The following is a 57,671-nucleotide window of genomic DNA, read 5'->3' on the forward strand; positions in this document are numbered from 1 at the left end:
AGCTCTACTCTGCTTTCTTCTATTGATACGTCGCACACTTTTGTATGTAACGAAGGGAATCTTTCTTTTGCTTCTTGCAGCTTTGATTCCCTCCTTCCACAAATAATAACTTCATTTCCTTCCTTTAAAAAACGTTCTGCAAGCGCCAATCCAATTCCAGACGCTCCGCCCGTAATTAAAATAGTGTTTCCTGACATTTTCATTACTTTTCCTCCTCGTTCAACCATCACATTTCCTAATTAATAAACAAAGCGCTACTGCATGAATGACAATAGCGCTTTGTTTATTATTTATCTTACAAGACGTTTTAGTCTTAATTTAACATTAAAAGTCAAAGTTATCTGGATCTGGACCTACGCGATGATTTTGATTTAATGCGTTAATTTTTTCAACTTCTTCTGCATTTAATTCAAAATCAAATACGTCTGCATTTTGGATAATACGATGTTCTTTTGTTGACTTAGGAATCGTTACTACTTCGTTTTGCAAGTCCCAACGTAAGATAACTTGAGCAGTTGATTTTCCGTGCTTTTCAGCAATTTGAGTTAACACTTCGTTATCAAGCAGCTCACCTTGTGCAAGCGGTGACCATGCTTCCACTTGGATTCCTTGTTTTTTGCAGTATTCACGCACTTCTGTTTGTGTTAAAAGTGGATGAAATTCGATTTGGTTTACCATCGGCTTAACTTCTGCATCTGCAATTAAGTCTTCTAGATGATGCACTTGGAAATTCGATACGCCGATTGCACGAATCTTCCCGTCTTTATAAAGCTTTTCAAGTGCTTTCCACGTATCTTTATACTTACCTTCAACCGGCCAGTGAATTAAGTATAAATCTAAATATTCAAGACCTAGCTTGTTTAAGCTTGTTTCAAACGCTTGAAGAGTTGTGTCATATCCTTGATCTGCATTCCACACTTTTGATGTAACAAATAGTTCTTCGCGAGAAACACCTGATTCTTTGATCGCTTGTCCCACGCCTTCTTCATTTTCATAAATTTTAGCCGTATCAATGCTTTTGTATCCAGCTTTGATTGCATATTTAACTGAATCTACAACTTCTTGACCATCTTCTACTTTATAAACACCTAAACCTAACCACGGCATTTTCACGCCGTTTGCTAAGGTCGTCGTTGACTGTAAGTTTTCCATGTTGCTGTTCATCCCCTTTTTTTACTGTTGAATTATTCGTAAAGAGTAATTGCTTGTGAAATTTGTTCTGCGCACTGTTTAACAAGTGCAGCATGTTCTTCGTCTTTCTCTTCTGAAATACGAACGGATGGACCTGATAAAGCAATAGCTGCCATTATTTTTCCTTTTCTGAAAATAGGGGCTGCAATACAGCGAACGCCAGGCTCCCGTTCTTCATCATCGACAGCATATCCTCTTTCCTTACTTAAAGCTAAGTCAGCTTCCAGCTCGTCCAGCTCGGTGATCGTTCGATCTGTATAAGCTTCAAGCGAAAGTTCGTGAAGAATAGATTTTTGCACGCTGTCCTCTTGATAAGCAAGAATACACTTTCCAATAGCATTTGCATGAAGCGGCTTTTTATTTCCTACTTCGGAATGCGTACGAGTGCTATATTGCCCGTTCACCACCTGAGTTGTAACCATCTGTTTATGATGGAGAATTCCCGCGTAAATGGTCTCATTGGTCTCTTCACTCAGCTTCTGCATAGCAGGAACTGAGAGCCAATTCATTTCATAGTTCGTATGCATCGTATTTTGTACGAGTGCCAGCACCAGTTGTGGTGAAACCGTATAGCGGTTAGACGGGTTTCTTACAATAAATCCGTTTTGTTCAAGCGTGCTCACAAGACGATACATCGTACTCTTATTAAAACCGAGCGCTTCCATCATTTCCGGAATAGTCATATTCGGACGGTTTAAAAGCAAAGAGAAGATATCTAATCCTTTTTTTAAAGTTCCAACCTCGGACATGCCCTTCTTCCTCCTTTTATCCGAACAACAATTTTATTATAAAACAAAGCTCTTTATCGTATCAAATAAGGAAACTAAATCAACTTATTTTCCCTATATGAGAGAATACATAACGTAATTGTTCTTCTTAATCTATTCCACTGTTTTTTCTATTTAAACATAAAAAAAGCCGTAACAATAGAATTTTTTTACAGTTTTTTAAAATTAACTTTGCTTTTCATTCGTTAACTTCTTCAAATCGCTTCAGCTGCTCCAGTTGATTTTCCTTTTTCATAATTTCTTTCTGACGCTCGCCTAGTAAATCGAAATGAGGATAGCCGGATCGATTATCAATATACTTAGCGGGAATACCATACTTTTCTCCCCACTTAATCAGCTTATTTAAGTCACTGCAACCTACTTTTGTTACGGTAGTTGCGTGTGGAAAACGCTCATCGAGCCAGTAATGAGTTAAAAATGCGATCTCTCCTCGCTTAACAGCTGCTTTCCATGCGTTTAGTTCCGGGCGTTTGATTCCAAATGCCATTATTTCACCTTTTCTCTTTTATATAAGTAGTCACATTGTTTGTTTACTATAAAGAAAAAATATCATTCATATAGAAATCTTTCATAATATCTTGTCTATTTATAACCATCTCTAAATAATAGCGTACTTTCTTCACCTGTTTCCTATCTAACATTATTGTGTGCTTATGATTTTATCATCATCTTCTTTTATTTTTCAAAAGATCAAACAAAAAAATAACGTTTAGATAATAAAGAAAAGCCTTATATGTAAAAGAAACTAAGGGTTAATTTCAACATTTCTATTGTGAACGATTTCTCCTTTATATTGAATGTTGTTCGTTTTTTATTATGGCAGTATGCATTTAGTTTGAAGCTTTAGTATATTAAAAAACTTCCAAAGTTACCATTCTCACAAAAAGACAGAATTTACTTTTTATTCCGAAAATAATATAATTCAAGTGATATGGAGCTTTTTGCTTCATCTATTTATTATCAAAGGGGGAATTCCGCTTGGCGATGAATGAAAATTCTTTAAAGAAGGTAAACAATGCTTCTTCCTCTCCTGATTACACAGAAATTGTACAGTCTGCTTCATTTCAAAAGCTTTTGAAACAAAAACGCAATTTTATTTTACCGCTCTCTCTGTTTTTTCTTGCTTTTTATTTTACCTTGCCTATTTTAACGGCTTACACAACCGTCTTAAACAAACCAGCTTTTGCTTCTATGACTTGGGCGTGGGTATTTGCTTTTGCACAGTTTGTGATGACTTGGGCCCTATGCATTTTATACACAAAAAGAGCCTCGAAATTTGATGAACTTGTTGACACGATAAAAAAAGAAGCTGCAAATTGAATAGGGGGTTAAATGAATGAACGTACTAGCTTTCTCACTTTTTTTAGCTATTGTAGGTCTTACGCTAATCATTACGTATGCGGCATCCAAGCGGACAAAAACGACCAGTGACTTTTATACAGCAGATGGAAGTTTAACCGGCTGGCAAAACGGCATGGCGATTGCCGGAGATTATATGTCTGCTGCGTCATTTTTAGGCATAGCTGGAATGGTAGCGCTTTCTGGATTTGACGGTTTTTTTTACAGCATCGGCTTTTTAGTTGCCTATCTCGTCGTGTTATACATTGTAGCTGAACCACTTCGCAACTTAGGAAAGTACACGATGGCAGATATGATAGCAGCTCGTTTTAACGAAAAGAAAGTGCGGGGAGTTGCCGCATTAAACACGATCACCATTTCCATTTTTTATATGATTGCGCAGCTTGTTGGAGCAGGAGCATTAATTCATTTATTACTTGGTCTAGATTACGTGTATTCTGTCTTGATTGTCGGCGTGTTGATGACGGTTTACGTTGTATTTGGAGGCATGACGGCGACCAGCTGGGTGCAGATTGTCAAAGCCTTGCTTCTCATGATTGGTACGTTCATTATTTCCATTATTGTATTTTCAAAATTTGATTTTAGCTTTGCTAAAATGTTTTCTGAGATGAAAACCGCAACTCCTCTTGGCGACGGATTTTTAAATCCAGGAAATAAATTCAAAAATCCGCTGGACATGATTTCGTTGAATTTAGCTCTTGTTCTTGGTACAGCAGGCCTTCCTCATATCCTTATTCGTTTCTTTACAGTAAAAGATGCCATCACCGCACGAAAGTCTGTTATTTATGCAACGTGGATCATTGGCGTTTTTTACATTATGACAATCTTTTTAGGGTTCGGTGCTGCTGCATTCGTAGGGTACGATGATATTATCAAAGCAAATGCAGCAGGAAACATGGCAGCTCCCCTGCTCGCTCAAGTTCTTGGCGGAGACTTTCTCTTTGCGTTTGTCTCAGCTGTAGCTTTTGCTACGATTTTAGCTGTTGTAGCTGGGCTGGTGCTCTCAGCAGCTTCAGCATTCGCTCACGACTTTTATAGTCATATTCTCCGTAAAGGGGCTGCAACTGAAAAAGAACAGGTAGTGGCTGCACGATGGGCTTCTATTGGAGTATCCATTCTATCTATTATTCTTGCATTATTTGCTCAAAACATGAACGTAGCATTTTTAGTTGCACTTGCATTTGCCGTAGCAGCGAGCGCTAACTTGCCAATTATTCTTCTTACTATTTTTTGGAAACGTTTTAATACAGCAGGAGCAGTCACTGGCATGCTGGTTGGACTATTCAGCTCACTGTTTTTAGTTGCCATTAGTCCAAACGTGTGGGCACCTGAGCCTGGAGCTGCTATCTTTGTAGGTGAGCCGCTCATCACATTAACAAACCCTGGTATTATCTCCATTCCTCTAGGCTTCTTAGCTGCTTTTATAGGAACACTTCTTTCGTCTAAAAAAGCAGACGAAAAGAAATTTGATGAGATTTTAGTAAAAGCAAATACAGGTATGGGAATCGAAGAGCCTGTCAAACATTAATGCCAAAAAGCCTTGAAGCAGGTTGCTTCAAGGCTTTTTACTAGAATAAATCTTCTTGTAAGCCAATAGCGGCAATTTGTTCATTTCTAAACTTTACAGCTAACATATGCTCTTCTTCCCACGTACATTCAAAAAACAAACCAACTTCTCTTGTATCATGGTGTGCTTCAGGAACAAAGATTTGAATACACTCAACTAAAAAACCGATGTCTTTTCGCTTTTTTACATTCGGAACTAATAAGTCTACCACGTCTTTTTCAACTTGAGTTCTGTATTCATCTCGCACCTGTTGATAATAATCAAAAAGAGCTTTTTCCGTCCTCTTTAACAATAATTCGCTTTGAAGCCAAAATGCTTGAAAAGCCTCTTCTTGCCGTTTTTGAAATGGCTTCTCTTTATCTCCATCAATTGTCAGCAACACATGTTGTTGTTGTCCAAAGAAAGTGACCTGTTTTTCTCCAACCCAGGCCGAGTCATATAACAAAGATCCAAAAAGTGGATGATGTACTCGTAATGTTTGATTCATTGCATACCTGACCCTCTCAAAAAGTGGATTTCTGCTTGCATTGGCGTATAATAAATGGTGCTTGAAACAAACTTCTAAACTTATTCTATGTTACCATATTTTTTACAGAAAGGAGTGCCACAATGTGTGAATACAATTAAATCTTTATACCCTTACTTAAAACCTTACAAATGGCTCGCGCTGTTTGCCCCGCTATTGATGGTCATTGAAGTGTTAGCTGACCTTCTTCAGCCTACTATTATGCAGCATATCATTGATTATGGCATTGCAAACAACAATCAAACATATGTTATCACCCGAAGTATCCTTATGCTTATGTTAGCAATCATTGGCTTAGCTGCTGGTATCGTCTGCGCCATCCTTAGCACAAAAGCAGCAGTAAATTTTTCTACCGATATTCGAAAATCGCTTTTTGAAAAGATTGAAAACCTCTCAAACAGCAACAGAGATAAACTAGGGACTGGTCACTTAATCACCGTCATGACAAATGATGTAACGAGTGTTCAAAACGCATTGAATATGACGCTAAAAGTATTAGTTAGAGGACCTTTACTTTTTGCAGGAAGTATTGTGATCGTGTTATTAACCGCTCGTTCTTTGTTTCCTATTATCGTCGTGGTCGTCCCTATTTTATTTTTATGCATTTGGTTTGTGATCACGAAAGCCGGAAAACTTTTCAAAAAAGTTCAGCGAAGCGTTGATCGTGTAAACACAAAAGTCCAAGAAAATTTATCAGGGATGCGCGTAGTAAAAGCGTATGTAAGAGAATCATATGAAATCAATCAGTTTAAAGAAGCAAACAGCTCCTTGACGCAAGCTAATATGAGTGCTGTTCAGCTTATTTCGCTTTTAATGCCCGTTATTTTATTTGTAGTAAATATCGGCATGGTAGCTACTCTATGGCTGGGTGGACTTCAAGTTGAAGCAGGAAAAATTGAAGCAGGTGTGATTTTAGCTTTTATTAATTACTTAACGATTATTTTAAACGGACTTATGTCAAGCAGCATGGTGCTGATGCAAATTACACGTGCATTCCCTTCAGCTGAACGAATCGATTCTGTTTTAAAAACAAAAATAGACATTCCTCCAGCAAACTCTGCTGCTCAAATCAACAGGCTTAAAGGTGATCTATCGTTTCAAAACGTTACATACAGCTACAGTAAAAATGGAGAAAACGTATTAAAAGATATTTCATTTACTGCTAAACACGGGGAAACTATTGGCATTATTGGCTCTACTGGAAGCGGAAAATCGACGCTTGCAAAACTTATTTCGCGCTTATATGATCCTGATGGCGGCGAAATTTTTGTAGATGGAAAAAATCTGACAAACTATGACGTAAAAGAGCTTCGCTCATCCATTGGGTTTATTCCTCAAAAAGCTACACTGTTTACCGGAACGATTGATATGAATATTCGAATGGGAAACGATCATGCTTCTTCCTCAGAAATTGAAGATGCTGCAGCTTTTGCATGCGCAACGGAGTTTATTGAAAAACTCCCAGAAAAATATGAGTATCCTTTAACGCGAGGAGCAACCAACTTATCAGGAGGGCAAAAGCAGCGTCTTTCAATCGCGCGTGCATTTGTTAGAAAGCCTGCTATATTGGTCATTGATGATGCAACTTCCGCGTTGGATGCTGTCTCAGAAGCGCAGGTACTAACACATTTAAAAGAAGAGTTTTCCGATGCGACCGTCATTATTATTGCGTCTAAAATTTCGTCTCTTCTTCACGCTGATCATATTATCGTCATGGATGAAGGCAAAATTGCTGAACAAGGGACTCATGAAGAATTGCTTCGTCACCACTCTCTTTATTACGACATTTATCTAGCACAAGGCGGAAAAGAGGTGTTGCCTAGTGAATAATCAAGGTAAAAATCAAATGAGCTCTATTCGCGGCCCTAGAGGCATGATGAAGGGTCCTGTAGTGAAGCCAAAGAATGCGAAAAAAACACTATATAGAATCTGGTCATATATGGGAAAACGAAAGCCTCCGCTTGTGGCTGCGATCATCTTAGTTATTGTGACTTCCCTGCTTAATTTATTAGGCCCTTATTTAATTGGGGTTATTATTGACGAGCATATTATTCCCAAAGATATCAGCGGAACGATACGAATGTCACTCACTCTTGCAGGAATTTACATTACGACATCTTTGTTAACATGGCTGCAAACCTATTTAATGGTAAACGTTTCGTTTACGACCATCGGAATGCTCCGCCAAGATTTATTTGCAAAGCTTCAAACTCTCTCTCTTCGCTTTTTTGATAAGCGAGCTCACGGAGAGTTAATGAGCCGGGTTACGAATGATATTGATAACCTGAATAACGCTCTGAGTCAAAGCGTTATTCAGGCTCTGTCCTCTATTTTATCTCTAGTCGGTATTACCATTGCGATGTTCTCGCTCAACTGGATTCTTGCCATTATCACACTGATTGTTATTCCATTAATGGTTATAATCGTTCGACAAATATTAAAACGAAGCAGTGAAAATTTTGTCAAACGCCAAAAAGACTTAGGTGAGCTAAACGGCTTTGTAGAAGAAGCAATCTCTGGAGGAGAAGTTGTTACGCTTTTTAGTAAGGAAAAAGATTTTTTAACTGTTTTTAATGAACGAAATGAACAGCTGAGAAGTTCAGCAACAAAAGCAGAAACATTTTCAGGCTTTTTAGGTCCTGTCACAAACTTTATTAACAACTTAGGCTTAGCACTAGTGATTGGAGCAGGAGCATTTATGGCTGTTCAAGGTAGCGTTACAGTTGGGATGATCGCTTCATTTGTTAACTACTCACGTCAGTTCTCTCGCCCAATCAGTCAAATGGCAAACTTAGTAAACACTATTCTTTCGGCTATTGCCGGCGCAGAGCGCGTGTTTGCGATTATGGATGAGCAGCCGGACGTCACAAACAAGCCAAACGCTCTTTCTGTTACAAAATTTGCAGGAGACGTTGCTTTTGAGAACGTATCATTTGGCTATACTGACGAAAAAATGATTTTAAAAAATGTTACACTTACAGCAAAAAAAGGTGAAATGGTTGCTTTGGTCGGTCCTACAGGTTCTGGTAAAACAACAATCATTAACTTGCTCACACGATTTTATGACATCGCAAACGGAGACATTAAAATTGACGGCCGTTCCATCAGTGACTATAACATCCATGATTTACGAAATCGAATTGGCATTGTTCTTCAGGATACCTATTTATTTTCCGGTACGATTGCGGATAACATTCGATTCGGCCGGTTAGATGCCAGCGATGAAGAAGTGAAAAGCGCAGCAAAAATGGCAAATGCTCATTCTTTTATCAAGCACCTGCCGCAGCAATACGATACCGTGATTTCAGCCGGTGGAGGAAATTTAAGTGAAGGTCAAAAGCAACTCTTATCGATTGCCCGAGCCATGCTCTCTGACTGTGATATTTTAATTTTAGACGAAGCTACTTCCAATATTGATACAAAAACAGAAATTGATATTCAAAAAGGAATGAGTAATCTATTAAAAGGAAAAACAAGCTTTGTAATTGCCCACCGCCTCAAAACGATTGAAAATGCAAATCAAATTCTTGTCTTAAAAGACGGACAGATTATTGAAAAAGGAAATCATCACGAGCTATTAGAGAAACAAGGTTTTTACCACAAGCTCTATACTCAGCAGTTTACGATTTAAAAGAGGCTGGAACATAACTTAACCCAATCCAATCTAAAGACGAGAAAACGAACTATTGATCAATAGTTCGTTTTTTACTTCAACTAAAATACTTTTTTCTCAAGCTCTTTTTCGCTCTATCATTTATCTATCACAGCTACAATTTTCCCTTTTACTCGACGAGTCGCCAGTTCATCTAAAGCTGCCGGCACTTCGTCTAGTGAAATGACTTTTTCCACAAGAGCATTCAGCTTATTTTCTTGTAAAAGCAAAAGCATTTTATTTCCCATCTCCGCAAGTTTTTGCTGTTCTTTTACGTTGTTAGACTGATGTACGCTTCCTAATGCAACTTGATGAAACGATAGTGGATGCGCAAACGAAATCGCATCATTTACATTAGGAGGTCCTGCGATAAATGCAATTTGACCATTAAAAGCAAGAGCCTTTACCGACTCGTCTGCATTGTTACGCCCGACTGTATCCAAGACTAAATCTACACCGAGTCCATCGGTAAGCTCCAGCACTTTTTTCACAAAATCTTCTTTACGGTAGTCGATTGCATAGTCAGCACCTAAACTTTTTACAAACTCATGATTGGCAGAAGATGCGGTTGTAAGCACTGTAAGACCTGCATTTTTAGCAAGCTGAATGGCAAACCCTCCAACCCCTCCAGCACCTGCGTGAATTAAAATCGTTTGTCCTTTTGAAGCGTTCATTTTGTGAAACAATGCTTGATATGCTGTATACCCCGCACATGGAATAGCTGCAGCGTCTTCAAATGAAACTCCTTGTGGAATAAGGGAAACCGTATGAGCTGTTGTCACTCCGTACTGTGCAAACCCGCCTTTTTTTGATAAATCGCTATGATATACAACGCGGTCTCCGATTTTGACAGTTGTGACTTCTTCTCCCACTTCCTCGACAACGCCAGCTGAATCAAGTCCTAATACGTGAGGGTATGTCCAACTGGGATTACCGCCGTTTCCTGTTTTATAATCTACAGGGTTCAAGGCAGTAGCTTTAATTTTAACTAAAATTTCACCTTTAGCTGGATGCGGCTTTTGGATATTTCCGACTTTCATCTCACTTACTTTCCCTTTGCCTTCTAGCAGTAAAGCTTTCATCAAGATCTCCCCTTTTACATTTCTTCCTTCAATTAAAAGTTCTTTTTCAGTATAATAAATACATGTTGTTTACAAAAGACGGCACTTTCATGTAACCAGGTACCTTCCCGGTAACCTAGGTCTATGGATATTAAATTATTATATCCATATTTCATATCTGTTTATGAATGGAGGATTAGCGGTGAAAGCACCCCACTATAATGTACCTGTTGAAGCAACACTTGAAGTAATCGGCGGGAAATGGAAAGTCGTTATTTTATGCCTCTTAAAAGAAGGCGAAAAACGTTTTAGCGAACTTCAGCGAGCTATGCCTGCTATTACTAAAAAAATGCTGTCTCAACAGCTAAAAGAATTAGAAAAAGACGGTGTAGTTAATAGAAAAGTATACAATGAAGTTCCTCCTAAAGTAGAGTACTCACTCAGTGAAGAAGGCGAAACCTTACGAGAAATTTTAAATATGATGTGCGCATGGGGAGATAGAAGAATGGGAAACACCCCAAATTGCAGCTAAGTTCTCCTAGCAGCTTTGTTAAAATAACCGAATAGCTGCTGGGAAGAGCTATTCGGTTGTTTTATCTATTTCCCTACTCTTTCTTATGAGTCGCCCTTGTGTAAGAACATCTGACAACACTATAGAATTCTTTCGCATTTTCATATATGATGATGTCGAACGATGCAGCCAGAATTGTCGAAATAAAACTCAAGAATGATAGGTGATTCAATGATGCAATTAGGTTTAGATTTATCTCAAAAACAACTATTAAAATTGGCCATGACACCTGAATTACGTCAGTCTATCAACATTTTAAATTATTCTACGGCCGATTTAGTTCATTATCTTCATGAGCAAGTCAATGAAAATCCTGTAATTAAACTGTCTGCTGGCGATTCTCAGCAAAAAAATTCATTTAACACTCGAGAACAGCGTTCATATTCAAAAGGTCACACCGATGACGAGTATAATCCGTTTAATTATATATCCGATCAAACTGTGACATTAGAGAGCCATTTATTAGAGCAGCTGTCTATGCTAAATCATTTACACTCACAGCAAAAACACATCGTTCAATTTCTAATTGGAAACTTAAATAAAAACGGCTTTTTAGCAATTGAACCAAAATTGGCAGCCGAACTGCTTAACGTTTCAATTGACGAAGTCAACGATATGATTCACGTTTTACAAAGCTTTGATCCAATCGGAGTGGGCGCTCAAAACTTTGTCGATTCACTGCTTATTCAAATTAAGGCCAAAAAGTCAAAGCCTCCTCTTTTATATGATGTGGTGAAACACGATATTGAAGATATTGCTAACAAAAAATATCGGAACATTTCAAAAAAATACTCTATTTCAATGCGCGAAGTACAAGAAATTGTTGACTGCTTGCGGACATTGAATCCTCGTCCAGCAGGAGATTTCTATGTTCCGCTTACGAAGTACATTTCGCCTGATGTAACGGTACAAAAAATAGACGGCCGCTATCATGTTATTCTTCATAGCGAGCTGCTTCCGCCCATCGAGATTAACAGCACCTACCAAAAACTGGTTCATCGCTCTGCATGCGTAACAACCGATCGATACGTACAGGAAAAAATCCATGAAGCTACTTGGCTAATTAATAGTATTGAGCAGCGTAATGCGACGATTTACAACGTGTCTAAAGCCATTGTGGAATATCAGCAAGATTTTTTTGAAATGGGTATTTCGGGGCTAAAGCCGCTTACCTTAAAAGATATTGCTCAAAAAGTAGACTGTCACGAATCAACGGTAAGCCGTGCAACTAACGGAAAGTATATTCAAACGCCGCGCGGACTGTTTGAACTAAAATACTTTTTCACTAATTCTTTAGAGAGAACCGATGGCGAACAAAGCAATTCTACCGCCTTTATAAAAGAGAAAATTAAAACATTAATTGCCGAAGAAAATAAATTAAAACCTCTTTCAGATCAAAAGCTCATGTCTCTTCTTTCCAGCGAAGGAATTCAAATTTCAAGAAGAACAGTAGCTAAATACCGTGAAGAAGCTGGAATTGAAAGTTCTTCTAAGCGGCGACGATTTTAATATTATTTATTCTAAATTACAGCTTTATCACTACTAAAAAGAACCCGTTGAATAAAAATCAACGGGTTCTTTTTATCGGTTTCCAATAAATAAAAGCCATATGATATTGATACGTATATTCATATGTGCCATTTATTTTCTTTACATGCTGTAAAATAATCTTCTCAGTTTCTAATTTGTCAACATCTTTCGAAAGCAGCTTTGTCGAGTTCTTCTTGATGAGATCTTCGTACGTCTCATACGTTACCGTTTTGGTTATAGGAACCAGCTTACAATCTGCGTAAATACCCAGTTCATATAAAATATTTAGTAAGTCAATATATTCCTTACGGCGCCATTTAATCTCGTACCCAAGTTTTCTATGTAACTCTACGTAATGAGGCTTTTCTGGACCCGCTGACATGCCGATAACCGCCAAACGATTAGCCGAATCATTCATATTTAAGAGACCATCGACAATATTATGCATACGATAAAAGCAGTTTATTCCTACTACCACGTCATAGTTATCTGTTAGACGCTCATACTCCCATTTACCTTCTATAAACTTTAGATTAGAGCGGGCATTTGATTGTTTTTGTAAGTAGCGGATGATGCTTGGCGAACAATCCATACACGTAAGTTCTTTTACATAATCCGCAATTGAAAACGTATAATTTCCCCAGCCAGGGCCAATTTCCATGACAGAGTCACTTGGATTCAAAAAAGCAAGAAGTTCTTGCTGAAGCTGTTTCACTACAGGATCGTTTTCTGAATCAAAAGACATTTTTTCTAGATATTGCTGCCAAAATTCATCTTCCGCTTTGTCATTTATCATCCGTTCCGATATTGAACCGTCCCATTCTTTCAGCCCTTCCTGCCACTTTTTCACACGATCACTTTCATACACCGCAAATTTTGTAAGCTGCATGCATTCACATTCCCCTCTTTTACACGTAAACCTATACTAACATAAAGAAAAAGAGAGTTCCTTTTTAAACTGGAACTCTCTTTTTCTATTAGTTAAATTAGGCTGCTGCCTCTTCCTCTGTGTGATGCTTCTCTTTTCTGGCATTGATATAAAACATTATCAATGAAAGAGTGATGAAGATTGCTGCAAAGATTCCAAGTACGCCAGCCTGATGCCATACATAGCCGAAATCATCACCAATTGAAATAATTTCACGGAAACCGCGAATTGCATAGGTCATAGGCAAGTATGGATTGATTGCCTGGAAGAATTCCGGCACAAGTGCTTTAGGGAATGTACCTGCACTGCCGCCAATTTGAAGCAGCAGAATAATAAAGGCTAAATACTGCCCTACTTTTCCTAACCCTGTTGTTAAGAACAAGATCAGTGTAAAGAACGTTACACCTGTAATCATGGTAAAGATATAGAAGTGCCAAATGCTTGTTACGTTTAAATGCAAGCCCCAAAGAAGAGCTGTAACAGCAATCGCTGCTTGCAGCATACCTACAATAGTGATGACACTAAACTTACTTAAGAACCACGAAATACCTGATGTCGGTCGAATTGATGGCTCTTTCATTGGGTACACCGCTGAAAACATTAATGTTCCCGCAAACAAGCCAATACATAAGATGTATGGAGCTAATCCGACACCGTACTTATCTACGTTATTTTGTTTATCTGATTTTAAATCCGTTGGATTTGAAAACATGCTGTATGTTTTATCATCTGCTTTAACATCTTTTGCATCTTTTGCACCATCCGCTAAAGATGAATGAAGCTCGCTTGTTCCATCTGATAATTTAGATGAACCGTCATATAGTTTGGATGAACCATTTGTTAACTCTTTAGAACCATTTGCTAATTTGGTTGCCCCGTTTTCTAGCTGCGTTAAACCATTTGCTAGCGCTGCGCTTCCTTGTTCAGATTTTTTAAGTCCATCCACAAGTTGCTGCTGTCCGTCAGCAAGCTTTCCAGCTCCTGTATGAGCGTCAGCTATACCGCTGTTTAGCTCTGCAAATTTGCTGTTGAACTGCTTTTCACCGTCTGCTAGCTTAACAGCACCGTTATATAATTGAGTTTGACCATTGTATAACTGAGTCTGTGCGTTGTATAACTGAGTTTGACCATTGTACAACTGATTTTGACCGTCAGCAATTTTATTAATGGCGCTTTGAATATCTTCTCCGCCTTTAGACAGCTTTTGAAGCGCTGCTGATAACTCTTGCACTTTATCTACTTTTGCTTTTAGCTGCTCTGCTTTTTGCTGCTGTTCATCCATAAACTGCTGAGACGTTAGCTTTTTAATTCCTGCAATCAGCGTTTGTTTTTGCTCATCGGGAATAGATTCGTTGCTGTTAATGCTGTCAATGAGAGCTTGCTGCTGCTGTTCAAACTCCGCCTTTTTTGAGTCTACCTGCTGTTTAATCTGAGTGATTTCCTGTTCCGCTTGATTAATTTGCTGCGTCACATTGCTCACTTCAGCATCTACTTGATTTAAGCCGCTTGTGAACTGCGGTAGTTTCCCTTGAAGTGTTTTTGTTCCTTCATTAAGTTGCTTTGTAGCATCTTGGAGTTTTTTGGTCCCACCTTGCAGTTTTTCAGTTCCGTCTTGTAGTTTTCCCAACCCAGTGCTAAGCTTCCCTGCACCTGTTTCAAGTTCTTTAGAAGCCGCATAAAGCTGTCCGCTTCCACTTTCTAGCTTCCCTAAACCGCTGTTTAGGCTGCCTAAGTTTTCATTAATTGTGTCCGCACCGTTTAGTAGCTTAGCTGCACCGGCATTTAGATCAGTTGCTCCTTTTCGTGCATCCGCTAATCCATTTGCCAATTTAGCTGTACCGTCTTCAAACGTAACCGTGCTGTCTGCTAGTTTCTTCATGTTATCTCGCAGCGTTTTCGAGCCATCTTCTAGCTCTCCTGCACCGTCACTTGCTTTTTGAAGACCGTCCGCTACTTGCTTAAAGCTGTCAAATACCGTTTCAGCATACTGCTTTGTGACTGCTTCTTTAATCTGATCATTGATTTTAGCTACTGCATTTGAGCTAATTTGAGCGCCTGAATAGTTCTTTCCGGCATTTGTATGGTAGATAAATTTCATTTTTTTAGGATTCTCATCCATTAATGTTGTTGCATTTTTAGAGAAATTCTTTGGAATTTCTAAAACTAGATAGTAGTCTTCGTTCTTTAAGCCTTCTAACGCTTTTTCTTTGTTCGTAAATTTCCAGTCAAATTTATCGTTTTTCTTTAAATCATCAACAAAATCACGACCAACATTCAATTTCTTTCCATCTAACGTAGCACCTTTATCTTCATTTACCACTGCAACTGGAATTTGATCTGTTTTTCCATATGGATCCCAGTAAGCAGATAAAAAGATGACATTATAAAGTAATGGAACAAATAACAATCCGCAAATCACAACAATAGTCATTGGTTTGGAAAAGATTTTTTTCCATTCTCCTTTAATCATATTCATGTTTTTTAGCCTCCAATAATCCTTACTTCCGCCTGACTGTTTGACCGAAAAACATTTTCGGTCATGAAGTTCTGATTAATGTTACCATATTCACAAGAATAAGGTCAATCGTTATTCTGTAATTAAAAGCTGATTTTAGCAGAAAGTTTAAAATCAGCTTTTTAAGATAACGTTCACACTAAATATCAGGCTTAAATCATGAGTTTCATTCGCATCGTTCTTAATAAATGCCCGTCAAATTCATCATCAAATTCATCCACAAGCTGGAAACCTTTTGATTGATAAAATGCACGGCCTATTCCGTTTTCCCTTTCTACGTTAATGTAAACGATTTTTAATTCCTTCGAGCGCTTCATTCCTTTTTCTAACAATTGCGAACCGATTCCTTTTCCTTGATAAGCAGGCAGTATATAGATAGATCCTAGTTCTATTTCCCCTCTGTTTTGTAGTCGGAAAAAGTTAGCGTATCCTACGATTTTCTCATCAATAGTTGCTACATAAATGAACGAATTACGCAAGCGCCACAGCAGCCTTTTATTGGAGTATGCTTCTGAAAGAAACCGATTCTGAACGCTTCTAGGAATAATTCCTTCATATGTATCATACCAACTCATCTTTGCGACGTATTGAACAGACGTAATATCTTCTTTTCTCATTTTGCGAATGATTACCTCCACTCACATCCCTCCTGACAATTTACTGCTAAAATCGTACATAATTTCACCTGAAAAATATAGTTATAAATATATATTTTTAATTGTAACGCTCTAGAAGCATTGATTGATTTTAGAACCTTATGTATAATCGAGATAGATACAAATTGAAAATGATTATCATTAACAGGAGTGCTGAATGATGAATTTAACTACCGTGAGTATTGGCGACAAAGTAAAAGTTAAAAACATTGAATTTTTAGATAGATCATTAGAACGCCGCCTTCTTTCTTTTGGAGTAAAAAAAGGCTGCGAACTATGTATGAAGCAAAAAACCATCTTAGGAGGACCTTGTATTATTGAATGTCAAGGTCAAATGATTAGCATCCGAAAACGCGATGCGGCCAAAATTGAGGTTGAGACAGCATGAGTACAATTGCACTTTTAGGAAATCCAAACACAGGAAAAACTTCTTTATTCAATATATTAACAGATTCCTATGAATACGTAGGAAACTGGAGCGGTGTAACCGTTGAAAAGAAAGTTGGATCTATTAAAAAGCAAAACAGCCAGCTGGTTGATTTGCCGGGTGTGTATGACTTTACTCCTCTTTCTTCAGATGAAGCAGTGGTAACTAACTTTTTGTTAACCGGAGAATTTAACAGTATGCTGAATATTGTAGACGCTTCTCAGTTTGAAAGAAGCATGCATCTCACTATTCAAGCATTGGAATATGGAAAGCCATTAGTAATCGGCTTAAATATGATTGATGTAGCGGAAAAACGCGGATTGACTTTTAATTTGGAGAAGCTTAGCAAATCATTACATATTCCGGTTTCAGCGATTGTTGCCCGTAATGGAAAAGGAATTAACGATCTGCTCTCTACTTTGAAGCAAGATTTAAAAGCCCCTTCATTTCAATTAAATTATGGGGAAACCGCTGAACAAGCAATTCATATGATTCAAACAAAAGCGGACGTCAGCAGATGGATGGCCATTCAGTTCTTAGCGGAAAATAGCGTAATCGAATCAACATTAAAAGAAAAAGCGAGTTACTCAGAGCTGCTTGAGCTGCGAAAAGCCGCTGCACAAAAAATAAACAAGCCGCTTAGTGAGCATTTCTTCGACGTGCGTACGACATTTATTGAACGCATTTCGAGCGAGTGTATCATAAAGGGCAGCGAAACACCTTTAACTTTCACGGATCGAATCGATCGAATTGTGACGCATAAGTGGCTTGGTCTCCCTATTTTTCTTGGCTTAATGTATTTGATTTTTAATATTACGTTTACGTGGATTGGCGTTCCGCTTTCTGATAAACTGGACGGCTTCTTTGGCGGAACGCTTAGTGAAGGCGCTGATTCTCTTTTAAATGCAGCTGGTGCTGCTCCATTTATTCACGATTTAATTGTGGATGGCATTATTGCAGGAGTAGGCGGCGTACTGGTATTTGTACCACAAATTTTTGTCCTGTTCTTTTTCATTTCACTGCTTGAAGATTCAGGATACATGGCTAGAATCGCTGTAGTAATGGATCGTATAATGGAATTTTTCGGTTTGAACGGAAAAGCATTTATTCCGATGATTATTAGCTTTGGATGTAACGTACCGGGGATTATGGCCGCGCGTACAATTGAACAGCGAAAAGAGCGCCTTATGACCATTTTAGTCAATCCATTTATGAGCTGCTCAGCACGTCTTCCTGTATACGCTTTGTTTGTAGGTGCTTTTTTTGTGCAAAACGGAGCAGCTGTGGTGTTTTCTATGTACTTGCTTGGCATTATTTTAGCACTTGTTGTAACGAAAATTTTATCAGTAACGCTTCTTAAAGACGAACAATCAACTTTTATTGTTGAACTTCCTCCTTACCGCGTACCTCAAGCCAAGACTCTTTGGAGAAGCACGTGGGAAAAAGGCCGAAATTTCGTCCGAAAAGCAGGTACGGTTATTTTAGCTGGCTCTGTATTTATCTGGCTATCATCTTACGCTGGCCCTGGCGGTTTTGGAGTAGATATGGAAAATAGCTTTATGGCTATTATTGGAGGTGCTATCGCTCCTCTATTTATCCCTTTAGGTTTTGCGACATGGCAAGCTGTAGCATCACTGATTACAGGCTTCCTAGCGAAAGAAGTGGTTGTTTCAACTATGAGCATCATTTATAAAGTACAAGAAGGACAGCTTGGCGACACAATGAAGACATTCTTTACACCGCTAACAGCCTATACGTTTATGGTGTTTGTTCTTCTTTATGTTCCGTGTCTAGCAACCGTCGCTGTTATTCGACGAGAAACCGGCTCATTAAAATGGACAGCATTTGCTGTGGCCTACCCTTTGGTTGTCGCTTATCTCGTAGCTTTGCTTGTACACACTATTGGAAAAGTACTTGGTTTTTCTTAAAAGGAGTGAATAACATTGATTATTAACATTTTAATTGGGGTTTTGATTTTTGGGTATGCCCTTTATCATATGACAAAATTCTTCCGCAAGAGTACTCAGGGAAAATGTGCAAGCTGCGCACAGCAATCTTCTTGTGCAACGGATGATTGCGGTATTGACTGGGATAAAACGATTCAAGAAGCTCAAAATCAATCATCTTAATACATTAAAAAAGCATCCTGATAGACGGGATGCTTTTTTAATGTTACGCAACTAGTTTTAAAATGAGATGAGAAAGGACTTCCTTTTCCTCTTCACTGCTGACTTTCCATAACTCATGAAGGACTTTTTCTTCTCGGTTTCGAGGCTCCTCATTTTTGGCTAAATAGCTAGCCACTTTTTTTGTAGCAGCTGCTAATTGTTCCTCATTTAACCCGAGCTTTTTACCGACATGAACTTTTTGAGTTAAATAATCAGTAAACGTATCAAAATTCTGCAAAATTGCTTCTTTTTTCTCCGTCCCTAAATTATCTACCGTTTCTTCAATTTTATTCATGTCTTTTGTAGTTCCTTCATTCATTTGACTCACAGTTAACATCTCCTTCTTAGTGAATAGACTGATATGTTCTTTCACGCTCAGATTCTGGTTTTTCGTCCGGCGTCATCTTTTCCTTACTTATTTCAGAAGTTGCATCTTTCACTTTTTCACCAATTTGCTGTAAATCACTTTTAGCATCTTCTACCGTTGATTTTGCATCATGCGTAACGCTTTTCACATCTTCTGCTTGCTTAAAGAAATCTTCATTTACACGCTCGTACAAATGTTTGGCATCATTAATTGCATCTTTTAAAAGATTCGATGCATTTTTCATTTGCTGCACCATTTTTTCTTTTGTTTCTTGAGGGTTCTCTTTTACTTGATTAATCATGTTTGCAGAAGAGTCCTTTAATGTAACGGCTCTTCTTTTAACAGATGAGCGAGTTTTATTATCAAGTAATGTTATACATCCACCTACAACTGCCCCGACAACAACACCTTTTACTAGCTTGCTGCTGTAGCTTTTCCCCGTGGTGCTAACAGCAGCAGTGCTATTAGCTGTCTGTGGATTGTTATTAATTCCTACATCGTTGTTGATGCCTGCGCTGTTGCTTAAAGCAGGGTTTTGTAATTCAGATCGGTTTCTTTCCATTTTTACTGCCTCCTTTAGCATCGTTATTGAGTGATTTCCCATCTTTTTTTATATTTAAACAATTGAATTCGTTAAAAATAAAAAACATGACTAAAGGCCACCTTTTATATCTCACTAGTCAAGAATAACTATATAGTAAAAAAAGCTAAATTTTTTAATGGAAAGATACAAGCCGGATTTTTGTAAAAGGATTGTCAGCACCGGTATAATAAGAAGTACTGTAAAAGAAATTTTATACTATTGGTCATAGGGGTGAAACAATTGAGCCAGCTTAATAAGGAATTTAACTGTGAAAAAGAATTAACGCTTGCTATTATCGGCGGAAAATGGAAGATGCTGATACTATGGCACTTAGGACGTGAAGGAACAAAACGGTTCGGGGAACTAAAATCGCTTATTCCTGATATTACGCCGCGCATGCTGGTTAACCAGCTGCGGGAACTGGAAGAAGATCTAATTGTTAACCGTAAAGTTTATCCTGTCGTACCACCTAAAGTCGAATACTCACTTACAAAAGAAGGAGAAAGTTTAATGCCTATTTTAACAGCCATGTACGATTGGGGTAAAAATTACCGTGATACAGTGCTGGTCAATCAAGAACAAAAGGCAGAAACGTTAATTAAATGATGGAAACGAATCCTTCTATTCCATAGTTTTTATTTTTTTATGCGGATGATATTACTCAATATCATCCGCATTTTTAATGAAAATTAAGCGGTTACAAGACTGATATGTCCATTAGTATACTTCTGTATACTATCATTCCCCACACTATTTGTGGGAAAAGTGCGTACTTTTAAGAACCTCAAACTGCGGGTACAATAACTACACCAGCTGCTTTTTATGTAAAAAGGCACAAAAGGTATCTATAGATTTCTGTAAGGAGTGGAGTAGAATGGAATTACAATTAGCATTAGATCTTGTTAATATTTCTCAAGCAAAAGAGGTAGTAAAAGAAGTTGAAGAACATATTGATATCGTGGAAATCGGTACACCTGTTGTAATCAATGAAGGGCTTCGCGCCGTTAAAGAAATTAAAGAAGCATTTCCTAATTTAAAAGTATTAGCTGACCTAAAAATCATGGATGCAGCTGGTTATGAAGTACAGCAAGCTTCTCAAGCTGGAGCAGACATCATTACCATCTTAGGTGTGGCTGAAGATATGTCAATTAAAGGTGCAGTTGAAGAAGCGAAAAAACAAGGTAAAAAAATTCTAGTCGATATGATTGGTGTAAAAGATATTAAAGGACGCGCAAAAGAGCTAGACGAATTTGGCGTTGACTATATCTGCGTACACACAGGATACGATCTTCAAGCAGTTGGTCAAAACTCTTTTGAAGATTTAGTAACAATCAAAAGCGTTGTAAAAAATGCAAAAACAGCCGTTGCTGGCGGCATTAAATTAGAATCTTTACCTGAAGTAGTAAAAGCACAGCCTGATCTTGTTATCGTTGGCGGAGGCATCACGAGCCAAGATGATAAAAAATCAGTTGCTTCTCAAATGAAAGAGCTTATTACAAATTAAGGAGCTTTCTATGCAGACGAGCGAACATTTAAAAACGGTTATGAATGAGCTTTTACAAACAACAGCTCTAATCGCTGACGATGAAGCTGAACAGCTTGTAAATGGCATCATCTCATCTAAAAAAGTGTTTGTCACAGGAGCAGGCCGTTCAGGTCTTATGGGCAAGTCGTTTGCTATGCGTATGATGCATATGGGCATTGATGCTTATGTCATTGGAGAAACCGTGACGTCCACTTTCACGCAGGATGATTTATTAATCATCGGATCAGGTTCTGGCGAAACGAAGAGCTTGATTCCTATTGCTCAAAAAGCAAAAGAACTTGGAGGAAAAGTTGGAGTAGTCACGATTTCCCCCGATTCCACGCTTGGCAAGCTGGCTGACTTCATCGTGAAGCTGCCCGGCGCTCCGAAGGATCAAGAACAAAGCAGTTATCAAACCGTACAGCCTATGGCGTCACTGTTTGAACAAACGCTTCTTCTTTTTTACGATGCGCTGATTCTTCGCTTCATGGAGAAGAAAGAACTTGATACTCATACGATGTACGGAAAGCATGCAAATTTAGAGTAGAAAAAGGTCTTGCCTAGGCAAGACCTTTTTTGTTTTGGAACTTTCTATATAACCAAATATTCACTTATCAGATAACTAAATGTACTTTATCATTATTTATTTTTTCAAAAGCCCTATTCGAATTTTGCTGCATCTCCATAAAACGGCTGCTCTGCAACTTTAATCGAGTCTGTTGGACACCCTTCGTACGCTTCCATCATCTCATCTTGCTGATGTTCAGGAACTTTTTTTGTTCCTTCGTTGTTATCTAATACGGCATAAGCAAGACCTTCTGAATCATAATCATAAAGATCTGGCGCACTCCCTCCACATGCTCCGCAAGCAATACATGTTTCCTTCTCTACTATCGTAAAAGCCATAAAAAAACCTCCTTGACCTTTTCACTTTCTCTTTCAGAAAGTTACGTTCAGTATAAGGAGGTTTTTTTAAATTCGTCTTAAATTATTTACTGAGATTCCCCAATATTCTCAAACATCTCAGCTACATTTGGCTTTTTCTTAATTAACCCTGACTCTTTTAACCAGTTAACATTTGATTGCCATGATTCTTTCGTTTGACTGCCAAATCCTTGTTCAGACTTCATTTTTGGAAGTAAGATATTCAAACTTTTTGTTTCCACATCTTTTTCAAGCGGGAAGTTTGATTTATCTTGATTATCTAACAAAATTTGAAGTGATTCTTTTGGATGTTTCTCCGTGTATTCATACCCTTTTGTCGCGGCACGCCAAAACGCTTTAATCGTATCAGAATCTTTTGCCCACGTTTGATCCCCTGTAACGGCCACTAGCTCGTAATAAGATGGCACGCCGTAATCTGACGGATCAATGTCAACAGTTTTGTATCCTTTTTTGTGAAGCAATGGTACTTCGTGGTTAATATACGCACCTATTACAGCATCTACTTTTTTGCTAATCAGCGATGAATTTAACTCAAACCCTACGTCTACTAGTTTTACTTTATTCGGATCTCCTCCATCGCTTTTCACCATTTTCTTTAGAACAGATTCACTTAATGGTGTTCCGCTGTATCCTACTACTTTTCCTTCTAAATCTTTAGGACGCTTAATACCGCTATCTTTCAATGCCACAACCCGGTTTAGCGGAGATCTTACAATCGCTCCTACCGACTTTACCGGCACATCTTCATTTGCTCGTGCCATTGCTACATCAGGCTGATAGTAAAGGCCAAGCGTGACTTTCCCTGCAGCTGCTAAATTAAGCGAGTCTGTTGGATTAGCAGGAAATTGTACTTTTACATTCAGCCCTTCTTTTTTGAAATATCCTTTTTCTTGTGCAGCGTAAATGAAGCTGTGCACTGCATTTGGATACCAATCAAGCATAATTGTAACGTCTTTTAATTTTTTACTGTCACCAGCTTTATTTTCCTTGTCCTGACCGCAAGCAGCGAGCATCAAAACAAGCAGCAGGCTTAAGCTAATCGCAAACCATTTTTTCATTCTGTTTTCCTCCACTTTAATGAACGTTTTTCGAAACCTACTACAATAATAAAAAATAAAATACCGAGCGCGGATAAAATCACAATTGGTGCAAATACACCAGCTGCATCAAACTGTGTCATCATGCGACGACTGAAATATCCTAAGCCTGCTTGCGCACCCAACCATTCCCCAATGGCAGCACCTATTATACTAAAGGTAACCGCTACTTTGAGTCCCGAATAAAAATGAGGCAGTGCAGAAGGAATGTTCAACTTAAAGAAAATATCTTTTTTTGTTGCTCCCATCGTTAACATGAGTTCTTTTAACTCTTTGTTTGTAGAACGAAGCCCGTCAAATGTGCTAACGGTAATGGGGAAAAACGTAATTAATACGGTCACAATCACTTTGCTCCAAATGGAGTAGCCAAACCACAGCACAAATACAGGAGCAATGGCAATGGTCGGAATCATTTGTGACGCAATAATAAGCGGATAAAAAGCACGCTCAATAAGCGGACTCCAATTCATCCACACAGCCAGCAGAACCCCTAGCACAACGGATATTACAAGCCCAATTACGACAATAGATAACGTAGCTGGTAAATGCTTAAACAATAAATCCATTCGCAGCTCCCAAAGCTTCGTTAAAATACCGCTGGGCGTTGGTAAAATAAACGGATAGTTTACAATGCGTGCTCCAATTTCCCAAGCAGCCAGCAAAATGACTACTAAAATCACTGAAGCCCCGTACTTTTTCATGTGTTCACCTTCGATCTTAGCTGTTCAATTAAATAATCTTTCACATCAAGCACTCGCTGTTGATTCAGATCTTTTTGCGTTCGAGGTCTGCTAAGCGGCACTTGAATTTCTTCAAGACAACTTACTGGCTTGTCTGAAAAGATAAAAATGCGATCTGATAAAAAAAGCGCTTCATTGACGTCATGAGTGATAAATAAGATGCTATGCTTACGCTTTTGCCATTGGTCAAGCAGCCATTCCTGCATCGATAAACGTGTGATTGCATCAAGTGCACTAAAAGGCTCATCTAAAAGCAGTACGTTAGAACCGCTTAATACCGTCCGAAGAAAAGAAACGCGCTGCTTCATCCCTCCGGATAAATCACTTGGAAAACGGTTTTCATACCCTTTTAGGCCAAACTCTTCAAGCAGCTGAGACACTTGCTTATGAGCACTTGCTTTTGATACATTGTGAAGCTCAAGAGGCAGTGCTGCATTGTCTAGAATCGTACGCCACGGAAGCAGCAAATCTTGCTGCGGCATATAGCCTACTTTTCCTAGTCGCTTTTCATAAGACTTTCCGTTAATCACGATATCGCCTTCACTCTGCTGTTCAAGACCTGTAATGAGACGAAACAACGTACTTTTCCCAGAGCCGCTCGCTCCAACGATACTGACAAACTCGCCTTCTTTCACATCTAAGTTTAATGATTTTAAAATCGCTTGATCACCGTTCTTGTACGTAAAACTGACGTTTTGAAAAGATAACACAGACCTATTCATGAATTGGCCACATCGCTTCGTTATAAGCCATATCCCAGAACATATACTCAAAACGCGTCGTATTCAAGAAAATTTCTTCAAGCTTTTCTAATTCCACTTCTGATTTATCTTCAGTAAGTGAGTCAAATAAATTGATACACCATGTCGCCAGTTCTCCAAATTCTTCTGAGCTGTACATTTCAATCCACTCACGGTAAAACTCATTGTTAGCTCCAGGCTTTTCACTAAGTTCTTTTCCTATTTCCCAGTAGCTCCACATACAAGGCAAAAGAGCGGCTACTAATTCAGCTAATGTTCCACTTTGACCAACGTGCAGCATATAGTGCGTGTATGCAAGCGTTGTAGGAGATGGCTGCGCTTTTTCTAATTCTTTTTCGCTGATTTCAAATTTCTTGGCATACTCACGGTGCAGACTCATTTCTTCGTTTAATGTAGAATCTAAAAGGGCTGCAAATTTCCCCATCGTTTGAAGATCGGTAGCTTTCATGGCTCCAATCGCAAATAATTTGGCATAATCAATTAGGTAAAGGTAATCTTGAATCATGTAGAAGCGAAACTTCTCCTTTTCAAGCGTTCCATCTCCCATCCCCTGTACGAAGGGATGATTATGATTTTGACGCCAAATAGGCTGCAGCTTTTCGTATAATCGTTCACTAAATTTCATGATGATCACTCCTTATGCGTATGCAGCCACGTATAAATGAACTGCACTATCACTTTTGTATATTGAACAAGCTGATTAATATCTAATTGTTCGTTCACAGCATGTGCATTTGCTAAATTTCCCGGACCGTAAATAGCGGCGGGAATTCCCGCATCAGCTAGCCATCCCCCGTCTGTTACGCTAGTTGACACATCAATTGGAGGTTTTTTCCCTTCCATTTGTTCATGAGTATTTGCAAGCAGCTGCACTCCTGCATGATTTTCATCAATTTCTAATGACGGAAAGATTTCTCCTCTGTCTTCAATCATTGATGTGCCTCCCCATTCAAAGGTTGGCAGATTATCTTTTAACCATGGATCTGCTTTTGCAATAGCTATAATATATTCTTCCACTTCTTTTGATACTTGGTCGTACGATTCATTAGGATAATAGTGAACGGTGATCCACAGCCTGCATTCATCTGCAATAAAAGCAGCATGTCTTCCGCCTTCGATTACTGCTGGATTAATCGTATTTGTCCCTGGCAAAAATCCTGGATAGCTCTTTGTAACAGCCCAGTGACGCTCCAATTCTTGTAGCCCTCCGATCACTTTTGCCATCTTTTCAATAGCGCTTGCGGCTAACAGCCCTCCTCCAGCATGAATCATACTTCGGCGTGTACCGTCATGATAGGTTTTACTGCTTTTTATCGTAATCCATCCCGTGATCACTCCGCCTTGACCTTGAATATGTAAATCACTTGTATCGACTACAAGCGCAAAATCAGCTGTATACCCTTTCTGACAGCATTGCAGCGTACCTGCCTCTCCTACTTCTTCTCCTACAACGGATTCAAAAATCAAGTCTCCTGGCAGCTCGATTCCTGCTTCTGTTAAAAGCTGAACTGCAAATAATGCTCCCGCCAAACCGCCTTTCATATCAGCAACTCCGCGTCCAATTATCATATTGTCTTTCACAACAGCTTCAAACGGATTGGTTTCCCAATTTTCATTTTCTTGTACCTCAGCAACATCCATATGGCCGTTAATAATCAAGCTTTGATAGTCAGCCGATTTTTGTCCTTTTAACGTTCCCACTACGATAGGGTCGTTAGAATATAAGTCCCACATATCAATGGAAAAACCGCAGTTTTTAAGAAAATCCGCTACGTACAGCTGCGCTTCATGAGAATTTCGTGCAGGAGGCGCTGGCGTTTTATACGAAACAAGCGTTGTTAATAACTGGATTAACTCTCCTTTGCGCTCCTCTACCTGTTTGACAAGCAAATCAATTGTTTCTTTCATGTATGACACCTTCCTTTACGCATAAAAAAACACTTCTTTCGCAGGAAAGAAGTGTTTTTGTTTATGTACACAAAATTATTATAACGAGTTCGTAAGGAAATCCCATACAAAACATCCATTACAATACCTCTTTCCTACGCTAGTATTACCTAGTTCAGGTTATAAGGGTTAAGACTTATCGTCTCTCTCAGCTTCGAAAGCACCCCTAGTGGTGTTGTATCTCTATGAAATTAATCTATTATCATATGTTTACCTGTAATAGTTTTATCATAGTAAAGCGTTTTATTCAATAGAAAGGTTCATGATATGGTAATGAAAATAGTTTCCTTTTTAGTAGTAAAAGAAAAAGCACACACCTTTTTCATGCAGTGTGTGCTCTTTGTTTTTGTGACATTACTAGTTAGCTATTGGCTTCTTTAAAAATACACCGTTTTTTCCTTCAGACAGTAATAAGCTCAAGCTTTTGCCCCGGTCTCACTAATGAAAGCAGCTCATGATCTTCTTCTATTACATACCCAATCACATTCACATTAGCATTTGCAGACAAATTCCTTTTAGCTATTTGAACCTCTCCTCTGTAACGTCCGTAGCCATCATTGTCCATTGTAATTGCTCCGATTCTGCGTTCTACTGTATGAAATGGCAGCACTGGTTTTACAGATCGTGTATCAACCAAACGCAGAACGTCTCTTGATACATCCGGACGCACGCTGTACGTTCCCTGTATATGAGGTGAACGAATGCGTAGCGGAATAATGCGGTTTTCTTGATATTGAACTAAACGTTTTAATAAATTTGAACTGGCGTATGGATCTCCAATATAAACCTCCGTTACTCCGCATCCGTATAAATCTACTGCAGAGGTAAAAGGACATTTATTACGGTCTTTTTCTCTAGTAGGAAGTCCTTGATAAATAGGTCCTCTCTTTTCGCCTTCTCCAGGAATATAAGCACAAACTGGAATACGAAGTTCATTAAATAAATCTGTTTGCTGTTGAAAAAACGTTTCTTCAAGCCCTGTTTCAGGCCGCGGATAAAAATTATGCCAAGCAAGCAGCTGATGATGATGAAGGCCTGCAGATAATAGCGCTTCTATTTCTAGTTTTGACACTGTACTTGCATTAAGGGCAATATAAAACTCATCCGCAAGTAAAATCGTTTCTTCTACGCTAAAGCCATCGTCTAGTCTAATACCTGATACGCCAAGTGAAGATAGAGTCATAAGGCTTTCGATACCTAAATGAACCGGTGTATGCTTAGATACATCTGCATACACGCTTATTCCACAATCTCTAGCCACATGAAGCAATTCTTTTGCCCGTTCAGCCAAATCTCCTTTTTCCTCTGGAATGTGAAGTGAAGTGAATGCGCGTGTAACGCCGCATTCACTCGCTTCTACTAATCTTTGTTTGGCATCTCTATCGTTCAAATAAAATGAAATGCCAATCATTCAAACTCCCTCGCCATTTCATCGTTAAATCCAAAGAAATAGGTACAAATAAAGCCTGCTGCGTAAGCAATAACTAATCCAAGTAAATAAAGAAGAATTTGATGCGCATGAACTAAAAACGTAAGCGGCAAACCCGATACTCCCACTGCTACAGTTGCAATATGGAAGTGCGCCTGAAACGCTCCGCCGATTCCAGCTCCAAGACAAGCGGTTAAAAATGGACGCCCTAAAGGAAGTGTGACTCCAAAAATAAGCGGCTCTCCGATTCCCAGCAGCCCTGAAGGAAGTGCGCCTCCAATTGCTCGCTTTAAGCGTTTTTTCTTTGTTTTGATATAAATAGCAAAAGCTGCACCAACCTGACCGGCTCCGCCCATTGCTAGTATAGGAAGAAGCGGATCATCTCCAATCGAATTAATAAGCTCTAAATGGACCGGAGTAAGACCTTGATGCAGTCCTGTAATAACGAGCGGCAAAAACGTTGCCCCTAAAACAAAGCCTGCTACAACTCCTCCAACCTCTAAAACTCCTAAAAGACCTTTTGTGATTCCATCTGAAATGAAGCCGCCGATTGGCATGAATACCACATACGTAATAATTCCTGTAATTAACACCGTAACGGTTGGTGTAATAATAATATCCAGTGACTGTGGGACAAATTTACGTACTCGTTTTTCTAACACGGCCATAAAGATTGCTGCAAGCAGCACTCCTATTAAGCCCCCACGCCCCGGCAAAAGTGCTTCACCAAAAAGTTTAATATCAGCTACGGCAGGATTAATGACTAAAATGCCCGCTAAGCCTCCTAGAGCTGGCGAACCACCAAATTCTTTTGCTGCATTAATACCTACTAAAATACCCAGATAGGCAAATAAACCGCTTCCGATAACGGTTAAAAGAATAGCAATCTGTGAATCTGCCGGAAGCCACTTCGCCTGCACAGCTGCTTTTGTCACTCCGGTAATAAGTCCAGATGCTACAAGAGCAGGTATCAACGGAATAAAAATACTTGCAATTCGGCGAAGCAACAGCTTAAACGGAGTTGCATTTTTTTCTTTCAGCTCCGATTTCCGCTGTGCTGCACGATCTTCTAAGTTAATACCGCCGGATTCATCAATTAACTTTCCAAATTCTTCTGTTACTTTGTTCACTTTGCCCGGCCCAATAATGATTTGCAGCGTTTCTTCTTCCACTAATCCGAGCACGCCTTCAAGTTTTCGTATATCTGCCTTTTTAACAATTGAATCATCTTTTATAGTCACACGCAGCCGCGTCATACAATGCGTATACGCTTCAATATTAGATGCTCCCCCAAGCATCTCCAAAACAGCCTTTGCTAATTGATGATTATCTAAAGACATGTTAATCCCCCTTTGTATTTTCCTCTTAGATGGATACGCCACTGAGGAAACAGACCACAAAATCCCCTTTTTTGTAATCGTTTTCTTTTTTTATTTCTTATCTTTCAAAAACTGAATGGCATCTCTTGTTTTGTCAATATACTCAATCGTCTGGTCGTACTGCTGCGCTGCAATACTTAAAAATAAAACATCAATCACATAAAGCTGGGCTAAACGAGACGATGTTGCTGCGCTTCGAAACGGCGCTTCTTGAGAATAAGACGTATACAAACAAATATCTGCTAAAGACGAAACGGTAGACTGTCCGTACTTAGTTAAGCTAATCGTCTTTACTCCGCGATTTTTAGCTAAAGATAAGACGTTGCTTACTTCAGGAGTCTCTCCTGAAAAAGAAATACCCACAACTACATCGTCTTTACTTGCATTTGCGATGAGTGTAGCTGCTAAATGGCTATCCGCAAAAGCCGTCGCATTTTTATTAATTCGAAGAAATTTTTGCTGCGCATCTATAGCAATAATATGTGAAGCACCAATTCCGAAAAAATGAATGTTTTTTGCTCCAATCAGCGCCAAAACAGCCCGCTCTACTTCTTTATAATTCACAAGCTCAGCCGTATCACTTAGACTTTGAATGCTGTTGCTTGCCGTTTTTTTGACAATAGATTGAATTGTTTCATTTGTTTCAATATCACGGTATCCTTGTTCTGTATCTTTAGCTAAATCACCGGCTACTCTAACCTTTAATTCTTGAAAGCCGCTAACCCCGATAGATTTACACAAACGAATAACAGCAGCACTGCTCGCATTCGCTAGTCTTCCTAGTTCCCCAGCCGTACTGTTTACCACAGTATGCGGGTTGTTTAAAATATATTCAGCAATTTTCCGCTCCGAATCTGGAAGCTTAGCCACCGTGTTTTTAATCATTGTTAATCCGCCTGTTGACATCGTTTCTCTCCTTTATACGTAATGTTCAATCGCTTTTCTCACATACCCCCCCGCATTATTCAGTAACATCTTTGCGGTGTCGTAATTTTCATTTGTTTTGATCATAACCACTGCTGTTTTTACCTCATTATTTGCTTCTTCAAGCGTTTGACTTGCTCGCTCGTAAGAAACACCTGTAATTTTACAAATAATACCTATCGCTCGTTCCTTAAGCTTTTCATTACTCACATGAACATCTATCATTAAATTTTCATATGCTTTTCCTACTTTAATCATGGCCGCGGTAGAAATCATGTTGAGAATCATTTTATGAGCGCTTGCTGCTTTTAACCTTGTGGAACCTGTTAGCACTTCTGGACCTGCTACTACCTCGATGCTATGATCTGCTTCTTTTCCAATAAGTGAATTACCATTGCAAGACAGCGCCACTGTTTTAGCTTTTACAGATTTTGCATATTTCAATGCACCAATCACATAAGGCGTACGTCCGCTTGCAGCAATTCCAATGACTGTGTCTCGTTCATTTAAATGTATTTTTTGTAAATCTGCTGCTCCCAATTCTTCTTTATCTTCTGCACCTTCAACTGCTTTCACAAATGCTTTTTCTCCTCCAGCCATCAGTCCCTGTACCTGATTGGGATTGGTACTGAAAGTAGGCGGGCATTCAACAGCATCCAATACTCCCAGCCGTCCGCTTGTTCCTGCTCCGACATAAATAAGCCGCCCTTCCTTTTGAAACGATTCGCTTACAAACTCAACTGCTACCTCTACGTCTGGAAGTACCTCTTGCACAGCCAGCGCCACTTTTTGATCTTCTTTATTCATTACGTTTAAAATTTCTTTTGTACTAGCCGTATCTATCTTCATGGTCTGCTCGTTTTGAGACTCTGTTGTTAATAACGTAAGCTGTTCATTCATCTTTTCGGCCCCTTTTTCATCATGTAGTGAAGTTATGGTTATTATAATTCGTTTAAAATATAATTTCAATAATTTATTTTATTTTTTGAAATTATATTTTAAAACAACATAAAAAAAGATTTCAGGCATATAGCTGAAATCCTTTTTTATGTCTATTTATGATTGTTGAGCAAATGTTAACAGATACTCATCTTGCATTAAAACTTCGTAATCTTTTTCACCATTTCTTACGACGTGTACAGGGACTGTTTTTGCCGGAAGTAATTCAACTGGCTCACGATAGCGTTTTGCTACTCCGTCAATAAGTTCGTTTACTAACTGCTCGTTACTCAGCTCACCCGCCTGATATTTTTCTGCAAGTGGTGTCATGACTTCCGCTAATACACTTGCATCGTTAAATCCTTGAATTTCGACTTGTACGACGTACGCATCATCTTCAGCACTATACGCTGCATCTTTAATGGTATATTTTGTAGATGAAAGAGCTTTTAGAAAAGCGCTGCTTACTTCGTTTAACTGCTCATCGGTTATATTTGAGCTCAATGATGATAAAGCCCCTTTAAAATTCGTTTCAAAAAACTCTACAAACGAACTCTTTTGGAACTCCCCTTTTTCTTTTACCTGTTTCTTATCTTGCTGATTCGGATGTTTAGCAACAAATTGATCTGTATTTTGATAAACAGTGGCTTGAATTAAAGCATCCACGTATTGTCCCGCTTCCTTGGCATAGGCAGCCTGCTTTTCTTTACTTGGCGTTTCGGTGCTGCTACCATTAGAAGCAGCAGCGGCTTTTGCTTCCACTTTTGGTTTTGTTACATTGTCTAATTGGTTATATGTATACGTATACGTTTGCTTAGACTTTGAGTTTTCTGTTTTTCCGTCTACTTTAACTGAATACGACTGATTTTTTACTACTTTCTTTATTTGCTTCGTTTCTTTATCAATTGTCACAATAAGCGAAAAATCTTTTCCTTTAATTTGGTCAAGGTCTACAGCAGTATCGCTGCCTTGATTTGTTATTTTATAATAAGCTTTAGCATCACCTGCTACAATTTTTTGCTTTTTGTCTTTGTCTCCGTTAAATGTTAATACATACTCTTTGTCTTTTTCGGTGACGTCAAATTCATTTGGAAGATTTTTATCATATTTTTGGTAGTAGCGTATTGGATTTTGTTGAAGCTCCCTAGCGTTATTAATTAAAGCCTTAACGTACTTTTTTTCTTCTCCCTGTACTTTTGTGCTTTCTTCTCCAGCCACAGCTAACGTTTCATCACCGTCATGATACATCTTCAATTCTTCGCCGTTCATTTTTGTGTTAATGTAACCTGCTTTACTTTTAAAATCAAACTCTTGTACTCCGTTGACTTTGTAATCAGACGATCCTTCTTCTTTCCCATTGACTTTCACTTGAACATTTTTCACCTTTTCTTGTGCTTCTTTCACGTCACCCGTTAATTCCTCTGAAGACGGCATCCCACATGCCGAAAGCAATAGAGCGAATGATAGTGCTAAGCCGGTATTTATTATTTTTTTCATCTAAGAAACTCCTTTTTAAATATTTTTCCAAAAATAAGAATCTATGTACTTAGTAAATACACATTTTTACCATTTGTGAAACTCAACTTTACTAAATTACCATATTTACATTTAAATGGTAAACAACAAAAGAAGGAAATTGAACAATAAAAAAGTCACGAATCCGTGACTTTTTTAACAACCTTCATAACTTATTTTTTGTTAGCGCTTTTATTTCAATCTCTTATAATTCCATTACTTGTCCCTATCAGTACTTCTTTACCTTGTTGATTTCGATACACTGATTTGATTTTCACTTTTTGAAAACCATCTGCTTTTTCTACTTCAGTTAATATACATTCACAGGTAACTGTATCTCCTGCAAAAACTGGACGAAGAAATTCACTCACCATTTCTCTTGCAATGTAGTTTAAGTCTCCCCCTATCTTTGTCCCAATACTAGCAGTCATAAGCCCATGTACCATTAGCCGCCCTTTTTCGTCACGTTCTATATGATGTTTGCCCCGGTCTCCAGTCATCTCCGCAAACTGCATGATTTCTTCCTCTTGAAACGTTCTTTGCCACGTAAATGTATCTCCTGCTTTACATTCCATCTTATCCCTCCCCTTAAGATTATGACTTTACTTTTTAACTATATCACAAAAATGAACAGTCATTCATTTTCACATCAAAAAAATAGCAGAATAAATATATCCTGCTATTTCTGACAAGTAGGACAGTAATAAAGCCTTCTAGAAGCAGCTTGGACTTTTAGAATAGGCGTGCCGTCAATTCGACAAGCTTCTCCTTCACGGTTAAAAACCCAGTGGCGGTATGCAGAGCGCTTTTGCCCTTTCTTTTTTAACAATTCAGCAAGCTTTACATCATTTGTAATGCCACCTGTTTTATAGGACTGTTTTACAAGAGAAATGGTTGCTTCAGCTGCCTTTTTAAGCTGTTCTTCCGTGCAGTCTATGGGACGAGCTGCAGGGTTAATTCCCGCTACGAATAGGATTTCACTGCGCAAGTAATTGCCAATCCCAGCTATAAAGCTTTGGTCTAGCAGCAGCGATGCCCACTTTCTACGATAAAATGGTTTAGAATAAAAACGGTCTAAAAGCTCACCTGCCGTTACTTCTTCACTTAAGATATCAGGACCAACCCTTGATACAAAAGGATGAGCTGGAACTTCTTCATCACGCAATACTTCAATATCAGAAGCGCTATAAAGCAGCGCTGATTTTTTTTCATTATGAATTGCAAGGCGCAGCTGTCTGTTTGTAGATGGATAATTGTAAGATGAACGAACATACCATTTTCCATAAAGCTGATTATGTGAGTAAATGGTATAGCCGTTGTCAAAACGAATAAGCATAGCTTTTCCTTTTGTATCTACTCTCTCAATACGAGCTCCTGTTAATACTTCTTCATAATGTTGCAAAGATGGAAAAGCAAACCATATCTCGCGAACGGGAAGACCGATAATCGCTTTTTCCACTTCGTCGGCTGCTCGTCTAATTTCTGGACCTTCTGGCATATAATGAAACTCCTTTCTTGCCTAACTCTCTTCATTTATTATTTCGGTTTTATTTCTGCTTTGCAAGAAAGAAGCGGTTGCGCCCTTCTTTTGCTAAAAGAACCTTTAAATTATGCATGACGTTTACTCTTATAGTAAAATGTTGATACCTTTTTTACTTTCTATAGTGTTTATCTTACTTCCTTTGACTTATACTAGTTGGTAACCTTTTAGAAACTTGTTAATTACTTAGCATGAGGAGTTTATTATGAATAATCAATCATTTTCTCCACTATCAGCCGCTGAGATGGCTGTTATTTGGAAGCAATATATGAACGATAAAGCGATTTCTTGTATGCTCAAACAATTTCTTTGTCATGTAGACGATTTAGAGATTCAAAAAGCGATTCAAGGTACACTGCATATCACAACAAAAAACAGTGATGCGCTCACTGCTATCTTTTTAAAAGAAAATATGCCAATCCCGCTTGGTTTCGGAGAAGAAGACCTTGACGCTGAAGCTCCAAAATTATTTTCGGATTCTTTTTATTTGCTTTATTTAAAGCATATTTCAAACGTCCTTCTGCTGTCAGCAACTACGGGCGTCGATGTTGCCGCAAGAAATGATGTACGATCTTTTTTTCGCAGCTTGCTGTTAAAAGCAGAAAAGCTTAACCAAACGATTACAGATTTGTTGTTAGAAAAACAAATTTTTATAGAACTGCCTCCCATTCCTATTGCAGATGCGTCTGATATGAACGATAAAGAACTCTTCTTAGGAAGCTATTTTGATGAAAAGCGGCCGTTAACCGTCATTGAAATTTCTCATATCGTGTCAAGCATACAGACGAACTTAATTGCAAAGGATTTAATTTTAGGGTTTGCTCAAACAGCTCCTTCTCAGGACATTCAGGCTTTTTTATTAAAGGGTAGAGAGCTTGTGCAGCAGCATATTGAATCCCTGTCACAACCGCTAATGGTAGAAAACATACCGGTCACAATGAAGTGGGATTACGGAGTAGAAAAGTCTTCTGTTCCTCCATTTTCAGAAAAACTCATGATGTTTCACCTAGCTGCGATGATTACTGAAAATGTACGTGGCTACGGGCTTGCGATGTCAACAAGCCCCCGTTTAGATCTCGCTTTAAACTATACAAACTTCACGACTGAAATTTTGGAATATGCCAAAGAAGTATCAAGAATAAGTATTGAACAAGGATGGCTAGAAGAGCCTCCGCATATTCCATTTCCCAAAATTCACTTGGAATAAAAATAAGCTCGCGCTAAAGCGCGAGCTTATTTTTTAGATTCTCTCCACAGTAAATAAAGAAAATACGGAGCGCCGATAATGCCGATGATTAATCCGGCCGGAATTTCAATCGGAGGAGCAATTCCTCGCCCAATCAAATCTGCCGCTAGTACAAACAAAGCTCCAAGTAAAGCGGCTGTAGGAATCAGTTGTTTATGTCTCGGTCCCACTAACCGTTTGGCCACATGAGGAATAATAAGCCCGACAAAGCCAATGGTGCCAACAACCGATACAACAGCAGCCGTCATTGCCACTGCGCTTGCTAGTAATACTAGACGAATTAACTCTACTCTAGCCCCTAGCCCCCTAGCCACTTCATCGCCTAAATGAATTAAATCTAACCGAGCAGCTAACAGCCAAATCAGCGGTACTAGTATAACGACCCACGGAAGTAAACCAATCAATTGATCCCATGTTCTTCCCCATAAGCTGCCGCTCAGCCAAATGAGTGCTGCGTTTACGTTTGGATTTGCTTTTGAAATTAACAAGTGAATACCGGATGAACAAAAAGCGCTGACCGCTACACCTATTAACGCAAATCGAATAGGTTCTACTCCTTTTTTATAAGCAAGCAAATAGACGATTACGAAGACAAAGGAGCCTCCTGCAAACGCAGCGACTGATAAAACAGACGGACTTGCTAAAGGCAGTAAAATAGTGACCGCAACAGCAGCTAACCCTGATCCGCTTGAAAGACCTAATGTATCTGGACTAGCGAGCGGATTTCTCATAATAGACTGTACGACGACTCCGGACACAGCTAGGCCGATCCCGGTTAAAATAGCCAGCAAAATACGAGGCAGGCGAAATTCTACCAAAATAGACGTCAAGTCAGGATCGCCAATGCCAATAAAAGACGTAATAATATCTAAAGGAGGTATGTTAATGTCTCCTAAGCTAAGGCTTATCACGCTCAGCGCTATAATTAAGACAGAAAGAATGATAAACAGGCCGACAGACTTGAATCGAGATGGCTGCTTTTTTGTTTTATTGACAGTCTGCATATATACTCATGCCTTCCTTTCTGTTTTTTTGCGTCTCGCTAAGTAAATAAAGTACGGTGTTCCAAGCAATGCTGTTACTGCACCTACAGGGGTCTCATACGGGTATGTAATAAATCGCGACAATACGTCTGCTAATAGCAATAAAGATGCACCAAGCAGCGCGCTCATTGGCAAAACAACTCGGTAATCTACACCTATTAAATAACGCACCATATGGGGAACAACAAGCCCTACAAAGCCAATGGGACCCGCAATCGCCACTGAAACACCTGCTAATACAATCACAACAACTGCCGTGAACGCTCTAATGGCAAAGACTCGCTGCCCGAGTCCTCTAGCTACATCATCTCCTAAAGATAGCAAAGAAGACGCTCTTCCCAGACCAAACGCAACAAGCAGACCTACAATGCTAAAAGGAAGCAACACGTGAACATGTCCCCAGTCCCGCCCAATAACTGAGCCGGTGAGCCAGAACATAACGCCTTCTGTTTTGCTTTCATTAAAAATTAGCAGCGTTTGTGTAAGAGACATAAGCATACCTTGTATAGCGACACCCGTTAAAGCAAGCTTTACATCGCTGTCTCCTCCTTTAATCAACGAACTCATGACGTAGACAATAACAGCAGCAAAGGCCCCTCCTAAAAATGCTCCAAACACCCCGCCAATCATGCTTACACCTGGCACTAAAACCGTTAAAAATACCATTGCCGCTGATGCCCCGGCATTAATACCAAAAATACCAGGAGAAGCTAATGGGTTTCTAGTTAATGCTTGCATCAACGCTCCGGCGACAGCCAAATTAGCACCAACAAATGCCGTTACCAATAAGCGAGGCAGGCGGACAGTTTGAATAATCGATTGTTCTTTTGATCCGTCAAAATCTAGTAAAGCTTGCTTAATCGTCCCAAAAGAAATATGTATAGAACCGATGGAAATAGATAAAAACATAGAAATCAGTAAAAGAATGATAACAGCAAGAAAAATAGCTATTATGCGAAGTGGAGATTTGTTTCTTTTGGATAAACCGTGAACAGCTTTCATAGTAGACTGCGCCTCCTTCCATTTGAAAGTTCAATAAAAAGAAAAAAACAACCCCGCTGGATTGTTCTTTTCTTCGTTATTATTTGCCTTCAAATAATAACTTTTCTGCTTCATCTGCAATACCATTTGCACCTTGTACACTTCGGCGAAGAGACCATTTAAATACATCAACTTCATACACTTGATTATTTTTAACCGCTTTTAGCTCTTTCCATAATGGCTGTTTTGCTAAAGGCGTATGACCTTTTTCATTTCGCATAACAATGAGTTTGTCTGGATCTGCTTTTACGAGCTGTTCCATTGTCATTTTTACACTGTACTCTTTTGTAGGATCTGTTAATGCATTTTTGAAGCCTAATTGCTCAAGAACACCCGTTGTAAAGAAATTTGAAGTTCTAGCATTAATATTACCATTTGCATCAGCGATAACAAGTACATTGCCCGGATTTTTTGGCGCTTTTGCTTTTAAATCTTTCATTTTTTGCTTATGCTCTTCTACAACTTTTTCAACTTTTGCCTTCTTGCCAACCGCTTCTCCTACTTTTAACTCCGTATTTAGTAAATCATCGTAATTAGCATTTAAATTTTTTAATTCAATTGTTGGCGCAATTTTCGATAATTCTTTATATACATTTTTATGACGTTCTGAATCAGCGATAATCAAATCTGGCTTCAACAGTTTAATCGACTCCAAGCTAGGCTGTGCTCGCGTACCAACTGATTTGTATCCTTTGATTTCTTTTAGTACATCTTTATCAATAAGCTGTTCTGCTTTATCATCATCAGCTACTCCTACAGGTTTAATACCAGCATCTAACAATGCATCAATAAAACCTAACTCTAATACAACTACTCGCTTTGGATTTTCTTTTACTTTTGTCTCTCCAAGCTCATGTTTAACCACTCTTGTTTTTTCATTTTTTTCATCGGCTGAATTTTCCTTGTTCGTACTGCTGCAGCCGATAAGCATTCCGATTGCCAGCATTGTAATAAAAGCCAGCAGTCCTATTTTTTTCTTATTCAAATGTCATTCCTCCTGCTTGTATCTTTATGTAGATAATTGACTCTTGAAACTGATAATCGTTATCATTATATCAGTTTTATCTATTTAAACAAGCTGATTCGTTATTTTTTAATTAAAAAAGTTATACCCATTCTATAAAAAAAGAAAGGACGCAGTAGGAGCGTCCTTTCTTTTTAATCTTCAATACAAAGATACTGAATCACTTCTTTTAAACTTTTCTCTTTCATCGATTCGATATGTAAGTGATATCTTTCGAATGACAGATGTTTAGTTAACGGATTTGGTACAATCACACAGCGCAAGCCTGCTGCCATGGCAGCTTTTGCTCCATTAGAAGAATCTTCAAATGCTAAAGCTTCAGAAGGCTCTACGCCTAGCTTTTCAATTGCATTTCGGTAAAGAGCCGGATCTGGCTTCACTTTTTCTACATCATCGCGCGTTTGAATGACTTCAAAATAGTGCAGCAAATCTAGCTCTTTTAAAAATGCTGTTACCCAGTCGCGATATGAGCTGCTTGCTAAACCAATTTTTAATCCAAGTTCTTTTGCTTCTGCCAAGTACTCTGCTACACCTTCTCGGGCTACTAATGATTTCATTTTTTCTTGATGACGTCTTAACGATTCTTGAGCCAGTTCCTCTTTCGTGAACTCATTGTTAAACTGCTGAAGCAAATAATCGTAAAGTGCCGTAGCATCCGTTCCCACATAAGAAGCAAACGTTGCAATCGGTAAATCTACTCCCCTGTCTTCTAACATTTCGCGGTACACCTCGTACCACACTGATTCTGTATCAATAATTAATCCATCAAAATCAAACACAACTGCTCTAATCATAATTTACCTACCTTTTTCTATCTTATCGTTCTTACATAGTAACACGTTCAAAATACGTAATCCATAAATGTGGCTTCCTTAATAAGATAGGCTTAAACAGGTAGTTTCTATCCTTACTTTTCTCCGACTTTCATCAAAGGTGACATTTCTTCTGTTTCCTTAAACTCAATGGAAGACAGCTGCCTTCTAAAACCTTTCGTTGCATACACCAAATAAACTAAACCAGCAATCGCCCAGCCAATCCCAAGTAAAAATGAATTGCGCTCCAAGTTAAGCCATAAAACGCCAATCGCTGCTGCTCCTAATAGTGGCATAACAATGTATGACAAAAATCCCTTAGCCGACCGGTGCTGCTTTTGATGAACAGCATAGTGCGCGATAACCGAAATATTAACAAAAGAAAACGCAATGAGTGCTCCAAAATTAATAAATGAAGTAGCCGTTGCCAGACTGAAGAAAATGGCAGTTGCTGATACAACTCCGACCAATACAATATTTCGCGAGGGAGTGCGCAGCTTAGGATGAACATAACCAAAAAATGACTGAGGTAAAATTCGATCCCGTCCCATTACGTATAATAAACGTGAAACGCTTGCATGCGATGACATGCCTGATGATAATGTTCCTGCAATTCCTCCAGCTAAAAAGACAATTTGAAACAGCGTGCCGCTCACATACATAGCAATTTCAGGAGCTGCAGCGTCTGGATGCTTGAATCCTTCTAACGTTGGAAAAACCGCTTGGATAAAATAAGATGTCACGGTAAACATGACTCCTCCAATTAACGCAACTAAAAAAATAGCTCGCGGAATCGTTTTTTTAGGATTGGGCGTTTCTTCTGATAACATGGCCACTGCATCAAACCCTAAATAGGAAAAACACATAAGTGTCGCTCCCGCTATTAGCCCTGATGACGTCATGTTCTGATTAAAAAAAGGCTTCATAGAAAAAAGGGTTCCTTCCCCCATTCCGCCTAGCAACGCTTTGATTGAAACAGCAACAAACAATACTAAAATCGTCATTTGAAATACAACAAGAAACGTATTGAAATTGGCGGTGAAATTAACGCTTCGTAAATTTAGCAGCGTAACGATAATGACGAAACTGACAACCCAAATCCACGATGGTACCGAAGGAAAAATAGATGATAAATAAATTTGAAAAATAAGTGCGTTAACCATCGGTAAAAAGAGATAATCCATTAGTGCAGACCAGCCAACTAGGAACCCTAAATGTGGATTGATTGTCTTTTGCGTATATGTATAGGCTGAGCCTGCATTTGGAAACACTTGAATCATCTTTTTGTAGCTTACTGCCGTGAGAAGCATCCCGACAAGGGCTATGATATAAGATGTGGGAACGTGTCCATTCGTCATATCAGACGCAATCCCAAACGTATCAAACACTACCATCGGAGTCATATATCCGATCCCCATTAATACAATCTGCCATAATTTCAACGACCTTTTTAATGTTACTGTTTCATGTTTCATTTATCTTCCCCCTTCACTTTATTAAGAACATTCTGACAATTTAACCCATAAATGCATATGATTTAATTTCTTTATATAAAAATGAATGACTTTCATTCATTTTTATATAAAGAGTTGTTACATTTACTATAAGCAAATATATGATTTATTTCTTTAAGTTGGTAAGGGTTGCTAACAAACTATCTTTTTCTTTTATCATATTATGAAAGCGCTTTATTTTAAATAGCTATATATTCCTAATCTCCTGCTATATCCACGCAGAAATACCCTCTGAATAAGAGGGATTTCTGCTTACAAACTGTTATTTAATCATCGTATCCAATGACTCTCTTTTCGTTTTCACTGCAACTAAACTAGCAAAATCATGAATGATTGTAGCTGCAAGCAAAGAGGTTATCTGCGTTGGATCATAAGCGGGCAGCACTTCTACCAAGTCGAATCCAACATAGTTAAATCCCGTCAGAGAACGGATCATTTGCAGCGTTTCTCTGCTGCTGAATCCGCCTACTTCAAGCGTTCCCGTTCCCGGTGCACACGAAGGGTCAACAAAATCAATATCAAATGTTAAAAAGCACGGGGTATCTCCAATCGCTGTCTTCATTTGCTCCAAAATCAATGAAAACCCTTGATGTTCAAGCTCTCTTGCCGTTACTACATGGTAACCGAGATCTTTGCTTTCTTGAACATCTCCCGGATGATTTAATGTTCCGCGAATACCAATTTGAAAAACTTTCTTCGGATCTACTAGCCCTTCTTCATATGCGCGTATAAAAGGAGATCCGTGCCAATATTTTTCATCATAATACGTATCCCACGTATCTGTATGAGAATCAAAATGAATCATAGCCACTGGGCCATATCTTTTAGCAGCAGCACGAAGGCTTGCTAAAGTAACAGAATGATCTCCTCCGATTCCAATTGGAACGATTCCTCTATCCATAAGAGCTCCTACCGCTTCTTCCATCAATTCATAGCTTCTGTGAATATTGTGCGGAATAACCGGCACATCACCAATATCAATGGCATTTGTATCATCAAATGGGTATACGTCGTGTACCGGGTGATAAGGAAACAGCGTCATGGAAGCTTGACGAATGGCTTGAGGTGCAAAGCGTGCACCTACTCTGAAAGATGCTGCCGTATCAAACGGCATTCCTACTAGCCCTACTTTTGCATTTTTTCTTTCCGCTGGCAGCCTCATAAATGAGCCCGTTGTACAAAACTCTGGTTTGACATCTGGGGACAATGGATATTTCATAATTTACTCCTCCGTTTCAATGATTTCAGTTAGTCGCTAGGCATTTCCACTACTAAAATCATTGAAAGCAATACAGGAATAAGAAACGTTTGACGACTCATATTCATTGCTCCTTGTTACATTTATTGGTGGTTCAGCTCATTTAATACTTTTTCAAATGTAGAAATGACTTGATCTACTTCTTCAGCTGCAATAGTCAACGGTGGCTCAATACGAATTGTTTTAGAGTTTACAAGCGTCCCAGCTACTAGAATTCCTTCATCAAACATTCCCTTAGAAAGCGCGTAGCCAATTTCATCTTGGTGGAACTCAATTCCAATCATTAAGCCTTGCCCTCTGATTTCAAGTACTTTATCTCCATGGTTTTCAGCAGCTTTCTTTAAACCAGCAAGGAAATATTCTCCTAGCTCTTTTGCACGGTTTGGCAGCTGTTCTTCAATCAACACGTTAATAGTTGCAATAGCCGCTGCGCAGGCAAGCGGGTTGCCTCCAAACGTTGTTGTGTGCATAAACGGATTATCAAAGAAGCTTGAAAACACTTTTTCTTTTGCTACAACCGCGCCAGCAGGCATAACTCCTCCTCCAAACGCTTTAGCAAGACATAAAATATCGGGTACAACATCGTATAATTCTGATGCAAACATTTCACCGGTACGTCCCATGCCTGTTTGAACTTCATCAAAAATTAAGATAGCGTCGTACTCATCACATAGTGCACGCACTTCTTTTAAATAATTTTCAGGAGGAAGAATAATGCCCCCTTCTCCTTGAATTGGTTCTAATAAAACAGCTGCCACATCTTCCCCTACAAGCGCGCACGTTTCAAATGTTTTGCGCATCATGTCAATATCACCAAACGGTACATGACGGAAACCTGGAATTAACGGCAGAAATGGTTTACGGAACATTCCTTTTGCCGTACCTGATAAAGAACCTAGACTTTTTCCATGAAAAGAACGTGTTGTGGAAATAAACGTTGTTCGATCACTATACATTTTCGCTAGTTTTAAAGCGGCTTCTACACTTTCTGTTCCGCTGTTTGTGAAAAAGGAATACTTCAAATCCCCCGGTGTAATATCTGCTAAAATTTTAGCAAGCATCGCACGAAGTGGATCTAATAAGTCTTGGCTATGAAGGGCTTGACGCTGAAGCTGATCTTGAACAGCTTTGACTACTTTAGGATGACGGTGTCCCACGTTATAAATTCCAAACCCGCCCAAACAATCAATGTATTTTTTACCGTTTACATCCGTAAAACAAGAACCTTCATCTGACCATTCAACAGCTGCAAACTGCGTATCCACCGTTACTGTTTTACGATATTCTAAAAAGCCTGGGTTGACATGCTCGCGAAATCCGTCTACTGTTTCTTTCGTAATCCACTGTGCTTCTTCAGCTGACACTTCGCTTTTTTCAATAAGTCCCAGCACTTTGTTGATATATTCGTTTACTTCACCATATGCTTTGTTTACCTCTTGATTTTTCGTCACTGTATTCATTTTAATATCGCTCCTTCTCTACTTTTTAATTTTTAAACCAGCCGATTGGCTCTACTTGTAAATTAATATTAATTTGTTTTACTTCTTGAAATTCTTCCAATCCAAACGTGCCCAGTCCTCGGCCAATTCCGCTCTGCTTATATCCGCCCCAAGGTGCTTCGTTAAACGTAAAATGATACGTGTTTACCCAAGTGATGCCCGCACGCAGCTTTTTAATCATCCGAAGAGCTTTTGCACCGTCAGTTGTAAACACGCTGCCTGCCAAACCATATTCCGTATCATTTGCAAGCTTAATAGCTTCTTTTTCATCTTTAAACGTTTGAATAACAACCACGGGCCCAAAGATTTCATCTTGCACAATTTTCATATTTGACGTAACGCTACTAAAAACCGTAGGTTCTACAAAGAATCCTTTTTCCAATCCACTGCTGGTGATTCGATTGCCTCCACATACAAGGCGGGCGCCTTCTTGCTTTCCAATTTTGATGTACTTTAATACTTTTTTCATATGTTCTTCACTTACAAGAGGACCCATTTCAATCTCTTGGTCCATTCCATTTCCTACTTTAATTTTTTGAGCACGTTCTGCAAAACGTTCGATAAATTGCTCAGCAATGCTTTCTTCTACTAAAATACGAGAACCTGCAGCGCAAATTTGGCCGCTCCCTGCAAAAATTCCAAACAAGGCATAATCTACAGCTGTTTCAAAATCAGCGTCAGCAAATATAATGTTCGGTGACTTTCCTCCAAGTTCTAAAGATACCTTCGTTACATTTTCTGCTGCTTGACGCATAATGTGTTTTCCAGTTACCGTTCCGCCTGTAAAAGAAATCTTATCAACACGCTTATCTTGAATAAGCGTATTTCCCACAGTATCTCCGGCTCCCATAACAAGGTTTGCCACTCCTTTTGGCAATCCTACGCTTTCTAAGATCTCAAAAAGTTTTGTAGGAGTAACTGGTGTCACTTCAGAAGGTTTAAATACAATCGTATTTCCTGCAGCTAAAGCAGGTGCAATTTTCCACACGCTCATTAATAGCGGATAATTCCAAGGTACAATCAATCCGCACACGCCGATTGGTTCTTTTATAACCATTGCTTGCATAGGTGCAGGAACGCTGTACGTTTGACCGTCTGGCTTTGTAATTAACCCAGCGTAATACCTAAAACAAGCAGCTGCATCTTCCACATCAGCCTCAGCTTCACGATAGGGCTTTCCGTTATCCATTGTTTCTAATGCTGCTAGTTCTTCTTTCGCTTCCTCAAGCTTATCGGCAATCTTGAATAAGATGGCTGCTCTGTCAGATGCAGAAGTCTCAGACCAAATTCCGTTGTCAAAGGCTTCTCGTGCTGCTTCAATTGCTGCTTTCATATCTTCTGCGCTGCCTTCTGCAGCATATCCAATCACTTCACCTGTCGCTGGATTAACAGTAGAGCGCTGCTTCTCTGCTTTTCTCCACTCTCCGTTTATGTACATATTCAAGGTTAAAGTTTTAACGGCTGTACGATCCATAAAATACCTCCTTATCGAATAACGACTGATTGTCAGTCATTTTAAACCTTAAAAAACTTATAATTCTGATAATTAATTGTATATTTTGAATGAATGTCAGTCATTTTAGTAGATGTAATATCAGCAGTGCTAATATTACACGGATGGCACAAGAGAACGCTTTAAGAATTGAAAAAGTTCTTCCTTTGATTGCTCAAGTGTGACATCTTGCTCTCGCCCGATATAAAAAAGTTCAGCAGCATTTTCAATCAAATTAATCATCGTCTTAGCTGTCCATTTAACGTTAAGCTGCTTGATGACTTCTTCCTTTCTAACAGCCTGATTTAATACCTCTTCAAACCAGTTGTAATAAGGTAAATAAATAGCTTCCCATGTTTCTAATGAATAGTCAAAAGCGAGCCCTGAATAGCATAAAACAAGAACATCCCTATATTCATCTGTTGTTTTATACGTTTCGTCAATCATTACCTCTAATGTACTTAAAAAATCCGTTGCTGTTTTAGCTCGTTCTTTGATTTTTTCAAGTGACAAAGAAAGTAAGTTTTCTGCAATAGCCGGAACAAGAGCATTTTTAGATCTGAAATAAAGATAAAAAGTCCCTTGTGCTACGCCTGCACGCTTTACAATGTCTGAAATTGATGTTTTATCAAGTCCTTTTTCAGATATGACTTCAATCGCTGCCTGTAAAATCTTATCGTATTTTTCACTTGTGCTTGTAACCAACTTTTTCCCTCCACCTATAAAATGAATGACTTTCATTCATTTTACTATAAGAAGTTGAAATTATGCAAGATAAAATTTTCTGAATCTTTAAATTCAATCAAAAATTTATCCGTATGCTGGCTTCAAAAATATTTTTTTATTTTATCAATTTCCTCTCACGTTTCTTATATGTCTCACTGTTATCTTTCTTCCTTTTACAATTCAAGGTAAAAGCTGATGCAAAGCTCTTTAATCACCTATTCTTCCTAAAAAATAACTTTATTAAAAAGATATTTTTTCGTATCGGTTTATACGGCTCAATTGCCGAATTACTCTTGACTTGAAGTTGACGGAGTAAAAAAAAGAGTGATAACATGTAAGACTGATTCTACAGTCACTTATTTTATCCATTTATTTCCCATATTTTCTCTTAACTACGATGTACATTTTTAGCTAAAAATAACTTTATAACGCCGAAAAATCACCCACTCTATTTCACATTTTATATTTTTTATGTTTACCACCTAAAAAAACCGGGTATACACTTCGTTGTGTTTAGCATCCGTTCTACATATCAGTCATATTGATTTAAAACTTTATAAAGGAGTTACATTGCATGAAGAAACTATTTTTAATCAGCATGATTTGTTTTCTTCTAGTTATTACTTCAGCTTGCGGCAACGGTAATGGCGCCTTTAAAGATAAAAAAACCATTACCATCGGCATGAATAACTATACTGAAAACATTGCCTACACGTACGTATGGAAACAGATTTTAGAAGATCGAGGTTATAAGGTTAGAACTGTTTTCTTAGAGAAAGCCGGTGTTTGGGTAGGAACAGCTAATAACGACATTGATATTTCGTTTGCACCATGGCTTCCTACAACAGATGCGCCTTTTTACAAAAAGTATAAAGATCAAGTAAACATTGAAGACCCTTGGCTTAAAAATGCGCGCTTAGGATTTGCGGTTCCCGCCTATATGAAAGACGTGAACACAACAGAAGACCTTGCTAAGGTTGCTTCTGATGTCGATAACAAAGTTATTGGAATTGACCCAGGCTCCAGCATTAACGGATTAGCCGAACAAGCGTTAAAAGATTATAACCTTAAAAGCTATACGCTTGTAAAATCGTCTGAGGCAGCTATGCTCAGTGAACTGCGCAAAGCCTATGAGGCAAAAAAACCAATTGTTGTTACTATGTGGAATCCTCACTGGGCTTTTGCAGACTTTGACATCAAATATTTAGAAGATCCTAAAAACTCGTTTGGAGACCCTGACAACATTTACACAATGACAAGCAAGGAATTTAAAAAGACAAATCCTCAAGTCATAAAATGGATGAATAATGCACAGATGAACGATAAATTAATCAGTCCTCTTCTGTCACAAGTTGAAAAATCTTCAAACCCTGAAGAAGCAGCACAGAAATGGGTAAAAAAACATAAAAAGTTAATCGATAGTTGGACGAAAAAGTAATGAACGTAAAAGAAAACAACAATTGAGGTGGACATATGGAACACGTAAAATTAAAAGTACAAAATATAACCAAAGTGTTTGGTAAGAATCCGTCAAAAGCGATTGATTTACTTCAAAAAGGAAAAACAAAAAAAGAAATTCTAGAAGAAACAGGAATGACAATTGGAGTTAATCAAGCAAACTTCGAAATCAAATCCGGTGAAATCTTCGTCATTATGGGCCTGTCTGGAAGCGGTAAATCCACTTTAGTTCGCATGTTTAACCGCCTTGTTGAACCAACATCTGGATCTCTTATTTTAGACGGTGACGATGTAGTAAAAATGAACAAAGAGGAACTTCGCGACATGCGCCGAAAAAAAATGAGCATGGTTTTCCAAAACTTTGCTTTATTCCCTCACCGTACGGTTCTTGATAACACAGAATACGGATTAGAAGTTCAAGGTACACCAAAAGCCGAACGCGAAAAGAAAGCAAAAGAAGCGCTTGAATTAGTAGGTTTAAAAGGATACGAAAATCAATATCCCGGTGAACTGAGCGGCGGTATGCAGCAGCGCGTCGGACTAGCTCGAGCACTTGCCAATGACCCTGACATTTTATTAATGGATGAGGCATTCAGTGCACTAGATCCGCTTATTCGTAAAGACATGCAAGATTTTTTGCTGGAGCTTCAAGAAAAAATGGAGCGAACAATCATTTTTATTACCCATGATCTTGATGAAGCTCTTCGAATCGGAGATCGCATCGTTTTAATGAAAGACGGCAGTGTTGTTCAAGTAGGAACACCTGAAGAAATTATGACAAACCCTGCCAATGATTATGTAGAGCGCTTTGTCGAAGACGTTAATGTAGCTAAAGTATACACAGCTGAAAGCGTGATGAATCGTGCCGAATCCATTACCGTAGACCGTGGTCCGCGCGTGGCTCTTAAAATTATGCAAGAAGCTGGTTATTCAAGCATCTACGTCGTAGACAAGAAAAAAACTCTTCTAGGAGTTGTAACGGCAGATGATATCAGCCGCGCTATTAAACAAGATAAACTGACAGCAGACGTATTAGATACGGATATTCCGACTGTTACGACAGATACGCTACTAGAAAACTTGTACGACAAAATGGTTATCAGCCGTTTCCCGCTACCGGTTGTAGATGAAAACCATCGTCTGCGCGGCATCATTAAAAAAGAGCGAGTGATTGAAGCACTTGCCGGTACTGATAGTAATGAGGTGAACGTAAATGAATAGTATTCCTAAAATTCCCGTTGGCAATTGGATTGACCATTTTGTCACGTTTTTAAATGATAATATCAAAGGGTTTTTTGATGTTATTTCAGCTATTGTCGATGGTATTGTAAGTTTTATTGTACTAGTGCTAACCTTTCCACCAGCATTAATTTTAATCTTAATTGTCGGAATCATTGCTTGGTTTTCAAGTAAAAAATGGTCATTTACTATTTTATCGATGATTGGTCTATTATTTATTCTTAATCTTGGCTACTGGCAAGAAACAATGGACACACTAGCCCTCGTTTTAACAAGCGTATTAATTTCAATTATAGTAGGAATCCCGCTAGGCATTTGGGCATCTCAAAGCGAAAAGACAGCTCGGATTATTACGCCAATCTTAGACTTTATGCAAACGATGCCGGCATTTGTGTATTTGATTCCAGCACTTTTCTTCTTTGGAATTGGTGTGGTACCAGGTGTTATCTCATCTGTTATCTTTGCAATGCCTCCAACGATTCGCTTAACGAACCTAGGTATCCGTGAAGTACCCGCTGACTTAGTAGAAGCAGCAAATGCCTACGGTTCAACAACAAAACAAAAATTATTTAAAGTACAGCTTCCATTAGCTACAAAAACAATTATGGCAGGAATTAACCAAAGCATCATGCTATCTCTTTCAATGGTCGTTATTGCCTCTCTTGTAGGTGCTCCGGGACTTGGTGCAGAAGTATATCGTGCAGTTTCTCGACTTGAAGTCGGCACGGGCTTTGAAGCTGGAATTTCAATCGTTATTTTAGCAATTATTTTAGACCGTATTACGCAATATTTTGGAAATCGTTCAAACCAACGAGCATAAGTAAAAAAAGAAGCCAACTCACCGGAGTTGGCTTCTTTTTATTTATGTTTGTAGCACGCTACAAAGATTGCTTCTCCTTGAAACGATTCAATTCCCTGTTGATTCGTTTTGATTTCGAAAAACTGTTTAAATCCGCTTGGTACATTCAGCATATATTGAGTAAGCTCACGCTTTGTCTCTTGGGGAACATTCATCATCGCACACCAGTCATCAAATAAAAAGCGCTTTGGAAAAGTTGTCAGCACTTCTGTACGGAATCCTTGCATTTCAAGCATAGAAAGCCACTCTGTTTTTTTATAAGCACGATAATGGCTTGGATCTCTTGTCTTTTCAACTCGATTATAAAACTCGTCATAAGCATTCACTTCCGGTGCTACATTATCAATGAGCAAGAACTGTCCTCCTGGCTTTAACACTCGGTATACCTCTTTGATGAACTGTTTAATATTAGGAAAATGGTGCGGTGCAATTCTGCACGTTACCGTATCAAACTCGTCATCTTGAAATGGCATATCCTCAGCATCTCCTTGAACAAACGATACATTTTCATGACCATTTCCTTTAATGAAGCCTTCAGCACTTTGCAACATTTGAGGAGTTAAGTCAAAAGCCGTTACTTCTTGAAAGACAGGTGCTAGCTTATTTGCCACGTGTCCTCCTCCTGTCGCTACATCAAGCAGCTTTCCTCCTCTATTTTCTTCAGCAATTTCCGCTAAAACCGCTAAATCTTTGCCTTTTGCATGACCTTTACTTTTGACATACTTTCCGGCATTCCCCCCGAACTGACTGACCACCATTTCTTTATTACTCATCTATTCTCCCCCCATTTCCCTCTTTAAAACTCTCTCTTACTCTACCTAGTGCATTCACATATTTATTATGAAACGTGTGAATGTATTCTTTTTCTTTCTCCCCACTGATGAAACATGCGAAACAGCGGAGGCAGAAGCAGCCAAATTGTTAAAATACGAAGCACTTGGACCGCTACTACTAACGTCGAATCAGCCTGCAGTACAATGGATGTAGTCGCCATTTCTGCAATGCCTCCAGGAGCAAACGCTAAAATAGACGTGATAAGCTCAATTCCAGTTATTTTGGAAACGAATAGTGCACATACAAACATGGCGGCGATTAAACCAATTGTATTAATAAGCGCCACAACCATAATTTTTTTTACGCCAATGAACATTTCCTTATGAAAGCGAGAACCAATGCTTGAAGCAATAAAAATTTGCGATAAAATCATCACAGAATGAGGCCAGTATGCTTGAAGATTATACCCCACGTACGATGAAGCAGCTGTTTGAACAATTGCAACAGTAAGCATTCCTCCTACTAACCAAGGAGCAGGAAATTTTAGTTTTTTCCCTATATAATAGCCGACTACTGCTGTAACAATTAAAACGCCTGTCCACAACAGTGATCCCCACTCAAAAACACTCGGGGTAACGGACACTGCATGCCGTCCTGTATTACTTCCCCAATAGACTACAAATAAAGGAACAGCAAGCACAACTAAAAACACGCGCATCGTTTGAATGATGCTTACAACTGCCGTATTGGCTCCTACTTCTTCAGCCATGCCTGGCATGGCGCTCATTCCACCCGGAGTCGTACCGAAAAAGCTTGTTAATAAGTCTGTGGAACTGAACTTCCATAGCAAATAACCGGATAAAAGAGAAAAAACAACGGACAGCAAAAGCATAATCGTAATGGTGGACCAGTGAGATTGAAACGTAGTCACCACAGATAAGTTAATCTTTTGACCTAATTCAATCCCTAAAATGCACTGTCCAGCGTACAGCCAATATTTTGGAATGCCTTTTTTGCTTGTTTGAGATAAAAAACGCGGCTTTCGAAAAGCTAGAATAGCAGCTAAAATGAGAGTCCCAAGCATCCAGCCAATGGATAAACCTGTTAACGATAAAAGAAATCCTCCCACGCTTGTTAATAGAATAAAAAATATAGATTGTAAAAAAACAACTCTTGCGTTCATACCTACTTCCTTCCTTCTACAAGGCTTTTCTTTCTTACACCGAACATTTCTCTTCTTAACTATAGTATAATTTTAGAAATAATTAAAATATCGAAATTTTATTATAAACCATTCATTTTTTTTATTCCTGGAGGGGTAGTATGGACGATCGAGATTGGCTTATTCTACAAGTATTGTACCGTGAGAAAAACATTACAAAAGCAGCCAAGGAGCTATTTATATCTCAGCCTGCGCTTACGCATAGACTGCAGCAGATGGAGAAGGAATTTCATGTTCAGATTGTAAATAGAGGGCGCCGCGGAGTTCAGTTTACACCGCAGGGAGAATATTTAGTGAAGTGCGCAGAAGAAATGCTGCTTACGGTTCAAAAAATAAAAGAAAATGTGTTAAACATGGATGATCAATTAACCGGAACTTTACGTCTAGGCGTGTCTAACTTTTTCACTGACTACAAGCTCCCTGGGCTATTGCGTTTATTTAAAGAGCGATTTCCTGATGTTGAATTCAAAGTCACAACCGGATGGAGCAGCGACATGGCTCATCTGCTTTATAAGCACGATGTTCATATTGCGTTTGTAAAAGGTGATTATAACTGGCAAGATCAAAAAGAGCTGCTTTTTAAAGAAACAATTTGCATTGCGTCTGCACAGCCTGTCGACATAAACAATCTTCCCAATCTACCTCGAATTGATTATCATCAAGATCGTTTTTTAAAAACATCCGTTGATAACTGGTGGGCTGAAAATTACTCTCAGCCTCCCCTTGTCAGCATTGAAGTAGATAAAGCAGAAACATGTAAAAAGATGGTTGTAAACGGACTGGGCTATGCGATTTTGCCGAGTATGCTGCTTGACGATGCTGCAGAGATTTACAGATACACGTTAAAAACTAAAGATCAAGTACCTTTAACGCGCAGCACATGGATGTTTTATCATGAGGACTCCTTAAAAATTAACATTGTAAAAGCTTTTATTGAGTTCATTCAAAACTTGGATTTAAAAGATGTACACTGACAGAAAAAGGTTGAGACATACCGAAATGAATCTAATTCTAAAGACGAACAAATGGGGTATATGAGCGGAACTGCTTAAGACACCGCAGTTGATTTCCGTGCAAGACTTCGCTTTCCGCGGGCGGCCGGTGAGCCTCCTCGTCGCTCACGCTCCTGTGGGGTCTCGCCTGTTCCGCTTTTCCCGCAGGAGTCTTCGTCTTGCTCTCCAATCAACTGCTAGAAGGAACGAAACAGATGAAACTACACTTACCACAACAAAAAAACGAACCAAGAATTAAAAACTTTAATCAATGGTTCGTTTTTCACTCCATCTAAAATCCTTTTGTCCCAACCTTTTTCTATTGTATTTATTCATCATTTGCTCCGCCCATTAAGTCAGAATACAGCTTGCTTTGCTGCTCAAGAAAGACTTTAGCACCGCTGCTATTTTTATAAAAAGAGGTTAAATCATTATCTTTAAGAAGCTGTTCCCATTCTTTTGTATGAACCATTTCATACACGGCCTTATTCCAATATGCTACCTGTTCTTTGGTCATATTAGGCGGTCCCATTAGACCTCTCCAATGGCTAAACGTTACGTCAATTCCCGCTTCTTTCCACGTCGGTATCTCTTTTAGCTCTTCTAGCCTTTTAGGAGAAGAAACGGCGAGTATCCTTACCTGCCCTTGTTCATACTGCTTTTTTACTTCTGATAATGACATGGGTGCTACATCTAGCTGATGATGAACGAGCGCATCAATTACTTTATGACTGCTGTTATAAACGAAAAACTCAAGCTTGGAAGAGTCTACGCCTGCTTTTTTATTTAGCTGCATGAACGATAAATGATCGTCGTTTCCTAATCGAGGTGATATTCCCACTTTCATACTGGATTCACTTTGATTTAACGTGCGTATGAGCTGTTTTAAATTGTATATAGGAGAGTTAACAGGAACTACGATGACCTCCCATTCAGATGTTAAAATAGCGAGCGGAGTAAAGTCTTTATAGGTTAATTGACTTTGCCCTAGCAAATTATTTGTAATCAGCAAACTGGAATTCCCGGAAACAATATTTCCTTCTTTTCTCTGTTTAATATATTTCCATCCTTCTTCACCTTGCCCACCTATTTTATTACTAACAGAAACGGGTACCTTCACAATCTTCTTTTCCGTTAGCACTTGTTGAATGGCTCTTACTGTTGCATCTGCTCCTCCGCCTTTTGCACCGGCTGCCACAATTTCAATTTTTTCCATACTAATGCGGTCTTTTTTAGAGGGAGTAGAACAGCTAACAAGCAATGCACTTATAAACACTATCATGAGCTTTTTGATCATATATACCATCCTTCAAGGCTAATGCTACGCTAAATAGTACTTGCGCTCCGGTCTTCCAATAATCCCATAATCATATTCAACGTGACATTCACCGGTTGATACTAGATACTCTAAATATCGTCTAGCTGTCGTTCTAGATACTCCCATGTGTTGCCCCATCTCTTCGATCGTAATTCCTTTGATGCTTTTTAAAATGTCTTTTGACTTTTGTAATGTGATACCATCAATACCTGAAGGAAGAGATTTATCCGCTTTTGGCTTTGTTCTGACATGTCCAAAGTACGCATCAATAAATGATTGATCAACTTCTTCATGCGTACTAAACAGTTCCTTTTTCTCTTGATACTGTTTAATAGCATTAATGAAGGATTCCATCATAACCGGCTTAATCAAATAATTAACGACGCCGTTTCTCAAACAGATTTCTACAATGTTTTTTTCTGTTGCAGCCGTTACCACGATAACGTCAACTTGTGGAAACTGGGCTCTGATTTTTGGGAGTAAATCTGTTCCCATTTCATCTGGCATATAGATGTCTAAAAGAAGTAAATCAACTTTCTTCTCCTTTAGCATTTCAAGCGTCTCTTTTGCATTCAACGCTTTGCCTACGACTTCTACACCATCTACTTCTAATAAAAATCGCTCTTGAACTTGAGCAATTCGAAAATCGTCTTCTGCAATTGCGACTCGTAACATTTCGACTCTCCCCTTACTTCTCATGATTCAGTTTTTTGGAAGGTAAACTGAAAAAATGGCTCCTCCTTCTGGCTGATTATACACTTCAATAGATCCTCCAAGTTCATCTACCATTTTCTTTATATTTGCCAGTCCGTACCCTCTGTCTGTACCTTTGGTTGAAAACCCTTTTGTGAAAATTTGATTTAGTACTTCTTCTGATATACCGGGTCCGTTATCCATCACTTCAATAATTAAATCATGACCAATATCGGTAATAAAAAACGACACTTCTTTTTTAGACCGCTGACTCACGGCTTCAAATGCATTATCAATTAAGTTCCCAATAATGATAATGAGATGAGAAATTTCAATATGTTCTGGGAGCGTATCGAGTGTACTCTCCGAATCAACCGAAAAATGAATTTTCTTTTCAGATGCTTTTCCAATCTTCCCAAGCAATATTGCTTGAACTTTGGAATCTAATATCTGATCAAATAGAATACGATTTTGCGTTTGGTGTACGGCTGATTCTTTTTGAATAAACTCCAATGCATCTTTGTACTGCCCTAACTGCAGCAAACCCGACAAAACATACAGCTTATTCGTAAACTCATGCGTTTGAGCTCGTAAATCCTCTGAATACTTTCGTACTTCTGAAATCGTATTGATTAAGCTTTTTAATTCTGTCTTATCACGAAAACTAGCGACCACTCCTACAATTCGCTGATGTTCAATAATGGGTGTTAAGTTTAAGATAAACGTTTTTTCATTCAAAAAAATTTCTTGGTCGCTTCGGGCTATTCCCGTATCTAGCACTTCAATCATATTCGTATAAGGAAATACTTCAATGATATGATGATGTAAATATTCCGTCTGTAACCCCAGCATATTTTTAGCTGATGTATTCATCATCGTAATAAAGCCTTGATGATCAATAGCAATAATTCCTTCTTTTATCGAAAGTAAAATTGCATTTCGTTCACGGTACAAAGAAGCGATTTCATGGGGTTCAAGACCAAGAGTATCTTTTTTAATACTTTTAGCTAAAAAAATACCCCCGATCATACCAAGCAATAAAACAGCTAGTGAAAATAGGATAATTTGCTGAATACGCGTAATGAGCTGAGCATGAACATGAGATTTTAAAAACTCAACCGTCACCACTCCCACGACTTCCGTATACTTTCCGTGACTGATGACAATAGGCGCTTTCCCCATAATAGCAGGACCTGTGGTTCCCTCTCCGTCCAGCGTATAATATCCGCCGAATAATAGTGCTCTATCGTTAACCGCCTCTTTGTTTTTCTTTCCTATCCATTTTTGATTAGAATGAGAATAGATGATTTGCTCACGGTTTTGAACCACAATACTTGCTGCTCCGATTTGTTCCCTCACTTGCTCGGCAAGCGGCTGAATATATCGACTCGGCTGTTTTTTTTGAAAAGCAGCTTTGACTTCCGGCATAAATGATATTGATTTGGCTGCTTGAAGAGCCAGCTGCTCGGCTTGCCTTTTAGATTCTACAAACTGCATGTAAGAGAAAATACTCGCTAAAAGAACAATAACAGTTATGATTAATGCTGCGGATAAACCTACGATTTTTGTTTGCAGCGATACTTGAAACCATTTTTTCATTTCATCGCACCTTTAGCCTTTACCTTATAGTTCTATTCTTCTTTTATTTTATCAAAATTTTTTGTATATCCGCTCCTTATTCCAAAAGCTTTTTAGACAAAAAAACTTATCAATCCCAAAAGCGGAATTGATAAGTTTTTAGTTTCCTGATCTTTACAGCGTAATAACTCCTGTAATAATAGCTACTAAAAGCATCACCATAGCTGTTCCAATCGTCCACTTTAAAGTAAAGCGCTGAAATTCACCAAGCTCGACTTTTGCCATACCGACCAATAGATACGTAGAAGCAACTAAAGGACTTAGTAAGTGAACAGGTTGACCAATCAATGAAGCACGGCCAATTTCTGCAGCATCAATACCGTATGCTGAAGCTGCTTGAGCAATAATTGGTAAAATCCCATAGTAGTAAGCATCATTTGACATAAAGAATGTAAATGGCATACTTGTGATGGCAGTAATCACAGACATGTAAGGCCCTAACGCATCTGGAATTAATCCTACTAAGCTATTACCCATTGCATCTACCATTTTGGTACCTGATAAAATACCCGTGAATACGCCTGCTGCGAATACAAGAGACACAACAGCAAGTACATTACCAGCATGTGCAGTAATACGCTCTTTTTGAACTTCTAAATTTGGATAGTTAATCATGATAGCGATTGCAAATCCAATCATAAATAGAATTTGAAGCGGCATAACTGCTGTGATAAGTCCTACTAATAATAGAGCTGTTAAAGCAAAGTTTACCCATAAAAGCTTCGGACGCTTGTACTCGATTCCTTCAGCGGCTGCTGCTTCTGCAAAAGCTACTTGAGCATTTGTAACGTCTTGAATATCAATAACACCTAAGCGCTGGCGCTCTTTTTTCCCGAAATAGTAAGCCGTGAATAACAACCAAACAGCTCCGCCAATCATGGCTGGAATCAGTGGTGTAAACACCTGTGAAGCATCTAACTTCAATGCACTCATCACACGAGCAGTAGGTCCACCCCAAGGTGTTAAGTTCATAACTCCACTACCCATAATGGCGATACAGGCTAAAATCATTGGCTTCATGTTTAGCTTTTTATAAAGCGGAAGCATCGCTGAAAGCGTAATCATATATGTTGTTGTTCCGTCTCCGTCTAATGAGATAATAAGAACTAAAATAGCTGTACCAATTGTGATTTTTAGTGGATCACCTTTTACGATTTTCAAAATTCTTCCTACAACTGGATCAAACAAACCAG

The 57,671-nt window shown here is 38.7% G+C and carries 57 protein-coding genes and 1 riboswitch (2 of these 58 cut by a window edge); of the genes, 17 read left to right on the forward strand and 40 right to left on the reverse strand.

The genetic code is table 11. The features are described from left to right. From ACRPLQ_RS14800 to ACRPLQ_RS14815, 4 genes are all read right to left on the reverse strand, one after another. On the reverse strand, nucleotides 1-203 hold the 5' end (the start) of the coding sequence (locus ACRPLQ_RS14800) for an SDR family oxidoreductase (protein ID WP_034269659.1). Its footprint begins 559 nt before the window's first position; 203 of the gene's 762 nt are visible here — the first part of the coding sequence; the start codon lies at nucleotides 201-203; its stop codon lies off the left edge, out of view. A gap of 121 nt (nucleotides 204-324) precedes the next feature. After that, nucleotides 325-1,152, reverse strand: coding sequence for an aldo/keto reductase (locus tag ACRPLQ_RS14805; protein WP_028412173.1), 828 nt, complete (start codon nucleotides 1,150-1,152; stop codon nucleotides 325-327). Between the two features lie 32 nt (nucleotides 1,153-1,184). Continuing rightward, a complete protein-coding gene (locus ACRPLQ_RS14810; RefSeq protein WP_028412172.1) occupies nucleotides 1,185-1,940 on the reverse strand; it encodes an IclR family transcriptional regulator in 756 nt (251 codons plus the stop codon). 217 nt (nucleotides 1,941-2,157) lie between these two features. Further along, nucleotides 2,158-2,466, reverse strand: a complete 309-nt coding sequence (locus ACRPLQ_RS14815; protein ID WP_034269656.1) for a hypothetical protein — start codon at nucleotides 2,464-2,466, stop codon at nucleotides 2,158-2,160. 497 nt (nucleotides 2,467-2,963) lie between these two features. On the opposite strand from ACRPLQ_RS14815, the gene ACRPLQ_RS14820 reads away from it, so the two are divergent. Further along, on the forward strand, nucleotides 2,964-3,299 hold the full coding sequence (locus ACRPLQ_RS14820; protein WP_033579473.1) for a DUF485 domain-containing protein: 336 nt from the start codon (nucleotides 2,964-2,966) through the stop codon (nucleotides 3,297-3,299). A gap of 16 nt (nucleotides 3,300-3,315) precedes the next feature. Next, entirely contained in the window at nucleotides 3,316-4,866 is a 1,551-nt protein-coding gene (locus ACRPLQ_RS14825) for a solute symporter family protein (protein WP_028412169.1), read from the forward strand. 40 nt (nucleotides 4,867-4,906) lie between these two features. Here the strand turns inward: ACRPLQ_RS14825 and ACRPLQ_RS14830 are convergent, their stop codons facing one another. Continuing rightward, nucleotides 4,907-5,392, reverse strand: coding sequence for a DUF6985 domain-containing protein (locus ACRPLQ_RS14830; RefSeq protein WP_034269643.1), 486 nt, complete (start codon nucleotides 5,390-5,392; stop codon nucleotides 4,907-4,909). A gap of 126 nt (nucleotides 5,393-5,518) precedes the next feature. Here ACRPLQ_RS14830 and ACRPLQ_RS14835 point away from each other — a divergent pair, with 126 nt between their 5' ends. Next, nucleotides 5,519-7,261, forward strand: coding sequence for an ABC transporter ATP-binding protein (locus tag ACRPLQ_RS14835; RefSeq protein WP_028412167.1), 1,743 nt, complete (start codon nucleotides 5,519-5,521; stop codon nucleotides 7,259-7,261). Between the two features lie 16 nt (nucleotides 7,262-7,277). Beyond that, nucleotides 7,278-9,062, forward strand: coding sequence for an ABC transporter ATP-binding protein (locus ACRPLQ_RS14840; protein WP_028412166.1), 1,785 nt, complete (start codon nucleotides 7,278-7,280; stop codon nucleotides 9,060-9,062). A 119-nt stretch (nucleotides 9,063-9,181) separates the two neighbouring features. On the opposite strand, the gene ACRPLQ_RS14845 is transcribed toward ACRPLQ_RS14840, so the two are convergent. Then, complete coding sequence (locus ACRPLQ_RS14845; protein ID WP_033578159.1) at nucleotides 9,182-10,165, reverse strand: zinc-binding dehydrogenase; 984 nt, start codon at nucleotides 10,163-10,165, stop codon at nucleotides 9,182-9,184. A gap of 163 nt (nucleotides 10,166-10,328) precedes the next feature. Here ACRPLQ_RS14845 and ACRPLQ_RS14850 point away from each other — a divergent pair, with 163 nt between their 5' ends. After that, entirely contained in the window at nucleotides 10,329-10,676 is a 348-nt protein-coding gene (locus ACRPLQ_RS14850) for a winged helix-turn-helix transcriptional regulator (RefSeq protein ID WP_014461394.1), read from the forward strand. A 213-nt stretch (nucleotides 10,677-10,889) separates the two neighbouring features. Then, nucleotides 10,890-12,224 (forward strand): RNA polymerase factor sigma-54, encoded by a 1,335-nt coding sequence (gene rpoN, locus ACRPLQ_RS14855; RefSeq protein WP_034269640.1) that lies wholly within the window; start codon nucleotides 10,890-10,892, stop codon nucleotides 12,222-12,224. Nucleotides 12,225-12,282: 58 nt separating this feature from the next. Here the strand turns inward: rpoN and ACRPLQ_RS14860 are convergent, their stop codons facing one another. From ACRPLQ_RS14860 to ACRPLQ_RS14870, 3 genes are all read right to left on the reverse strand, one after another. Continuing rightward, complete coding sequence (locus tag ACRPLQ_RS14860; protein ID WP_033578158.1) at nucleotides 12,283-13,134, reverse strand: class I SAM-dependent methyltransferase; 852 nt, start codon at nucleotides 13,132-13,134, stop codon at nucleotides 12,283-12,285. Between the two features lie 97 nt (nucleotides 13,135-13,231). Beyond that, nucleotides 13,232-15,649, reverse strand: a complete 2,418-nt coding sequence (locus ACRPLQ_RS14865) for a YhgE/Pip domain-containing protein (RefSeq protein WP_034269637.1) — start codon at nucleotides 15,647-15,649, stop codon at nucleotides 13,232-13,234. Nucleotides 15,650-15,840: 191 nt separating this feature from the next. Next, the gene (locus tag ACRPLQ_RS14870; protein ID WP_013081920.1) at nucleotides 15,841-16,326 is read right to left on the reverse strand and encodes a GNAT family N-acetyltransferase; all 486 of its coding nucleotides are present in this window, start codon (nucleotides 16,324-16,326) and stop codon (nucleotides 15,841-15,843) included. Between the two features lie 175 nt (nucleotides 16,327-16,501). Between ACRPLQ_RS14870 and ACRPLQ_RS14875 the strand changes: the two genes are divergently transcribed. The 3 genes from ACRPLQ_RS14875 to ACRPLQ_RS14885 are packed head-to-tail and all read left to right on the forward strand — an operon-like array spanning nucleotide 16,502 to nucleotide 18,900. Beyond that, nucleotides 16,502-16,732 carry a FeoA family protein gene (locus ACRPLQ_RS14875; protein ID WP_013055605.1) on the forward strand — a complete coding sequence of 77 codons (231 nt, stop codon included), beginning with the start codon at nucleotides 16,502-16,504 and terminating at the stop codon, nucleotides 16,730-16,732. After that, complete coding sequence (gene feoB / locus ACRPLQ_RS14880; protein WP_034269633.1) at nucleotides 16,729-18,699, forward strand: ferrous iron transport protein B; 1,971 nt, start codon at nucleotides 16,729-16,731, stop codon at nucleotides 18,697-18,699. The genes ACRPLQ_RS14875 and feoB overlap by 4 nt, the downstream gene beginning before the upstream one ends. Nucleotides 18,700-18,714: 15 nt before the next feature. Next, on the forward strand, nucleotides 18,715-18,900 hold the full coding sequence (locus tag ACRPLQ_RS14885; RefSeq protein WP_013081918.1) for a FeoB-associated Cys-rich membrane protein: 186 nt from the start codon (nucleotides 18,715-18,717) through the stop codon (nucleotides 18,898-18,900). A gap of 43 nt (nucleotides 18,901-18,943) precedes the next feature. Here the strand turns inward: ACRPLQ_RS14885 and ACRPLQ_RS14890 are convergent, their stop codons facing one another. Next, on the reverse strand, nucleotides 18,944-19,267 hold the full coding sequence (locus ACRPLQ_RS14890; RefSeq protein WP_013081917.1) for a DUF3243 domain-containing protein: 324 nt from the start codon (nucleotides 19,265-19,267) through the stop codon (nucleotides 18,944-18,946). 16 nt (nucleotides 19,268-19,283) lie between these two features. Then, entirely contained in the window at nucleotides 19,284-19,868 is a 585-nt protein-coding gene (locus tag ACRPLQ_RS14895) for a hypothetical protein (protein WP_033578155.1), read from the reverse strand. A 261-nt stretch (nucleotides 19,869-20,129) separates the two neighbouring features. On the opposite strand from ACRPLQ_RS14895, the gene ACRPLQ_RS14900 reads away from it, so the two are divergent. The 3 genes from ACRPLQ_RS14900 to hxlB all read left to right on the forward strand — a co-directional run bounded on the left by ACRPLQ_RS14900 (nucleotide 20,130) and on the right by hxlB (nucleotide 21,961). Further along, nucleotides 20,130-20,495: a winged helix-turn-helix transcriptional regulator gene (locus tag ACRPLQ_RS14900; RefSeq protein WP_028412158.1), complete on the forward strand. Its 366-nt coding sequence runs from the start codon at nucleotides 20,130-20,132 to the stop codon at nucleotides 20,493-20,495. 268 nt (nucleotides 20,496-20,763) lie between these two features. Continuing rightward, complete coding sequence (gene hxlA / locus ACRPLQ_RS14905) at nucleotides 20,764-21,393, forward strand: 3-hexulose-6-phosphate synthase (RefSeq protein WP_013055599.1); 630 nt, start codon at nucleotides 20,764-20,766, stop codon at nucleotides 21,391-21,393. A 10-nt stretch (nucleotides 21,394-21,403) separates the two neighbouring features. Beyond that, a complete protein-coding gene (gene hxlB / locus ACRPLQ_RS14910; protein WP_013055598.1) occupies nucleotides 21,404-21,961 on the forward strand; it encodes a 6-phospho-3-hexuloisomerase in 558 nt (185 codons plus the stop codon). 113 nt (nucleotides 21,962-22,074) lie between these two features. Here hxlB and ACRPLQ_RS14915 read toward each other — a convergent pair whose 3' ends face one another. From ACRPLQ_RS14915 to nei, 13 genes are all read right to left on the reverse strand, one after another. Beyond that, entirely contained in the window at nucleotides 22,075-22,320 is a 246-nt protein-coding gene (locus ACRPLQ_RS14915; RefSeq protein ID WP_165635510.1) for a ferredoxin, read from the reverse strand. Between the two features lie 86 nt (nucleotides 22,321-22,406). Then, entirely contained in the window at nucleotides 22,407-23,417 is a 1,011-nt protein-coding gene (locus ACRPLQ_RS14920; RefSeq protein WP_328141770.1) for an ABC transporter substrate-binding protein, read from the reverse strand. Beyond that, nucleotides 23,414-24,157, reverse strand: coding sequence for an ABC transporter permease (locus ACRPLQ_RS14925; RefSeq protein WP_028412155.1), 744 nt, complete (start codon nucleotides 24,155-24,157; stop codon nucleotides 23,414-23,416). Before ACRPLQ_RS14925 ends, ACRPLQ_RS14920 begins: the two co-directional genes overlap by 4 nt. Beyond that, nucleotides 24,154-24,918 (reverse strand): ABC transporter ATP-binding protein, encoded by a 765-nt coding sequence (locus tag ACRPLQ_RS14930; protein ID WP_028412154.1) that lies wholly within the window; start codon nucleotides 24,916-24,918, stop codon nucleotides 24,154-24,156. The genes ACRPLQ_RS14925 and ACRPLQ_RS14930 overlap by 4 nt, the downstream gene beginning before the upstream one ends. Next, a complete protein-coding gene (gene tenA, locus ACRPLQ_RS14935) occupies nucleotides 24,911-25,582 on the reverse strand; it encodes a thiaminase II (RefSeq protein WP_028412153.1) in 672 nt (223 codons plus the stop codon). The genes ACRPLQ_RS14930 and tenA overlap by 8 nt, the downstream gene beginning before the upstream one ends. A gap of 5 nt (nucleotides 25,583-25,587) precedes the next feature. Further along, nucleotides 25,588-26,865 carry an acetylornithine deacetylase gene (locus ACRPLQ_RS14940; protein ID WP_028412152.1) on the reverse strand — a complete coding sequence of 426 codons (1,278 nt, stop codon included), beginning with the start codon at nucleotides 26,863-26,865 and terminating at the stop codon, nucleotides 25,588-25,590. 114 nt (nucleotides 26,866-26,979) lie between these two features. Beyond that, nucleotides 26,980-27,082, reverse strand: a riboswitch (TPP riboswitch). A 222-nt stretch (nucleotides 27,083-27,304) separates the two neighbouring features. After that, nucleotides 27,305-28,315: a MupG family TIM beta-alpha barrel fold protein gene (locus ACRPLQ_RS14945; protein ID WP_047751584.1), complete on the reverse strand. Its 1,011-nt coding sequence runs from the start codon at nucleotides 28,313-28,315 to the stop codon at nucleotides 27,305-27,307. Beyond that, complete coding sequence (locus ACRPLQ_RS14950; RefSeq protein WP_033578151.1) at nucleotides 28,312-29,673, reverse strand: PTS transporter subunit EIIC; 1,362 nt, start codon at nucleotides 29,671-29,673, stop codon at nucleotides 28,312-28,314. The genes ACRPLQ_RS14945 and ACRPLQ_RS14950 overlap by 4 nt, the downstream gene beginning before the upstream one ends. Before the next feature lie 90 nt (nucleotides 29,674-29,763). Then, on the reverse strand, nucleotides 29,764-30,618 hold the full coding sequence (locus ACRPLQ_RS14955; RefSeq protein ID WP_033578150.1) for a MurR/RpiR family transcriptional regulator: 855 nt from the start codon (nucleotides 30,616-30,618) through the stop codon (nucleotides 29,764-29,766). A 12-nt stretch (nucleotides 30,619-30,630) separates the two neighbouring features. Then, nucleotides 30,631-31,536, reverse strand: coding sequence for an N-acetylmuramic acid 6-phosphate etherase (gene murQ, locus ACRPLQ_RS14960; protein ID WP_432236143.1), 906 nt, complete (start codon nucleotides 31,534-31,536; stop codon nucleotides 30,631-30,633). A gap of 156 nt (nucleotides 31,537-31,692) precedes the next feature. Beyond that, the gene (locus tag ACRPLQ_RS14965) at nucleotides 31,693-33,072 is read right to left on the reverse strand and encodes a DUF6612 family protein (protein WP_432236144.1); all 1,380 of its coding nucleotides are present in this window, start codon (nucleotides 33,070-33,072) and stop codon (nucleotides 31,693-31,695) included. Nucleotides 33,073-33,287: 215 nt separating this feature from the next. Beyond that, nucleotides 33,288-33,665 carry an FAS1-like dehydratase domain-containing protein gene (locus ACRPLQ_RS14970; RefSeq protein WP_013055587.1) on the reverse strand — a complete coding sequence of 126 codons (378 nt, stop codon included), beginning with the start codon at nucleotides 33,663-33,665 and terminating at the stop codon, nucleotides 33,288-33,290. Nucleotides 33,666-33,769: 104 nt separating this feature from the next. Then, a complete protein-coding gene (gene nei, locus ACRPLQ_RS14975; RefSeq protein WP_432236145.1) occupies nucleotides 33,770-34,588 on the reverse strand; it encodes an endonuclease VIII in 819 nt (272 codons plus the stop codon). A 247-nt stretch (nucleotides 34,589-34,835) separates the two neighbouring features. Between nei and ACRPLQ_RS14980 the strand changes: the two genes are divergently transcribed. Beyond that, nucleotides 34,836-35,837: a DUF3231 family protein gene (locus ACRPLQ_RS14980; RefSeq protein ID WP_033578148.1), complete on the forward strand. Its 1,002-nt coding sequence runs from the start codon at nucleotides 34,836-34,838 to the stop codon at nucleotides 35,835-35,837. Between the two features lie 26 nt (nucleotides 35,838-35,863). Here ACRPLQ_RS14980 and ACRPLQ_RS14985 read toward each other — a convergent pair whose 3' ends face one another. From ACRPLQ_RS14985 to ACRPLQ_RS15025, 9 genes are all read right to left on the reverse strand, one after another. Next, the gene (locus ACRPLQ_RS14985; RefSeq protein WP_028412140.1) at nucleotides 35,864-36,880 is read right to left on the reverse strand and encodes a FecCD family ABC transporter permease; all 1,017 of its coding nucleotides are present in this window, start codon (nucleotides 36,878-36,880) and stop codon (nucleotides 35,864-35,866) included. 6 nt (nucleotides 36,881-36,886) lie between these two features. Continuing rightward, on the reverse strand, nucleotides 36,887-37,921 hold the full coding sequence (locus ACRPLQ_RS14990; protein WP_033578146.1) for a FecCD family ABC transporter permease: 1,035 nt from the start codon (nucleotides 37,919-37,921) through the stop codon (nucleotides 36,887-36,889). A gap of 79 nt (nucleotides 37,922-38,000) precedes the next feature. Then, complete coding sequence (locus tag ACRPLQ_RS14995) at nucleotides 38,001-38,945, reverse strand: ABC transporter substrate-binding protein (RefSeq protein WP_028412138.1); 945 nt, start codon at nucleotides 38,943-38,945, stop codon at nucleotides 38,001-38,003. A 173-nt stretch (nucleotides 38,946-39,118) separates the two neighbouring features. Continuing rightward, entirely contained in the window at nucleotides 39,119-39,778 is a 660-nt protein-coding gene (locus tag ACRPLQ_RS15000; protein WP_432236146.1) for an HAD family hydrolase, read from the reverse strand. Nucleotides 39,779-39,891: 113 nt separating this feature from the next. Further along, nucleotides 39,892-41,271, reverse strand: a complete 1,380-nt coding sequence (locus ACRPLQ_RS15005) for an APC family permease (protein ID WP_098113712.1) — start codon at nucleotides 41,269-41,271, stop codon at nucleotides 39,892-39,894. Nucleotides 41,272-41,572: 301 nt separating this feature from the next. Then, complete coding sequence (gene speB / locus ACRPLQ_RS15010) at nucleotides 41,573-42,529, reverse strand: agmatinase (RefSeq protein ID WP_416225911.1); 957 nt, start codon at nucleotides 42,527-42,529, stop codon at nucleotides 41,573-41,575. A gap of 122 nt (nucleotides 42,530-42,651) precedes the next feature. Continuing rightward, nucleotides 42,652-44,028 (reverse strand): putrescine aminotransferase, encoded by a 1,377-nt coding sequence (locus tag ACRPLQ_RS15015; protein ID WP_033578138.1) that lies wholly within the window; start codon nucleotides 44,026-44,028, stop codon nucleotides 42,652-42,654. Between the two features lie 25 nt (nucleotides 44,029-44,053). Then, nucleotides 44,054-45,541 (reverse strand): aldehyde dehydrogenase family protein, encoded by a 1,488-nt coding sequence (locus ACRPLQ_RS15020; RefSeq protein ID WP_432236147.1) that lies wholly within the window; start codon nucleotides 45,539-45,541, stop codon nucleotides 44,054-44,056. A 135-nt stretch (nucleotides 45,542-45,676) separates the two neighbouring features. Continuing rightward, complete coding sequence (locus ACRPLQ_RS15025) at nucleotides 45,677-46,264, reverse strand: TetR family transcriptional regulator (RefSeq protein WP_028412132.1); 588 nt, start codon at nucleotides 46,262-46,264, stop codon at nucleotides 45,677-45,679. A 595-nt stretch (nucleotides 46,265-46,859) separates the two neighbouring features. On the opposite strand from ACRPLQ_RS15025, the gene ACRPLQ_RS15030 reads away from it, so the two are divergent. From ACRPLQ_RS15030 to ACRPLQ_RS15040, 3 genes are read left to right on the forward strand one after another with little or no spacing between them, the layout of a single operon-like run. Continuing rightward, the gene (locus tag ACRPLQ_RS15030; protein ID WP_028412131.1) at nucleotides 46,860-47,723 is read left to right on the forward strand and encodes a glycine betaine ABC transporter substrate-binding protein; all 864 of its coding nucleotides are present in this window, start codon (nucleotides 46,860-46,862) and stop codon (nucleotides 47,721-47,723) included. Between the two features lie 35 nt (nucleotides 47,724-47,758). Continuing rightward, entirely contained in the window at nucleotides 47,759-48,964 is a 1,206-nt protein-coding gene (locus ACRPLQ_RS15035) for a quaternary amine ABC transporter ATP-binding protein (protein WP_013081886.1), read from the forward strand. After that, a complete protein-coding gene (locus ACRPLQ_RS15040) occupies nucleotides 48,957-49,802 on the forward strand; it encodes an ABC transporter permease (protein ID WP_013081885.1) in 846 nt (281 codons plus the stop codon). The genes ACRPLQ_RS15035 and ACRPLQ_RS15040 overlap by 8 nt, the downstream gene beginning before the upstream one ends. Nucleotides 49,803-49,840: 38 nt before the next feature. On the opposite strand, the gene ACRPLQ_RS15045 is transcribed toward ACRPLQ_RS15040, so the two are convergent. Both ACRPLQ_RS15045 and ACRPLQ_RS15050 read right to left on the reverse strand, forming a co-directional pair. Continuing rightward, entirely contained in the window at nucleotides 49,841-50,614 is a 774-nt protein-coding gene (locus ACRPLQ_RS15045; protein WP_165635499.1) for a class I SAM-dependent methyltransferase, read from the reverse strand. A 65-nt stretch (nucleotides 50,615-50,679) separates the two neighbouring features. Continuing rightward, nucleotides 50,680-51,798, reverse strand: a complete 1,119-nt coding sequence (locus tag ACRPLQ_RS15050) for an AbrB family transcriptional regulator (RefSeq protein ID WP_028412129.1) — start codon at nucleotides 51,796-51,798, stop codon at nucleotides 50,680-50,682. A 140-nt stretch (nucleotides 51,799-51,938) separates the two neighbouring features. Between ACRPLQ_RS15050 and ACRPLQ_RS15055 the strand changes: the two genes are divergently transcribed. After that, entirely contained in the window at nucleotides 51,939-52,811 is an 873-nt protein-coding gene (locus ACRPLQ_RS15055) for a LysR family transcriptional regulator (RefSeq protein WP_028412128.1), read from the forward strand. Nucleotides 52,812-52,885: 74 nt separating this feature from the next. Here ACRPLQ_RS15055 and ACRPLQ_RS15060 read toward each other — a convergent pair whose 3' ends face one another. The 5 genes from ACRPLQ_RS15060 to ACRPLQ_RS15080 form a co-directional block, all read right to left on the reverse strand. Continuing rightward, nucleotides 52,886-53,023, reverse strand: coding sequence for a hypothetical protein (locus ACRPLQ_RS15060; protein ID WP_165573233.1), 138 nt, complete (start codon nucleotides 53,021-53,023; stop codon nucleotides 52,886-52,888). A gap of 134 nt (nucleotides 53,024-53,157) precedes the next feature. Continuing rightward, nucleotides 53,158-54,126: a tripartite tricarboxylate transporter substrate binding protein gene (locus ACRPLQ_RS15065; RefSeq protein WP_028412127.1), complete on the reverse strand. Its 969-nt coding sequence runs from the start codon at nucleotides 54,124-54,126 to the stop codon at nucleotides 53,158-53,160. 24 nt (nucleotides 54,127-54,150) lie between these two features. Beyond that, entirely contained in the window at nucleotides 54,151-54,822 is a 672-nt protein-coding gene (locus ACRPLQ_RS15070; RefSeq protein ID WP_028412126.1) for a response regulator, read from the reverse strand. A gap of 27 nt (nucleotides 54,823-54,849) precedes the next feature. Continuing rightward, the gene (locus ACRPLQ_RS15075) at nucleotides 54,850-56,439 is read right to left on the reverse strand and encodes an ATP-binding protein (RefSeq protein ID WP_028412125.1); all 1,590 of its coding nucleotides are present in this window, start codon (nucleotides 56,437-56,439) and stop codon (nucleotides 54,850-54,852) included. A 153-nt stretch (nucleotides 56,440-56,592) separates the two neighbouring features. Then, a protein-coding gene (locus tag ACRPLQ_RS15080) for a CitMHS family transporter (protein WP_028412124.1) crosses the window boundary here: on the reverse strand, nucleotides 56,593-57,671 show its 3' portion. The gene runs 226 nt beyond the window's last position; the window shows 1,079 of its 1,305 coding nt (coding positions 227-1,305); its start codon lies beyond the right edge, outside the window — the gene reads right to left on this strand; its stop codon occupies nucleotides 56,593-56,595.

It is taken from the genome of Priestia sp. TRN 1309 (assembly GCF_050846875.1).
In the GTDB taxonomy this organism is placed as follows: Bacteria; Bacillota; Bacilli; order Bacillales; family Bacillaceae_H; genus Priestia; species Priestia zanthoxyli.

Excerpts from the sequence above, each read along its gene's own strand:
- ACRPLQ_RS14805 (WP_028412173.1), bottom strand. The coding sequence starts at position 1,152 with ATGGAAAACTTACAGTCAACGACGACCTTAGCAAACGGCGTGAAAATG.
- ACRPLQ_RS14810 (WP_028412172.1), bottom strand. The coding sequence starts at position 1,940 with ATGTCCGAGGTTGGAACTTTAAAAAAAGGATTAGATATCTTCTCTTTG.
- ACRPLQ_RS14815 (WP_034269656.1), bottom strand. The coding sequence starts at position 2,466 with ATGGCATTTGGAATCAAACGCCCGGAACTAAACGCATGGAAAGCAGCT.
- ACRPLQ_RS14820 (WP_033579473.1), top strand. The coding sequence starts at position 2,964 with ATGAATGAAAATTCTTTAAAGAAGGTAAACAATGCTTCTTCCTCTCCT.
- ACRPLQ_RS14825 (WP_028412169.1), top strand. The coding sequence starts at position 3,316 with ATGAACGTACTAGCTTTCTCACTTTTTTTAGCTATTGTAGGTCTTACG.
- ACRPLQ_RS14830 (WP_034269643.1), bottom strand. The coding sequence starts at position 5,392 with ATGAATCAAACATTACGAGTACATCATCCACTTTTTGGATCTTTGTTA.
- ACRPLQ_RS14840 (WP_028412166.1), top strand. The coding sequence starts at position 7,278 with ATGAGCTCTATTCGCGGCCCTAGAGGCATGATGAAGGGTCCTGTAGTG.
- ACRPLQ_RS14845 (WP_033578159.1), bottom strand. The coding sequence starts at position 10,165 with ATGAAAGCTTTACTGCTAGAAGGCAAAGGGAAAGTAAGTGAGATGAAA.
- ACRPLQ_RS14850 (WP_014461394.1), top strand. The coding sequence starts at position 10,329 with ATGAATGGAGGATTAGCGGTGAAAGCACCCCACTATAATGTACCTGTT.
- rpoN (WP_034269640.1), top strand. The coding sequence starts at position 10,890 with ATGCAATTAGGTTTAGATTTATCTCAAAAACAACTATTAAAATTGGCC.
- ACRPLQ_RS14860 (WP_033578158.1), bottom strand. The coding sequence starts at position 13,134 with ATGCAGCTTACAAAATTTGCGGTGTATGAAAGTGATCGTGTGAAAAAG.
- ACRPLQ_RS14865 (WP_034269637.1), bottom strand. The coding sequence starts at position 15,649 with ATGAATATGATTAAAGGAGAATGGAAAAAAATCTTTTCCAAACCAATG.
- ACRPLQ_RS14875 (WP_013055605.1), top strand. The coding sequence starts at position 16,502 with ATGATGAATTTAACTACCGTGAGTATTGGCGACAAAGTAAAAGTTAAA.
- feoB (WP_034269633.1), top strand. The coding sequence starts at position 16,729 with ATGAGTACAATTGCACTTTTAGGAAATCCAAACACAGGAAAAACTTCT.
- ACRPLQ_RS14895 (WP_033578155.1), bottom strand. The coding sequence starts at position 19,868 with ATGGAAAGAAACCGATCTGAATTACAAAACCCTGCTTTAAGCAACAGC.
- hxlA (WP_013055599.1), top strand. The coding sequence starts at position 20,764 with ATGGAATTACAATTAGCATTAGATCTTGTTAATATTTCTCAAGCAAAA.
- hxlB (WP_013055598.1), top strand. The coding sequence starts at position 21,404 with ATGCAGACGAGCGAACATTTAAAAACGGTTATGAATGAGCTTTTACAA.
- ACRPLQ_RS14915 (WP_165635510.1), bottom strand. The coding sequence starts at position 22,320 with ATGGCTTTTACGATAGTAGAGAAGGAAACATGTATTGCTTGCGGAGCA.
- ACRPLQ_RS14920 (WP_328141770.1), bottom strand. The coding sequence starts at position 23,417 with ATGAAAAAATGGTTTGCGATTAGCTTAAGCCTGCTGCTTGTTTTGATG.
- ACRPLQ_RS14925 (WP_028412155.1), bottom strand. The coding sequence starts at position 24,157 with ATGAAAAAGTACGGGGCTTCAGTGATTTTAGTAGTCATTTTGCTGGCT.
- ACRPLQ_RS14930 (WP_028412154.1), bottom strand. The coding sequence starts at position 24,918 with ATGAATAGGTCTGTGTTATCTTTTCAAAACGTCAGTTTTACGTACAAG.
- tenA (WP_028412153.1), bottom strand. The coding sequence starts at position 25,582 with ATGAAATTTAGTGAACGATTATACGAAAAGCTGCAGCCTATTTGGCGT.
- ACRPLQ_RS14940 (WP_028412152.1), bottom strand. The coding sequence starts at position 26,865 with ATGAAAGAAACAATTGATTTGCTTGTCAAACAGGTAGAGGAGCGCAAA.
- ACRPLQ_RS14945 (WP_047751584.1), bottom strand. The coding sequence starts at position 28,315 with ATGATTGGCATTTCATTTTATTTGAACGATAGAGATGCCAAACAAAGA.
- ACRPLQ_RS14950 (WP_033578151.1), bottom strand. The coding sequence starts at position 29,673 with ATGTCTTTAGATAATCATCAATTAGCAAAGGCTGTTTTGGAGATGCTT.
- ACRPLQ_RS14955 (WP_033578150.1), bottom strand. The coding sequence starts at position 30,618 with ATGTCAACAGGCGGATTAACAATGATTAAAAACACGGTGGCTAAGCTT.
- murQ (WP_432236143.1), bottom strand. The coding sequence starts at position 31,536 with ATGAATGAACAGCTTACGTTATTAACAACAGAGTCTCAAAACGAGCAG.
- ACRPLQ_RS14965 (WP_432236144.1), bottom strand. The coding sequence starts at position 33,072 with ATGAAAAAAATAATAAATACCGGCTTAGCACTATCATTCGCTCTATTG.
- ACRPLQ_RS14970 (WP_013055587.1), bottom strand. The coding sequence starts at position 33,665 with ATGGAATGTAAAGCAGGAGATACATTTACGTGGCAAAGAACGTTTCAA.
- nei (WP_432236145.1), bottom strand. The coding sequence starts at position 34,588 with ATGCCAGAAGGTCCAGAAATTAGACGAGCAGCCGACGAAGTGGAAAAA.
- ACRPLQ_RS14980 (WP_033578148.1), top strand. The coding sequence starts at position 34,836 with ATGAATAATCAATCATTTTCTCCACTATCAGCCGCTGAGATGGCTGTT.
- ACRPLQ_RS14985 (WP_028412140.1), bottom strand. The coding sequence starts at position 36,880 with ATGCAGACTGTCAATAAAACAAAAAAGCAGCCATCTCGATTCAAGTCT.
- ACRPLQ_RS14990 (WP_033578146.1), bottom strand. The coding sequence starts at position 37,921 with ATGAAAGCTGTTCACGGTTTATCCAAAAGAAACAAATCTCCACTTCGC.
- ACRPLQ_RS15000 (WP_432236146.1), bottom strand. The coding sequence starts at position 39,778 with ATGATTAGAGCAGTTGTGTTTGATTTTGATGGATTAATTATTGATACA.
- ACRPLQ_RS15005 (WP_098113712.1), bottom strand. The coding sequence starts at position 41,271 with ATGAAACATGAAACAGTAACATTAAAAAGGTCGTTGAAATTATGGCAG.
- speB (WP_416225911.1), bottom strand. The coding sequence starts at position 42,529 with ATGAAATATCCATTGTCCCCAGATGTCAAACCAGAGTTTTGTACAACG.
- ACRPLQ_RS15015 (WP_033578138.1), bottom strand. The coding sequence starts at position 44,028 with ATGAATACAGTGACGAAAAATCAAGAGGTAAACAAAGCATATGGTGAA.
- ACRPLQ_RS15020 (WP_432236147.1), bottom strand. The coding sequence starts at position 45,541 with ATGGATCGTACAGCCGTTAAAACTTTAACCTTGAATATGTACATAAAC.
- ACRPLQ_RS15030 (WP_028412131.1), top strand. The coding sequence starts at position 46,860 with ATGAAGAAACTATTTTTAATCAGCATGATTTGTTTTCTTCTAGTTATT.
- ACRPLQ_RS15035 (WP_013081886.1), top strand. The coding sequence starts at position 47,759 with ATGGAACACGTAAAATTAAAAGTACAAAATATAACCAAAGTGTTTGGT.
- ACRPLQ_RS15040 (WP_013081885.1), top strand. The coding sequence starts at position 48,957 with ATGAATAGTATTCCTAAAATTCCCGTTGGCAATTGGATTGACCATTTT.
- ACRPLQ_RS15045 (WP_165635499.1), bottom strand. The coding sequence starts at position 50,614 with ATGAGTAATAAAGAAATGGTGGTCAGTCAGTTCGGGGGGAATGCCGGA.
- ACRPLQ_RS15050 (WP_028412129.1), bottom strand. The coding sequence starts at position 51,798 with ATGAACGCAAGAGTTGTTTTTTTACAATCTATATTTTTTATTCTATTA.
- ACRPLQ_RS15055 (WP_028412128.1), top strand. The coding sequence starts at position 51,939 with ATGGACGATCGAGATTGGCTTATTCTACAAGTATTGTACCGTGAGAAA.
- ACRPLQ_RS15065 (WP_028412127.1), bottom strand. The coding sequence starts at position 54,126 with ATGATCAAAAAGCTCATGATAGTGTTTATAAGTGCATTGCTTGTTAGC.
- ACRPLQ_RS15070 (WP_028412126.1), bottom strand. The coding sequence starts at position 54,822 with ATGTTACGAGTCGCAATTGCAGAAGACGATTTTCGAATTGCTCAAGTT.
- ACRPLQ_RS15075 (WP_028412125.1), bottom strand. The coding sequence starts at position 56,439 with ATGAAAAAATGGTTTCAAGTATCGCTGCAAACAAAAATCGTAGGTTTA.